This is a genomic window from Parazoarcus sp. PS-13 R2A (assembly GCF_057621855.1).
This window is the reverse complement of sequence record NZ_JBYEXN010000023.1, coordinates 1-57671: the sequence shown is the minus strand read 5'-3', so window position 1 is coordinate 57671 and position 57671 is coordinate 1. Positions and strand designations below refer to the sequence as shown.

The following is a 57671-nucleotide window of genomic DNA, read 5'->3' as shown; positions in this document are numbered from 1 at the left end:
TTCATCCGCCGCATCGAGACCATCGTCGAGCCGCTCGTGGGCAAGGGGAACTTCCGCGCCCAGGTCACCGCCGACGTCGATTTCAACCAGGTCGAGCAGACCGCGGAGACCTACAAGCCCAATCCCTCGCCCGACCAGGCTATCCGCAGCCAGCAGACCACCGAGCAGCTCTCCCGCGACGCCGGTGCGCAGGGCGTGCCCGGCGCGCTCACCAACCAGCCGCCGGCCCCGGCCACCGCACCGATCACCACCCCTGCCGTCGCCGGACAGACCAACGCCACCGGCACCCAGCCGGGCACCAGCAACCGCAGTGCCGTGCTCAACTACGAGCTCGACCGCACGGTGCAGCACGTCAAGCAGTCGCTCGGCCAGATCAAGCGCCTGTCGGTCGCGGTGGTGGTGAACCATCGCAACACCACGCTGCCCAACGGTGACCCGCAGGTGGTGCCGCCGACCGACGAGGAGATCGCCCGCATCACCAACCTGGTCCGCGAAGCCATGGGTTACAACGAGGGACGCGGCGACACCCTCAACGTTGCGAGCAGCCCGTTTGCGATCACCGACACCGCCGAGCCCGAGCTGCCACTGTGGAAAGACCCCGAGATGCTTGATCTCGGGAAGGAAGGCCTGAAGTACCTGGTCGTGCTCGCCGCCATCCTCTTTGCCTACTTTGCCGTCGTGCGCCCGCTGATGCGCACCGTCGCGCCGAAGAAGAGCGAGGAGGAGGAAGAAGAGGCAGAAGGCATCGCCGGCGAGGAAGGCGAAGAGGACGCCACGGTCAGCCTTTCCGGCGCGGCCACCGGCGACAGCTACGAAGCCCGCCTTGCTCGTGCGCGCGAAATGGCACGCTCCGATCCGAAGATGGTGGCCAACCTCATCAAGGAATGGATGGGCGTCAATGAGGAGGGTCGCAAGTGACCACACCCGAAGAAGGAACCGAAAAAGCCGCCCTGCTGCTGCTCACCCTGGGCCCCAACGAGGCCTCCGAGGTCCTCAAGCATCTGGGCCCGCGCGAAGTGCAGAAGCTGGGCATGAAGATGGCCACCATGCCGGCGCAGGAGCGCAGCAAGGTCGCCCCCATCCTGGAAGAGCTCGACACCCACTTCGGCAAGGGCTCGCCGATCCACGGCGACGAAGAGCAGATCCGCGAGATGCTGACCAAGGCGCTCGGCGACGAACGCGCGGCCCACATCATCTCGCGCGTGCTGCAGGGCTCGGACACCGCCGGCATCGAGAGCCTGAAGTGGATGGACGCGGGCACGGCCGCCGACCTGATCAAGAACGAGCACCCGCAGATCATCGCCACCATTCTGGTCCACCTCGAGTTCGACCAGGCCGGCGAGATCGTCAAGCATTTCAACGACCGCCTGCGTAACGACGTGATGCTGCGCATCGCCACCCTCGACGGCGTCCAGCCGACCGCGCTCAAGGAGCTCAACGAGGCCCTCAGCCGCATGCTGGCCGGCGCCTCGACGTCGAAGAAAGCGGCAATGGGCGGGGTTCGCCATGCGGCGGAGATCCTCAACTTCGTCGGCTCCGGTGCCGAGACTGCGGTCATCGACAACGTGCGCGACTACGACCCGGACCTGGCGCAGAAGATTCTCGACGAGATGTTCGTGTTCGAGAACCTGCTCGACATCGACGACCGCGGCATCCAGACCGTGCTGCGCGAAGTGCAGTCCGACTCCCTCATCATCGCGCTCAAGGGCGCGGCGCCCGAGTTGCGCGAGAAGATCTTCAAGAACATGTCGAGCCGCGCGGCCGACATGATGCGCGAAGACCTCGAAGCCAAGGGACCGGTGCGCCTGTCCGAGGTCGAGGCCGAGCAGAAGGAGATCCTCAAGATCGTCCGTCGCCTGGCAGAGGAAGGCCAGGTCATGATGGCGAGCAAGGGCGGCGACGATGGCTTCGTTTAACGCGGCGACAGCGAGCACACGGCCATGAGCATTTCGCGCCATCAGGCGGTAGGCGCCTACCGCCGCTGGGAACCGACCGCATTCGATGCGGACGCCAAGGCCGCAGCCGAACCGGCCGCGCGGGAGAAGCCGCAGGCAGAACCGGAACCGGTCGCAGTGCCGGAGCCAGAACCCGCGCTCGACCCCAGTCTGCCCGAAGGCTTCCAGCTCCCCACCGCCGACGACATCGAGCGCATGCATGAGGAAGCGCGCAACTCCGGACACACCGAAGGCTTCACCGAGGGCCGTGCCGCCGGCGAAAAGGACGGCTATGACGCGGGCTACGCCGAAGGCAAGGCGCAGGCCGAAGCCGAAGCCGAACGCCTGGCCGCGCTCGCCGACGAACTCGACACCGCCATGGCGAAAATCGACGAGGAAGTCGCAGACGAACTGCTCGCGCTCGCCATCGAGGTTGCCCGCCAGGTGCTCCAGCACACCCTCGCAAGCCAGCCCGAGAGCGTCATCGAAACCATTCGCACCGCGCTCCAGCAACTGCCCCAGTCCCACGCCCAGATCCGCCTGAATCCGGAAGACCTCGCCCTTGCCCGCGAGCACCTCGGCGAACAGCTCAGCCATGGCGGCCACCGCCTTGTCGAAGATGAGAGCATTGCCCGTGGCGGCTGCCGGGTCGAAGCCTCGGGCGCACAGATCGACGCCACCATGGAAACGCGCTGGCGTCGCGTACTCGAGAGCCTGGGCAAGGACGAGGCCGAATGGACGCCGCCGGAGGCGGAATGAAGCGCCACGGCGAAACCTGGCGCACCTTCCTGCAGGACGGCCAGCAACTGGTCGAGGGCGTCACCCCCTTCCAGAGCGCAGGCCGCCTGACCCGCATCAACGGTCTGGTGATGGAGGCCGCCGGGCTGCGGCTGCCGCTCGGCTCGGGCTGCAAGGTGATGGTGCCCGGCGGCGGCTACGTCGAAGCCGAAGTCGTCGGCTTCAACGGCGACCGCCTGTTCATGATGCCAACCGACGACGTGTTCGGCCTCGCCCCCGGCGCCCAGGTCCTGCCGATGGAAACCAGCCAGCCGCGACTGCTTGCCGGCAAGCCGCTCGGCCCGCGCCGCCGCGCCTCCGACCGTGCCAAGCACCTGCCCGTGGGCGACGCCCTGCTCGGGCGTGTGGTCGATGGCGCGGGACGTCCGCTCGACGCGCTCGGCCCCCTGCACACGGCAGAGACCCGCTCGCTGCAGGGGCGGCCGATCAACCCGCTCAACCGTGCGCCGATTCGCGCCCCGCTCGACGTCGGCATTCGCTGCATCAACAGCCTGCTCACCATCGGCCGCGGCCAGCGTCTGGGCCTGTTCGCCGGCTCCGGCGTCGGCAAGTCGGTGCTGATCGGCATGATGGCGCGCTACACCGAAGCCGAGGTGATCGTGGTCGGCCTCATCGGCGAACGCGGTCGCGAGGTGAAGGAGTTCATCGAGCACAGCCTCGGGGCGGTTGGTCTCGAACGCTCGGTGGTGGTCGCGGCCCCCGCCGACACCAGCCCCCTGATGCGCCTGCAGGGCGCGGCCTACGCCACCACCATCGCAGAGTATTTTCGCGATCAGGGCAAGCAGGTGCTGCTGGTCATGGACTCGCTCACCCGCTACGCCATGGCCCAGCGCGAGATTGCGCTGGCCATCGGCGAGCCTCCGGTCACCCGCGGCTACCCGCCATCCGTCTTCGCCCGCCTGCCGGCGCTGGTCGAACGCGCGGGTAATGGCCCCGACGGCGGCGGCTCGATCACGGCCTTCTACACCGTGCTGGCCGAAGGCGACGACCAGCAGGACCCGATCGCCGACTCGGCACGCGCGATTCTGGACGGTCACATCGTGCTCACGCGCGCACTCGCCGATCAGGGCCACTACCCTGCGATCGACGTCGAACAATCCATTTCGCGCGCCATGCACAGCATCGTTGGCGACGACCACTTCGAGAAAGTGCGTCGTTTCAAGCAGTTGTTCTCGCGCTACCAGCGCTCGCGCGACCTGATTGCCGTCGGCGCCTACCAGGCCGGGGGCGATCCGATGCTCGATCTCGCGGTCAAGGCCTACCCCAGCCTCGAAACCTTCCTGCAGCAGCGCATCGACGAGCGCGAGGACTATATCGGCGCTGTCAATAAGCTCAATCAGCTTTTCTCTGGGAACTGAGCACGCAGCACGCGCTATGATTCAGGCCAGTACTGTCTGCCAATGACCGCAAGGAGAACCTGCATGACCCAACGCCGCCACTTCATGCTTTCGGCCGCTGCACTCGCCGTTGCCGCCACCCTGCCTCTCGGCGCACTTGCAGAGGAGCCCACCAAGATCGGCTTCGTCTACGTCAGTCCGATCGGCGATGCGGGCTGGACCTTCCAGCACGACGAAGGCCGCAAAGAAATGGAAAAGGCCCTGGGCGCCAAGGTGCAAACCAAGTACGTCGAGAACGTCGCTGAAGGCGCCGACGCCGAACGCGTGATCCGCGAGTTTGCCGCCAGTGGCAACAAGGTGGTGTTCGCCACCAGCTTCGGCTACATGAACTACGTCGAGCGCGTGGCCAAGCAGTTCCCCAATGTGGCCTTCATGCACGCTACCGGCTACAAGATGGGCAAGAACTTCGGCAACTACAACGCCCGCTTCTACGAAGGCCGCTACGTGACCGGCGTCATCGCCGGCAAGATGAGCAAGACCAATGTGCTCGGCTACGTCGCCGCCTTCCCCATCCCCGAGGTCCTGCAAGGCATCAACGCCTTCACCCTTGGCGCGAAGAGCGTCAACCCCAAGGCCGAAGTGCGGGTGATCTGGACCAACGCGTGGTATGACCCGGGCAAGGAGCGCGAAGCCGCCATGACCCTGATCAGCCAGGGCGCGGACATGCTGACCCACCACACCGACTCCACCGCCGTCGTGCAGTCTGCCGAAGAGAAAGGCATCTACGCCTTCGGCTACCACTCCGACATGTCGAAGTACGGCGCCAAGGCACACCTCACCGCCACCACGCACCACTGGGGTGAGTTCTACACCCGCACGGCCAAGGCTGTCGCTGACGGCACGTGGAAGCCCGAGAGCATCTGGGGCGGCTACAAGGAAGGCATGGTCAGCCTCGCACCGCTCAACCCGGCCATTCCCGCCGACGTAAAGACCATCGTCACCGGCATCGAAGGCAAGCTCAAGGCCGGCAGCTTCCACCCCTTCACCGGGCCGATCGTCGACCAGGCCGGCAAGGAGCGCCTCGCCAAGGGTGCGGTCATGGACGACGTCGCCCTGGGCAAGATGGACTTCTTCGTCGAAGGCGTGGCTTCGCGCCTGCCGAACGCAAAGTAAGTCTTCCCTCCGCTTACAGGTGCCTGCTGCGCCTGTAAGCGGTCGGTGCGGGCCTGCGCACGTGCGGGCCTGCTGTGCCCCGACTGCGCATCCGCAGGTCCGCGTTCACGCTTTCATTTCCCGCGAAAAATGACCGATACCCGCCGTGTGCACGCCGTTCGCGGCGAGCTGATCCACTTCACCGCAGATCCGGCCGATGCCGGCGACGCCGCGCTCATCCACCTGCCTGACGGCGTCATGCTCATCGTCGACGGGCTCATCAGCGAATGCGGCCCGGCCGAGGCCATGTTGGCAAAGCTGCCCGCCGATGCGCGCATTACCGATTACCGCGGCAAGCTGATCCTGCCCGGCTTCGTCGACACCCACATCCATTACGCCCAGACCGACATCATCGCCAGCTATGGCGAACAACTGCTGGCCTGGCTGGAGAAATACACCTTCCCCACCGAGGCCCGCTTCTCCGATCCGGAGCACGCCGGCGAGGTGGCGGACTTCTTCTGCGACGAGCTGCTCAGGAACGGCACGACCACCGCGCTGGCCTTTGCCACCGTGCATCCCGCGTCCGTCGATGCCCTGTTCGAAGCCGCCCGCCAGCGCAGCATGCGCATGATCGCCGGCAAGGTGCTGATGGACCGCAACTGCCCGGACTATCTCGCCGACACGGCCGAAACCGGCTACGCCGACTCGAAGGCCCTGATCGAGAAATGGCACGGCTGCGACCGCCTGCTGTACGCCGTCACGCCGCGTTTCGCACCAACCTCGACCCGCGAACAGATGGCACTTGCGGGACGCCTCTTTGCCGAGCATCCCGGCGTCTATCTGCAGTCGCATGTCGCCGAAAACCGGGGTGAGGTGGCCTGGGTCGCCGAGCTCTATCCCGAAGCACGAAGCTATCTCGATGTGTACGAACGCTACGGCCAGCTCGGCGAGCGCAGCGTATACGCACACTGCATCTGGCTCGATGAAACCGACCGTGAGCGCATGGCGAGCACCGGCTCGGCGATGAGCTTCTGCCCCACCTCGAACCTGTTCCTGGGTTCCGGCCTGTTCGATCTCGATCGCGCGCACGCCCTCGGCGTGCGCGTCGGCATCGGCACCGACGTCGGCGGCGGCACCAGCTTCTCGATGCTGCAGACGCTCAACGAGGCCTACAAGGTTCTGCAGCTGAACGGACAGCGCCTGTCAGCCGAGCGTGCCTTCTACCTCGCCTCCCTGGGCGGCGCCCGCAGCCTCTATCTCGACGACCGGATCGGCAATTTCGAACCCGGCAAGGAGGCCGACTTCGTCGTCATCGACCCCGCCGCCACACCGCTCTTTGCCCGTCGCATGGCCGCGGCAACGAGCCTGTCCGAACGCCTGTTCGTGCTGATGATGCTCGGTGACGACCGCTGCGTGGCCGCAACCCACGTCCTCGGCGAATGCGCTTTCGAGGCCGGCACGACATAGGCCCTTGACGGGCCGCATCGGCCACCACGATACCGGCCAACCAAAAAAACAGGCGCCATGAGCGCCTGTCTTCACCTAGGCGGCAGCCGCGTTCAGACGCGGTGCTTTTCTTCCACCATCCGGCTGATCAGGCGGATCACGTCGTGGCTGCCCGCCTCGGCGCTCTCCATCGCATCCACGATGGCCTCGCGGGTTTCGTCTGCGTTGACCATGTCAGACTGGATGCCCTTGAGCGCGGCATGCACCGAACTGTGGACGCGTGCATGGGGCTTCTCCAGGTCGGCAAACGCGCGCGTCGCACCGAACAATACCTTCCCCGAGCCGTCGTAATACCACTTGCCGAGGCGGCACTGGCGGTGATCGACCAGAATCGCATCGGCCTCTTCACCCTCGCCCTTCGCCTCCATCGACACGTAGGCATTCTGCATGTAGATGATGTGGTCCATCTTGACCAGCGAGGCAAACGAGAAGTCCTTGGCGCGGTCGAGGTGGTAAATGGTCTTCTCGGCCGATGTTGCCACCGCGGCGAAACGCTCGCGGAAGGTCGACACGTTACCGCTGACCAATGCACTCTGCTCGCCAACCTCGGCGGTCTGCTCGACCATCGCCTCCACCCGGCTGCGAAAGCCCTCGGTAATGTGGCTGATCTCGGTCGTTGCCGCCTTGGTCCGTTCGGCCAGCTTGCGCACCTCGTCGGCCACCACCGCGAAACCGCGTCCCACTTCGCCCGCGCGCGCGGCCTCGATCGCGGCATTGAGCGCCAGCAGGTTGGTCTGGTCGGTAATCTCGGAGATGATGCTCACCGCCCGACGGATCGTCACGCTCGCCTCACCCAGTTCGCCCGCCGCAGCCGTCATGGCCTGCATGCGCTCGTTGATCCCTTCCAGCGCCGCACCGATCCGGCTCACTTCCTCGTGGCTACGGGTTGCGCCCTGCCGGTTCTCCTCGGCAATGCCCATTACGCCGTCCATTTCGGTCGACACCTTGATCAGGTCGGACTGATTGCCCTTCAGGTTGCGCAACAGGTTGACCGTATTGAGTGCATGCAGCTGTGCCCCGAGCCGATGCTGCGCGACGAAGGCGGCATTCTCTTCCATGCCCTGGATCGCCGCGTTGATGTGCTCGAGCGAAGACTTGAACTCGCCGGGCAGGCCATACACCAGTGCCCGGCGGTAGTAATGCCCCTCACCCACCATGCGGAAGCAAGTGGTGATCTCCTTGAAATAGGTCTCGACCAGATCGAGAAACTCGTTGAGCTCCCACGCCACCTGACCCACCTCGCCCAGACCGGATGTATGCGTGATGCGCTGGTGAAGGTCGCCGTCGCGACAGGCCAGAATGACCTTCTGCATGTGGTGCAGGGTCTCCAGCGGACGCCGGAAATGCCGCCACGCATAGAAACTGAACGCGATCGCGATTACCGGAATCAGAACGACCGGGCCACTGAATCCATACATCCAGACCTGCCAACCAGCCATCGCCACAACCAGGCCGACAAACACCATGCAATAGATCAAGAACTGCCGGTCGAGAAAGGGCGCGCGCTTGCTCACGCCTGCCCGCGGATTACCATGTTCCATGTTGCCGTCCCCTCCGCGCTCAGCCTTTGTACAGCCCGAGCACGAACTTGTCATACGTCGTGTTCAGATCCGCGACCGTCTTGTGCAGCAGCGCCATTGACGCATCCGGCGCATCGGCAGCACCCGCCTCGCGCTCGGCACGCAGCATCGCCTCGTACAGCGGTACCACTGCCCTCACGGCATCGGCCGGGGGCGGACGTCGCACCGAGAAATAGCCCATCGTGCGGCCGCTCGCATCAAGGTCGGGCGTCACGTTGGCAAACACCCAGTAATAGGCGCCGTCCGCGGTCATGTTCTTCACCAGTCCGAAGAATTCCTGTCCACTCTTGAGCGTTTCCCACATGAAGCGGTACACCCCCCGCGGCATATCGGGATGGCGCACGATGTTGTGCTGGACGCCGAGCAGATCGCGCTCGGCGAAATTCGATACCCGCATGAAGGTGCGGTTGGCATAGGTAATACGCCCGGTCAGATCGGTCTTGCTCACGATCATTTCACCCGAACCCAGCACCACTTCCTGGCTGTTCGGTTCGATCTTTGTTTTCACTGCGCTCTCCCTGTCTCGAAAGCACCGCCCGACGTCATCAGGACACATGCCTTGAAGAGTTTATCGGCAGATCTGCGCAAAACTTCACAAAAAAAATCGGCAGTGCGAAAAACACCGCCGATTCCATATTCCGGCCTGCTGCGAGTGCGCCTTGCCTGCCCCCGACGCGCCGCCTGAGCGCCTGCGAGCCCCCCGAAGATCACCCGGCCACGCGGCCGTAGGTATCCTCGAAGCGCACGATGTCGTCCTCGCCCAGGTAGCTGCCCGACTGTACCTCGATGATCTCCAGCGGCACCTTGCCGGGATTCGCCAGACGGTGAGTGTGCCCCAGCGGGATGTAGGTGGATTCGTTCTCCCCCAGCAGGAAGGTACGTTCGCCGTTGGTGACCTCAGCCGTGCCCTTCACCACGATCCAGTGCTCGGCGCGGTGATGGTGCATCTGCAGGCTCAGCGTCGCGCCCGGACTCACCACGATGCGCTTGACCTGAAAGCGCTCGCCGAAGTCGATCGAGTCGTACCAGCCCCACGGGCGATACACCTTGCGGTGGCTGCGCGTCAGGCTCTTGCCCTCGGCCTTGAGCCGCTCCACGACCTTCTTCACGTCCTGGGTGCGGCTCTTGTGCGCCACCATTACCGCATCGGCGGTTTCCACCACCACCATGTCGTCGCAGCCCACCGCCGCCACCATGCGGTGCGTCGCGTGCACGAGCGTATTGCGGCTGGATTCGAACATCACTTCGCCACGCCCGCTGTTGCCGTCGCCATCCTTCTCCGACACCGCCCACAGCGCGTCCCATGCGCCCACGTCCGACCACCCGGCCGACAGCGGCACCACCACGCCCTGGCCAAGCCCGGGCGCAGTACCCAGCTTTTCCATCACGGCGTAGTCGATTGAATCCGACGGGCAGGCGACAAATGCGGCCTTGTCCACGCGCAGGAAGTCGGCATCCACCGAACGTCCTGCAAACGCCGCATCGCAGGCTGCACTGATATCGGGGCGGAAATGCGCCATCGCCTTCAGCCACACCGACCCCTTCATCATGAAGATGCCGCTGTTCCAGAAGTACTCGCCGCTCTCCACGTAGCGGGTGGCGGTGTCAGCGTCCGGCTTTTCGACGAACTCGGCCAGCACGCGGGCGGTGTCGGTGTCACCTGCCAGTGGGCCGACGCGGATATAGCCGTAACCGGTTTCGGCGCGATCGGGCACGATGCCAAAGGTCACCAGGCGACCGGCCTCGGCCTGCGCCTCCCCTTCGGCAATGGCTTTCTGGAACGCGGGCACATCGACGATCACATGATCGGCCGGCATCACCAGCAGCACCGGGTCCTTGCCCTCGGCCGTCGCGGCAAGCGCCGCCAGCGACAGCGCCGGCGCCGTGTTGCGGCCCACCGGCTCGAGCACGATCTGCGCCGAGCGAACGCCCACCTGGCGCATCTGTTCGGCGATGATGAAACGGTATTCCTCGTTGCTCACCACCAGCGGCTGTGCATCCACCTCGCCGCCCGCATAGCCATTGAGCCGCACCACGGTTTCCTGCAGCAGCGAGTGATCGCTGGTCAGCGGCAGCAGCTGCTTGGGATAGGACTCACGCGACGCAGGCCACAGCCGTGTGCCGGAACCGCCAGAAAGAATTACCGTCTTGATCGCCATATTCGGACACCTAGAAAACGTTCGGAATGATTCAGGCAGCATCAGCTGCACAATGCAATATCCTTGTGCGGGCAATCATACTGCAATGCAGCATTACATTGCCATGAAGAAGTACCCACTGCTGACCAGCAAGATGCAGCGGCCCGCAGCCCACTCGCCGGACAAACCGGCGCCGAGTGCCACATAATGCACCCGGCTCCGCCCCCCAAGCGCGGCAGCACGACCCGGTTCCCGATTCATTCCCGACAGGCAGGTGCGCCACCATGACCCATGCAGACACTCTCACCCATCTGCAGCGGCTCGAAGCCGAGAGCATCCACATCATGCGCGAAGTGGTTGCCGAGGCCGACAAGCCGGTGATGCTCTACTCCATCGGCAAGGACAGTGCGGTGATGCTGCACCTGGCGCGCAAGGCCTTCTTTCCCGCGCCGCCGCCGTTTCCGCTCCTGCATGTGGATACGCGCTGGAAGTTTCGCGAGATGTACGGTTTTCGCGACCGCATGGCGCAGGAAAGCGGGATGGAGCTGCTCGTCCACATCAACCCGGAAGGCATCGAGAAGGACATCAACCCCTTCACCCACGGCTCGGCCATCCACACCGACATCATGAAAACCGAGGGCCTGAAGCAGGCGCTCGACAAGTACGGCTTCGACGCGGCCTTCGGTGGCGCACGCCGCGACGAAGAGAAGTCGCGCGCCAAGGAGCGCGTATTCTCCTTCCGCTCCGCCCAGCACCGGTGGGATCCGAAGAACCAGCGCCCCGAACTGTGGAAGCTCTACAACACGCGCAAGCACAAGGGCGAGTCGATCCGCGTGTTCCCGATCTCGAACTGGACCGAGCTCGACATCTGGCAGTACATCCACCTCGAGGCCATCCCCATCGTGCCGCTCTACTACTCTGCCGTGCGGCCGGTGGTGGAACGCGATGGCGCGCTGATCATGGTCGACGACGAGCGCCTGCCGCTCAGGCCCGGTGAAGTCCCGATGATGAAGAGCGTCCGCTTCCGCACCCTGGGGTGCTATCCGCTGACAGGCGCGGTGGAGTCCGAGGCCGACACCCTGCCTGCGATCATTCAGGAGATGCTGCTCACGCGCACGTCCGAACGTCAGGGACGCGTCATCGACCACGACTCAGCGGCGTCCATGGAAAAGAAAAAGCAGGAGGGCTACTTCTGATGGCACACGTCTCCGACCTCATCGCCAGCGACATCGAGCAATATCTCAAGCACCACGAACACAAGAGCCTGCTGCGTTTCATCACCTGCGGCAGCGTGGATGACGGCAAGAGCACCCTGATCGGGCGCCTGCTGTACGAATCGAAAATGCTGTTCGAAGACCAGCTGGCCGCCGTCGAAGCCGATTCGAAGAAATTCGGCACCCAGGGCGACAACATCGACTTTGCGCTGCTGGTCGATGGTCTGGCCGCCGAACGCGAGCAAGGCATCACCATCGACGTCGCCTACCGCTTTTTCTCTACCGACAAGCGCAAGTTCATCGTTGCCGACACGCCCGGCCATGAGCAATACACCCGCAACATGGTTACCGGTGCATCCACTGCCGACGTCGCCATTCTCATGGTCGATGCACGCAAGGGCATCCTCACCCAGACCCGGCGCCACAGCTACCTCGTCACCCTGCTCGGCATCCGTCATGTGGTGGTCGCAATCAACAAGATGGACCTGGTTGCCTACGACGAGAAGACCTATGACAGGATCGTCGAGGACTACCGCGCCTTCGCCGGCCGGATCGGCATCGAAGGGATGACCTTCATCCCGATGTCGGCCTTCAGGGGCGACAACATCATCCTCCCCAGCGACGCCATGCCCTGGTACCACGGGACGACGCTGATGGGCTACCTGGAAACCGTCGAAGTCGACGACACCCGCCTGCAGCGCACCCCCTTCCGCATGCCGGTGCAGTGGGTGAACCGCCCGGACCTCGACTTCCGCGGCTTTGCCGGCACCATTGCCAGCGGCACGATCGCCCCGGGCGCGCGCATCCGCGTGCAGCCATCGGGCAAGGAGAGCACGGTTGCACGCATCGTCACCATGGATGGCGACCTCGCGCGCGCGGTGTCCGGACAGTCGGTCACCCTGACGCTGACCGACGAAATCGATGTCTCGCGTGGCGACGTGATGTCCGAAGCCGCCACGCCGGCCGAGATCGCCGACCAGTTCGAATGCACCATCGTCTGGATGCACGAGGAAGCGCTGCTTCCCGGCCGCCCCTACCTGCTCAAGATCGGCACTCGCACCGTCACCGCCACCATCACGTCGATCAAGCACCAGATCAACGTCAACACCCTGGAGCACATCGCGGCAAAGAAGCTGGAGCTCAACGCCATCGGCGAATGCAATCTCAGCCTCGATCGCCAGATCGCCTTCGACCGCTACGCCGACAATCGCGACACCGGCGGCTTCATCCTCATCGACCGGCTCAGCAACAACACGGTGGGCGCGGGCCTGCTCAACTTCGCGCTGCGTCGCGCCCACAACCTCCACGCCCAGCATGTGGACGTCGACAAGCACGCCCGCTCGGCCATCAAGGGGCAGAAGAGCTGCGTGCTCTGGTTCACCGGGCTGTCGGGCGCGGGCAAGTCGTCAATCGCGAACATGCTGGAGAAGAAGCTGCACGCCATGGGCTGCCACACCTATCTGCTCGACGGCGACAACGTGCGTCAGGGGCTGAACAAGGATCTCGGCTTCACCGACGCCGACCGCGTCGAAAATATCCGGCGCGTGGGCGAAGTTGCACGGCTGATGGCCGACGCCGGCCTGATCGTGCTGACCGCCTTCATCTCGCCGTTCCGCGCCGAGCGCCGCATGGCCCGCGACCTGGTCGCGGAAGGCGAATTCGTCGAAGTCTTCGTCGATACACCGCTGGCGGTTGCCGAGCAGCGCGATGTGAAGGGGCTCTACGGGAAGGCGCGCCGGGGCGAACTGAAGAACTTCACCGGCATCGACTCGCCCTACGAGGCGCCCGAGTCACCGGACATCCGCATCGTCACCACAAACCTGTCGATTGAAGCGGCAGCCGATCTGGTGATCACGACCCTCGAAGCACGGGGTTTTCTGCCAAGGCACTAAGTAAATTCGCCCCCGCTCTGGGCAGCATTGTCTGCGACCACGGCCGGGGCGAACGGCACCAGGCATGTCAGCGACTCAACACCCGGGAACTTGCGTTCAGTCGAACACCTCGGCGGCTGCCAGCGGCTTGCCTTCCTTGTCCTTGGCCGACAGCAAGGGTTCGCCGTCGAAATGCCAGTCGATCCCGATCGCGGGGTCATTCCACATGATGCAGCGCTCATGCTGGGGCGCGTAGTAATCGGTGGTCTTGTACAGGAAATCGGCCGATTCGCTCAGCACGACGAACCCGTGGGCAAAGCCTGGCGGCACCCAGAACTGGCGGTTGTTGTCTTCCGACAGCTCGGTACCGACCCACTGGCCGAAGGTGGGCGAGTTGCGGCGCACATCCACGGCCACGTCATAGACGGCGCCCCGCACCACCCGCACCAGCTTGCCCTGCGGCTGCTGCAGCTGGTAATGCAGTCCGCGCAGCACCCCACGCCCGGAGCGGGAATGGTTGTCCTGCACGAAATCGACATCCAGCCCGGTCACTTCACGAAACGTGCGGGCATTGAAGCTTTCCAGAAAGAATCCGCGGCTGTCGCCGAACACCTTTGGCTCCAGGATCAGTACTTCCGGAATCGCAGTCTGCGTTACTTTCATCAAAACACCCTTTCTTCGAGCAGTCGCTTCAGGTACTGCCCATAGCCATTCTTTGCCAGCGGCACAGCAAGCGTCTGCAGTTGTTCGTCGTTGATCCAGCCCGCGCGCCAGGCAATCTCTTCCGGACAGGCAATCTTCAGCCCCTGTCGCTTCTCGATGGTCTGGATGAACAGCCCCGCTTCGAGCAGGCTCTCATGCGTGCCGGTGTCCAGCCAGGCGTGCCCACGGCCCATCACCTGCACGTCGAGCGCACCCCACTCAAGATACTGCTTGTTCACGTCGGTGATCTCGAGTTCGCCACGCGGGCTGGGCGCCAGCGATTTCGCGATATCCACCACGCGCTCATCGTAGAAATAGAGCCCGGTCACCGCATAGCGGCTCTTCGGTTTGACGGGCTTCTCTTCGAGGCTGATCGCGCGTCCATCTGCATTGAACTCCACCACGCCGTAGCGCTCGGGGTCGTGCACCGGGTAGGCAAACACCGTCGCCCCGTCGCCGCGCCCACCGGCACCGCGCAGGTCATTGGCAAACTCGTGGCCATAGAAGAGGTTGTCGCCCAGTACCAGGGCAGACGGACCTCCGGCGAGGAACTGTTCGCCGATGATGAAAGCCTGCGCCAACCCGTCCGGGCTGGGCTGCACTGCGTAGCTCAGGCTGATGCCCCACTGGCTGCCATCGCCCAGCAGGTGCTGAAAGCGCGGCGTGTCCTGAGGCGTGGAGATGATCAGGATGTCGCGAATGCCCGCCAGCAGCAGCGTCGACAGCGGGTAATAGATCATCGGCTTGTCGTACACCGGCAACAACTGCTTGGAAACGGCCAGCGTGGCCGGATGCAGCCGGGTACCGGAACCGCCCGCGAGGATGATGCCTTTGCGTTGTTCGCTCATGATTTCACAGCCTTTCAAGGGCGCGTCCGGTGAGTCCACCGTGGCGCCATTCATCAAGCGGGCGGAAGAAGCTCCTGCCCGGTGAACACTACAGCGTTTCGTCCAGCATCCGCGCCACACCGTCCTGCCATGGCGGCAGGCTCAGACCGAAGGCGGCGCTCAGCCTGGTGGTATCGAGGCGAGAGTTGAGCGGCCGTGTGGCCGGCGTGGGGTAGTCGGTGGTGGGAATCGGTGCGACCTCGCCCACCTTCAGCGCCACACCGCGCGCACGCGCGGCTTCGATCACGAAACTGGCATAGCCATGCCAGCTGGTTTCGCCTCCAGCCGCGAGATGATAGGTACCTGACAGCTCAGGACGTGCGCGCAGGCTGCGCACGGCGTGGGCGCTGACGTCCGCGATCAGCTCGGCCCCCGTCGGCGCACCGATCTGGTCCGCAATCACGGTCAGGCGCTCGCGCTCAGCCGCGAGGCGCAGCATCGTCTTCGCGAAGTTGCCACCACGGGCCGCATACACCCACGATGTGCGGAAAATCAGGTGCGTGCAGCCGCTGGCGCGAATGGCCTCTTCACCATCGAGCTTGCTGCGGCCATACACCGACAGCGGGCCGGTGGCATCGTCTTCCTGCCACGGCTTGCTGCCGCTGCCGTCGAACACGTAGTCGGTGGAATAGTGCACCAGCACCGCCCCCCGGCTCGCGGCCGCCTGGGCCAGCACACCGGGCGCATCGGCATTGATGCGCTGCGCCAGTTCGGCCTCGCTCTCGGCCTTGTCCACCGCGGTATGCGCGGCGGCATTCACGATCACATCGGGCGCAACCGCGTCCACCGTCGCCCGCAGTGCAGCCGGATTCGACAGATCGCCGCTCAGTCCATCCCTGCCCTGTCGCCCGAGCGCCACCAACTCGCCCAGCGGCGCCAGCGCGCGCTGCAGTTCCCAGCCCACCTGGCCGTCCTTGCCCAGCAGCAGAATCTTCATGCGTGCGCATCCTTCGCATCGCGCCCCGCGTAGTTTGCCGACACCCACTCGCGGTAGGCGCCGCTCTGCACATTGGCCACCCACTCGGGGTTGGCCAGGTACCACTCAACCGTCTTGCGAATGCCGGTCTCAAATGTCTCCGCCGGGCGCCAGCCCAGCTCACGCTCGACCTTGCGCGCATCGATTGCATAGCGGCGGTCATGCCCGGGGCGGTCAGTCACATAGGTGATCAGGCGGCTGTAGCTGCCGGCCGCGTCCGGCTTCAACTCGTCGAGCAGCGCGCACACGGTATGCACGATGTCGAGGTTGGGCTTCTCGTTCCAGCCCCCGATGTTGTAGGTCTCGCCAAGGCGGCCGTTCTGCAGCACCGCGCGAATCGCGCTGCAGTGATCCTTTACGTACAGCCAGTCACGCACGTTCTGTCCGTCACCGTAGATCGGCAGCGGCTTGCCCGCGAGGGCATTGACGATCATCAGCGGGATCAGTTTTTCGGGGAAATGGTAAGGACCATAGTTGTTCGAGCAATTGGTCGTCACCACCGGCAGGCCGTAGGTGTGAAACCACGCCCGCACCAGGTGATCGGACGCCGCCTTGCTCGCCGAGTACGGGCTGTTGGGCTCGTACGCATGGGTCTCGGCAAAGGGCGCCTCGTGCGCGGCGAGCGAGCCATACACCTCATCGGTGCTCACGTGATGAAAGCGGAACGCCGCCTTGGCCTCGCCTTCGAGCGCGCCCCAGTAGGCGCGCGCGGCCTCAAGCAGGGTGAAGGTGCCTTCGACGTTGGTGCGCATGAACTCACCCGGGCCGTGGATCGAGCGATCCACGTGACTCTCGGCGGCAAAGTGCACGATCGCGCGCGGCCGGTGCTCTGCCAGCAGACGATCGACCAGTCCGCGATCGCAGATATCGCCCTGCACGAAGACGTGACGCGTGTCGCCGTCGAGCGACTTCAGCGTCTCCAGATTGCCCGCATAGGTGAGCTTGTCGAGGTTCACCACCGGTTCGCCGGTTTCGGCAATCCAGTCGAGAACGAAATTGCCGCCAATGAAGCCCGCACCGCCGGTTACCAGAATCACGCCTTTACTCCCTGATCTTCCATGCTACAAAGATACCAGAGAAATATTGCATCGCACCAATTGAAAGCGCAATTCGTTCGAACAGGCAGACTCCAATCCGGACTATTTCCCGGATTTCGAAGGCACGGCGGCGCTTTCCACAAGGAATCTACATTGGCTCGCCGCGCAGCGCGCTCAGGTGCCAGTTGTAGACCTCTTCCAGCAGATGCGGCGTGTGCTTGCCCGGCGACTGATCCAGCGCACGATTGTAGTAGTCGCGCAGCGCCGGCTTGAAGTTGGGGTGAGCGCAGTTCTCGATCACTGCCTTCGCACGCTGGCGCGGTGACAGCCCACGCAGATCGGCCAGGCCCTGCTCGGTGACCAGCACCTGCACGTCGTGCTCGGTGTGATCCACGTGCGACACCATCGGCACGATGCAGGAGATCGCCCCGCCCTTGGCCTGCGACGGCGTCATGAAGATCGACAGGTAGCCATTGCGCGCAAAGTCGCCCGAGCCGCCGATGCCGTTCATGATCTGCGAACCCATCACATGGGTCGAATTGACGTTGCCGTAGATGTCAGCCTCGATCATGCCGTTCATTGCAATCACGCCCAGGCGGCGGATCACCTCGGGGTGATTGCTGATCTCCTGCGCTCTCAGGATGATGCGGTCGTGGTAGAAGTCGAGATTGGCATTGAGCTCACCGAGCGCGTCGCTGCTGAGCGAGAACGCGGTCGCAGACGCACAGGTCAGCTTGCCCGACTTGAGCATCTCCAGCATGCCGTCCTGCAGCACCTCGGTATAGGCCGTCAGGTTCTCGAACGGGCCATCGTTGAGGCCGGCCATCACCGCGTTGGCGATGTTGCCCACACCCGACTGCAGCGGCAGCAGGTTTGCGGGCAAGCGCCCCTTCTTCACTTCGTGCTTGAAGAACTCAAGGATGTGCCCGGCAATCAGGCGCGAATTCTGGTCCGGCGGCGAGAACGCGGTGTTGCGATCCGGGCTGTGGGTCTCGACAATCGCCACGATCTTGCTGGGGTCACAACGCAGATAGGGCTCGCCGATGCGATCCGATACCTTGACCAGCGGAATCGGCTTGCGGTTGGGCGGCAGCTGGGTGCCGTAATAGATGTCGTGCATGCCCTCGAGGCGGCTGTTCTGCCACGAGTTCACCTCGAGAATCACCTTGTCGGCCTGATCCAGCCAAGTCTTGTTGTTACCGATCGACGACGACGGAATCAGACGACCATCCTCGAGAATGCCGCCCACTTCCACCACGGCAACGTCGAGCTTGCCGAGAAAGCCGGACCATACGAACTGCGCCACGTGCGACAGATGGATGTCGATGTACTCCATCTCGCCGGCGTTGATGCGCTTGCGGCACGCCGGATCGGACTGATAGGGCAGGCGCATCTCGATGCCATCGACAGCGGCCAATGCACCGTCAAGCTCTGGCGCCGTCGACGCCCCTGTCCATACCCCGACCCTGAACCGCTCGCCCTGGGCATTGGCGGTCGTGATGCGCCCGGCCAGCGCCGCAGGCAACACCTTGGGATACCCCGATCCGGTGAAGCCGCTCATGCCGACATTGGCACCGTTTTGGATAAGGCGTGCGGCCTCCTCGGCCGACATGATCTTGCTGCGCAGGGCGGAACACTGGATACGGGATTCGCTCATCGTCTGCTCTTTCAGAAGGGGCCAAAAGAAACGCGCCATGCGGTGAGGCAATGGCGCGTGCTTCGATTGCTCGAAGGGTTCCCAAGGCGTCCGAGGGAGGGGACCGCTTTGGGAGGGCAACGCTGATTCATGCGGGCCGCAGTCTAGTCAGCGCATGGCATTACGGCAAACGAGCATTTATGATGCGATGCATTAGCAGAACTTAATCATCGACCAATGAGCTACCAGCTCCCAAGTCTTGCCCTGCTGCGCACCTTCGAATCCGCCGCCCGCCATCTGAGCTTCAAAAAGGCCGCTGCCGAAGTGTGCGTTACCCCCGCTGCAGTCAGCCAGCAGATCAAGGCGCTGGAAGACCAGCTTGGCGTCATGCTGTTTCATCGTCGCGTACGTGCGCTCGAACTCACCGAGCACGGTGCCACGCTGCTGCCCGGCGTTCGCGACGCCTTCGAGCGACTGGTAAAGGCCGTCGATCAAACCCGCCGCGCAGCCCCCAGCCCACTCACCGTCACTGCCCCACCCTCGTTTGCCAGCCACTGGCTGCTGCCCCTTCTGCCGCAGTTTGGTGCGACGCACCCGGAAATCGATATTCGCCTGTCGAGCACCTCGGACACCGTCGACCACAAGGGCGAAGCCGCCGTGCTCGGCAAGCTCCATCCAGCGCGCACGGAAGTCGCCATTCTTTATGGCAAAGGTCACTATCCGGGCTATGCGGTGGTACCGATCTTCACGCCCGACTATGTGCCGGTATGCACGCCCGCACTGCAACGCGCTGCGGCACTGCAAACCCCTGCCAACCTGGCCGGACAAGTGCTCATCCACGACGACACACTGAGCGAAGACGGTCGCGACATGCATTCAGGATCCGGTTGGGCAGAGTGGCTTCGGCTCGCGGGCGCATCGAACATCGACAGTCGCCGAGGGCCGCATTTTTCCAACGCTGCACTTGCACTGGAGGCAGCCCAAGCCGGCCATGGCATTGCGCTCGCGCCGCGCCCGCTGATCGATTCACGCGTAGCCGAAGGCAAGCTCGTCATTCCGTTCAACATCGCCCTGCCCTCGCCCAGTACCTACTATCTGGTCATGCACGAAGCGATGCAGCACCAGCCTGCGGTCGAAGCATTTCAGTTGTGGCTGCTGGGGGAAGCTTCGGCACTACAAAAGCGCCAGCTTTATCGCACCTGAACAAACAAACATGACTGCGCCTCCGCGCAGACACAGTTCGTCCCAGCGGTTCCAGCTCGTACCCAAGTCGTCGAGCTGCTCCGTAACCAAGGGGATGGTCTCCTGGTCGATGCGTGCTTGGCTATGTTCAAGTATGCCCCGCAGGCTTGCCGCCTCACGCATCAGACCGTTTAGCCGAAACGCTGGGCGCAAGAGCAGCACACCGCCAATGAACGCCAGCAATTCGGCAAGCAATGCCATTGAAATTCAGAGCACTGTGTGCAGCAACAAGGTTCGACCATCAATCACAACGGCCTTGTCATCAACTGCCGTCGCCTTGCGAGCAAAGCCAATCACAACCTCCATACCCTGCGCATGTGCAAGGGTCTCGAGCTGGGAAATCGTGATGCCTCTCGGCGCCTGACCACCTTCGTAACGGCTGATCTCTGACTGTTGAACACCGCTGCTCGCCGCCAAGCCCCGTTGCGTCAGCCCGACCGTTTCGCGCAGCTCCCGCAACAGAAGGCCCATCTTCTCGGCGGCACTCGCACCTTCGTATCCCTCTTGAACCAGAGGATCGCGAAGAAGTTCGTCTTCCAGCATACGCAATCTCATTACAAAACTCCTGAAGGCTATGTTCGTTGGACTGCACGAGCAATCGCGGCGTTCAAAGCGCCAGCCGAAAGCGCCTCGGCGATGAAGTCATCAAACGCGGCGACACTCAGCAGTACCAAAGCCCGCGCCTTGAGCACAAACGCGGCGGTAACGCCGCAGCTTCCAACACAAAGACTGATCACATACAGGCGATCTCCGGAACGCAGACCATGGGGCCTGAAAGCCGAATCGAGCCGCCCAGCACGAAGTGCTTCATGGCGCTTCCTGATGAGTGCACCGACCGCTCTCGAAAAATCGCCCCCGCGCGCATTAATTGCGCACATTTCAGCTATCGCATCCTGGTGGGCGTCGCCGTCCGTCATCATTGGCCTCCGATGAGATTATGGGCTTTTTCACATCAAATACAAGTTACTCCGCATTCAGCACCATCACCCGCCGATCGGTCTCGTTCCACAAACGCTTGCCCAGCGCCCGTCGCGCCTCGTCGTCGCCGTGGATCAGGCGCACTTCAGATGGCAGGTGACGCATGCGGGTGACGAAACGGACGAGGTCGTTCTGGTCGGCGTGGGCGGAATAGCCCGACAGGGTGTGGATGGCCGCCCTGATGTTGATGCGCTCGCCGTCGAGATCGACGTAGCCGCCACGCGGCCCATAGGTCTGGATGTCGCTGCCTGGCGTGCCTTTCGCCTGATAGCCCACGAACACCACATCGTGGCGCGGATCATGGAGCATGGCCTTGAGGTAGTTCAGCACCCGCCCGCCGGTGCACATGCCACTGGCGGCGATGACGATCGCGGGTTCGCCGCTGCGCGCGAGCCTGCGCACATTGGCCAGATGCGCCTCGTGCTCGTCGATGGCCACCAGCTGATCAAAGGCCAGGGGCTTGCGACCGGCGCGGACGCGGGCTTGCGCCTCGGCATCCCAGAAGGGTTGCAGTTCGCGATAGAGCTGGGTAAAGCGCCCGGCCAGCGGTGAATCGAGATAGATCGGCAGCTTTTCCCATGCCGCCGCGTGCGGGCCGGGCTTCCTGCGCTGGCGATGGAGAATGTCCTCGAACTCGTACAGCAACTCCTGCGTGCGACCGATGCTGAACGCCGGCACGATCACCGTGCCGCCATTACCCAGCGCCCGCTCCACCACCGCCTGCAGGCGATCGCGTCGCGTCGCCCTGCTTTCGTGCACGCGGTCGCCGTAGGTGCTCTCCAGCACCACCACGTCTGCGCGATAGGCTGGTTGCGGCGCCGGCAGCAAGGGCGCATGCGGCGCACCGAGGTCGCCCGAGAACAGCACCCGCACAGGGGCCTCGTCCGCACGCCGGATCTCGCACTCGACATAGGCCGAGCCCAGAATATGGCCCGCGCGTTGCAGACGGATGCGGCAACTGGCCTGCGGACTGCTGAACACCGTGTGCCAGGTGCGCCAGGGCAGCGGCCGGATGCGGGACTCCACCAGTTTGAGGTAGCGCTCGACCAGTTGCCGGTCACGGCTGATACCCAGCTCGAACGCATCGGCCAGCACCACCGACAGCAATCGCGCCGAAGGCTCACTGCACAGTACCGGCCCCTTGAAGCCGGCCGCCAGCAACCAGGGAATACGGCCAACGTGGTCGATGTGTACATGGGTAGCGACCAGCGCCTGAATACCATCGACCGCAAACGGGATGTCCGGCTGCCCGGCGCCGGCCTGGCCATCCGGCGCGGTTTCCGCCCCCTGAAACAGACCGCAATCAATCAGCAGGCTGCGCGCATCGTCGATAAACAACTGATGGCACGACCCGGTTACGCCTCTGAAGGCGCCGTGATGAATGGTATTTGCATGCATCGCGGCATTCTAGGGATGCAGAAGACCTATCTCAAGATGTCAAAGCAATAATTTGAACAATCGCTCACAGATCAGCAATTGAAAATCGCCACTTAAAACAATTTTGTCAGAATATTCATCGAGAGAAAGCAACTCGCTCGGCTAACAGGCCCCGCCTCACCTAAAAACTGTCGGTTTTTTTTACACACGACAATGTATAAGGAAGGCAACTCAAACACCCCCACCAGCAAGCACTTGATTCATCTGTAATTATCTATACAACCAGAATCTGGAACGTTTTTTGCTATCAATTCCGCAACTGTCGAATTCGACATAACCGCAACATAGTGAGTGAAATCTCATGACATTCCAGAAAATCGCCGCCGCCATCGCACTCTGCGCCTTTACGCCGCTCTCGATGGCAGCCATCATCGCCAGCGACAACTTCGACTACGCCACAGGCGAAGTCGCAGGCCAGAACGGCGGCAGCGGCTGGGCCGGCGCATGGTCTGCCAACACCGGCGTCACGCAGGTCGTTACCCCGAGCACCTCCCTCGGCGGCAGCAACGCCCTCCAGGTGACCGGCAACAACAACAATGCCGCCTACCGCCAGCTCAGCTCGGCCTTTTCCGGCGACAACCTCTTCGTTGATTTCTACGTCCAGCTCGACGCCGGCGTTCTGTCTGCAAATGACTTCCTGGGCCTGTGGCTCGATACCGCCAGCACGGGCGATCACACGAACCGTCCGAACATCGGCATCAAGGCGGATGGAAGCAGTACCAACGACATCTTCGTGCGCACAAACGGTACCGGTGGAAGCTTTGCGCGTCGTAGCGACATCGGCAACATCAACGATGTCACGTATCACATCGTTGGCCTCCTCTCGCGCACCGCACCGGGCAACTACACGAGCTTCTCGCTGTGGCTCGACCCGATGTTTGCGGACTTCAGCACGCCCGACGCCATCATGACCGGGAACACCGGCCTGTCGCAGATCAGCTACGTCGGCTTCCGCTCGGCCAACCTCGATAGCGGCGACGTGCTGCTGATCGACGGCCTCCAGCTCTCCACCACCTGGAACGAGGCTCTTCGCATCAGCGCGAGCCGCACCACTGACGTACCCGAACCCGGCACCGCGGCCCTCATCGGCCTTGGCCTGCTCGGCCTGGGTTTGTCGAAGCGTCGCAAGGCCTGAACGGACGCAAAGCGCAGCGCCCATCGCGGCGCACGGCATTAAGAAAAGACCGCTGCGGCGGTCTTTTTTCGTTTGTATCGGACAAGCATCCAGTTCCGGCGCTGATCCCGCGCCACGTCATCAGCCTGCGACCCGCAGAATGCGAACTCAGCCGGCCTGGGGAACCGGGCATCTCTCGCTAGCACCCCTGCGCGGCGCCAAGTGCAGCCCCCCCCTGCTCAGGGATTCACAATCCTGAAAATATCCGCGGATATCCTTCTGGAGTTGAATTCAGATTCCGCATGTCATTTTCAGGCTTGCGCCGAATGACGACCAGCAAGCTGAATTCAGCGTTGTCAGATCGCCCCCTTCCCTCCCGACCCAAGTACACGCCCATGAAAACCCTGCCCCTGCTCGCCACTGCTGCCGTGCTGTCTGCGGTCGCCACCCCTTCCTTCGCCGTGGTCTACACCATGACCGACAACCTGACCGGCGCCTTCAGTGCCTCAGGCTTCCAGGACGCAAACCCGAATACCTACAACATCAACGTCCGTGACCTCGACGGCACCGTTAAACTGTACACCCCGCCCGCCGGCAGCCACACGACCGCCATCAGCGGCAGCCTGCTGCTGAACCTCTTGCCCGGTTCGAACCCGGCCCTGTCTGCGCCGTGGGATGTCGCCTTCAGCATTCCCGCCATTGCCAACATCTTTACCGCCGTGCTGTCCGGCGTTGCAGATACCGGCGTAAGCATGTTCACCTTCCAGCCCGGCACCCCGGGTGCAAATGACGGTGTAGCAATTGGCTCCGGAACCTTCAGGCTTACCTATGATGAACAAATCGCGCCCGAGATCCAGGCCACGCTGTACGCGCTGACCGGCATGGCGATGCCGTCTAACGGCGCAGGCTCGATCGACGTACTGTACAGCCTGTTTCAGGACGGCTTCGATCTCGAGTTCAGCGAGACGGCCACGACCTGGCCCGGCTTCGGCGTCGCACTTGCAGCCATCAACAGCGCAGTCGGAAGCACACCCAACCTGCTGACGGGCGACTTCTCGGTAAACCAGCTGCAGGTCAGCAGCACTCAGGTGCCGGAACCCACTACGCTGGCACTGCTTGGCATCGGCGTCGCCGGCCTGGGCACACTTCGCAGGCGCAGGCAGGCCTGACAAATCGCGCCGCTGTTCCCTGATCCCGACAGCATTCGAGAGCACCAAGGGCAACGAAACACCCGCATCAGCGCGTACAGCACGCACAAAAAAAGACCGCCGCGGCGGTCTTTCTCATGTGAGGCGCGCAACAATCAGCCCCGCGCATCCCCCCAGCGCAGATCGATGGAATCGTCCCCAACATAGGTGGCATTGCCACTTCGATCAACGCAATACTGAAAGGAGAGGATCTTCTCTTCGACCGTCTGACTTTCCCCCAGCCGCGTGTAGTCGAACAACACACTGCGCTCAACGCGCGAACCCGCGCGCAGGTGGCAGCCACGGCCGATCCACGTGGGACCAATCACCGAAACACCAGGCTCAATGCGCACGTTGGAACCGATATAGCATGGCCCCACAATCGTCACGCTGTCCCACGCAATCGACGTGTTCAAACCCACCCACACACCGGGCTTGATCTCGCGACCGGGCATTTCCATCTGCGCCACCTCGCCGCGCAGCACACGCTGCAGCACTTCCCAGTAGTCGGTCAGACGACCGATGTCGATCCAGTTGAAAAAGCGCTTCTGCGCATAGAACGGCACGTCCTGTTCGACCAGCATCGGAAACAGTTCGCTGCCGATATCAAACTCGCGCCCCGGCGGAATCATGTCGATCACCTTGGGCTCAAAGATGTAGATGCCGGTGCTGGCGAGGGTGGACAGGGCCTCTTCGGGCGACGGCTTTTCCTGGAAGGCCTTGATCTTGCCTTCGCTGTCGGTAACGACAACGCCGTAATTCTTGACCTGCTCGCGCGGTACATCCAGTGCTACCACGCTCGCCAGTGCGCCCTTGTGTCGGTGCTCGTCCAGCGCCGCGCCAATATCCAGATCGACGATCGCATCGCCGCACATCACAAGGGTGGTTTCGTCGAAGAATCCACCGAAGTCCTGGATCTTGCGCATGCCACCGGCCGACCCCATGGCCTTGGGCACGATGTCACCGTGCTCGCGCTTGCCCTCGTAGGAATAGCCGATCTCGACGCCCCAGCGGTGACCATCACCAAAGTAGTTTTCGATCTTGTAGTGATTGAACGCCACGTTGATCATGATCTCGCGGATGCCGTACCTGGCCAGATGCTCGATCAGATATTCGAGCACCGGCTTGTTCAGAATCGGCACCATCGGTTTGGGCAGGTTCTTCGTCAGCGGGCGAACCCGCGTTCCCTGGCCTGCAGCCAGAATCATTCCCTTTGCCATGATCAATCTCCCTTTTACGTATTAGTTGAACCCGGTAGCACTCAAGAGAGCGAAAAATCAATCGCCCTTCAGCCCAAGAGACCTGCCACCATCGACGATGAAATTCTGCCCGGTAATAAAGTTGGCCCGGGGAGAGGCAAGATAAGCCACCATCTCACCAATATCCTCAGGCTTACCGTAACCACTCAACCAGTTCGTCTTGCTCAGCTGATCAAGCTCCGAAGCACTGATCTCACCACGCTGGACAATCCCCGGCGAAACGCAGTTTGCCGTAATACCGAACGGCCCCAGTTCCATTGCGATTGACTTGGTAAAGGCGATCACCCCGCCCTTTGAAGCCGCATACTCGGCGAAATTGGCCTTGCCTTGCACGCCCAAGACACTGGAGATATTGATGATCCGACCGGTCTTGGACGGCACCATCGCCTTGGCAGCTTCCCGGCAGCACAGGATCGCCCCCCTCAAGTTCACGTTCAAGACTTGGTCGATGACCTCTGTCTTCTGCCCGATCAACGAGGAGTACTCGTCGCGTGCGCTCCCCCCTGCGCTATGAACCATGATATCGAGTCGGCCGTGAAGTGCGGTGACCTCCGCGAAAGTCCGCACAATATCAGCCTCATCCGTAACGTCTAGGCGCTGCGGATAGGCTTTACCCCCTAAACCGACAATCTCGGTAACAACAGAGTCGATTTTGTCCGAACTCATACCGCAGACATAGACGATAGCCCCTTCGGCTGCAAGGCAGCACGCAATACTCCGCCCGATGGATCCGCTTCCGCCCGTAACGATCGCGACCTGGTTCTGCAGCACGCAGCCATCCGCAACCCGGATCTCGTAAGGGACAGTGACCGGAATCCGCGGGGCCAGCCCGTCGCGCAGCGAACGTAATTTATTACGAACGCGACCAGGAACAAATTTCTTAAGCAACCTCATGACTGAGCATCCTTTAACTTGGCTTGCCAAAACGGCGGGCGAATATGTCGAGGACTATCCGACGCTCATCGCGATGCAATCCGATCACGGCAACCGCCGCGACAACCGAGATTCCGGCAACGGCGCAAACAAGAAAAATACCAAAGAGCGTCTCGGGCGCATGGTATTTCACGGCCAGCGGAGCAAGAGGCGCTAGCATCAGAACAGCACCGCAGCGCAGCCCCACATCCCGCGCAAAGAGCATCAGCGGAAGAGAGATCGAATGCCGCAGAAAGTACAGTCGGGCAACCGCTATCAGCGCCGACAGGACAATGGCGACGACAAAGACAATCTCTGGGGCGAACCCTTGGCTCAGGAAGACATAACTGATGGGTAAATTTGTCATGCCGATGGTGCTGACTGTCAGGTGATATGTCCTGACCTTTCCCGTTGCCGCCTGAGCCGTTCCGGTCACGCCCGCGAAGCTCTCGACCAATGCTTGAATCAGGACCAACTGAATGAACGCGACAGTATGCTCAGGTACAGTCGCGAGCCAGATTCCGAGCAGGGCTTCGGCTTCGATCAGTACCGGCAGGACCATCAAGAGCACCAGGAAAAACGCGAGACGGGCGCCCTTCAGCACCAGAGTATGCATCTGCGCAAGATCGCCCGCTGCGTACGTCTTGACGATCTGTGGATTAAGCGCCTGAATGAAACTGCTCGTGAAACTCTGTAATGCGTTGCTCACCTGAAGAGCGAGTCCGAAGGCTGCATTGACCAGCGTGCCGAAGATCAGGTTCAAAATAACATTCGTCCCCTGCAGGCGCAGCACGACCGAGAGATTGCTGAGAATGCTCCAGGACGAAAAGGACAATATCTCGCGAAACAGACGGGGGTCACGAGCAGGGCGCGTATGACATTCGGAAAAGTTCCGGCGCGCATACCAGCCATAAACACCTGCGACGAGCGCTGCAACCACCAGCATCAACACGGCATAGACCTGCAAACGGTCTCCAGAAACCCTGAAAAGCGCATAGGCGACAGCCAGCCTAAGTCCCACATCCACAATACTGACGTATGCGAATGCGGCCATCCGCTCATTGGCGATAATCGCTGCGTTAAAGGGTGCCGTGGCAACGTTGACCAGGAAAGCCAGCAAGGCACACTGATAGACCCAATTCGCGGCGCCCATCCGGTCTGGTGCAATATTCAACTGTGTATTCAGGAACCACAGCCCCAGCGTCTCCGCAATGAGCAGAATGACCACCGCCAGCATCAGATGGATGAAAAGACTCGTGGCGAAGACGCGCTGCACATCGTCCGCCGTACCTGACCGTCCTTTCTCGAAATTCAGGAAGCGCTGCGTGGCGGCCGTCATCGCAGCGTTCAAGAACCCCATCAGGACCATCAGCCCGCCAACAAGGCTGAACAAACCGAAATCGCTGACCCCCAAGGCCTCGAGGATGACCCTCGAGGTATAGAGTGCAACAACCGTCGTCAGGAGCGTACGAAAATAGAGCGCCAGTGTGTTCCTGGCAATTCTGCGGCCATGATGTTCCATTCATTCAGCTCAGTATCAACGGAACAGTTTGGGCAGTTTGCGTCTGAGTCGGCGCCGCACTCTATCGCCGAAGGTAAGCTTGTCCAGCTCCTGCAGATAGGTCTTTAACTGGCGGACGTCGTCCTCCTTGACACTGAAGACCTCGACCAGGATCGGGCCAGGCTCCGCAGGATTGGTTAAAACGTCAATTGCGGCATCGCATTCCTCGCGCGTCGTCGCCGCCAGATAGCGGAAACCCACCGACTCCACCCAGCCCTTTGCCGAGGTCGCATGCCCTGCCGAGATGTGGCGCGACAACTGCGGCGCCAGTCCCTCGCTCAGCGGCATATGCATGACCCCACCCCCCTCGTTGTTGAGCATCAGAATGCGCAGATTCTTCGACAGATGCCGGTTCCACAGGGCGTTCATATCGTAGAAGAAGGTAAGGTCGCCGATGACCAGGTAGACAGGATCGGACGTCGCAGCAGCGAAACCCACCGCAGCGGACATGCAGCCGTCAATCCCGTTCACACCTCGGTTGCAAAAGGCTGTGACCGATGGATCCGAACGGAACAGGTGCACCATGCGGATCGGAAGGCTGTTTGCGATATGCAATTGCGCATTCTTCGGTAGCTTCCGAACCAACTGACCTACGGCATGAATCTCGCCAAAATCGACTTGCGGCTCTTCGATAGCGCCATCAACCTCGGACCACGCTTCGTAATAATCCACTCCGCCAGGCTGCTCGGCCTGCTCACACATCTTCTCGAAGAAGAAGCGCTCCCGAACCTCAAAGACGGTCGACAGTCGACGGAAAGGGTCAGAGACGCGGCTGGTTCCAAGATCCCATACTTCGAAAGGTCTGCCAGTTGAAGAGAGGTATTCCTTTAGTTCGCTATTGAACGTGTAATTACCGAATAGGTTAATGACGACGTCAGGTGCCAGTTCAACAGTCTGCTCAAGAGTCATCGAGCGCAACGCAAGATACGCAGTCTCGATGGTGCGCGAGGTGTGGCAGTTGGACAGTTTGTCAGCAAGGATCACACAATCGTAGCGCTCAATGAAACGCTCCACAGACCGGCTTAGCGTTTCATTCGCCGGTGCCGACTGCCCCCAGACAATCATCACCTTGCGCCCCGTGAGACGACTGGCATAGGCCTGCCAGACGTCGTCCCCCTCATCGCCACAAACGCGCGTGATCTTGCGAACCTTAGGCAGGCTCTCTGTAGAGAATTTGTCAGTATGGTGACGCTCGATGGGGAAGTTGAGATGCACCGGCCCGCGGCCGTGGTGGTCAAGTTCAAGAAAGGCTTCGTTGATCACCCGATTGCAGTACCACTCCGAAAGCCCGTCCTTCACTTCAGGCAGTTGTCCCTGATAGCGAATAAAGCCGTCATAGACATCCTTCTGAAGGAACATCTGCTCTTCCTTCTGATTGAGAAGCTCTGGAAGGCGATCCGCTGTCAATACCACGAGCGGCAACCCTTGATAGAAGGCTTCGACCACAGCAGAACCATAATTGATCGCCGACGTACCCGAGGTGCAGCACACCGCGACCGGGGCACCAGACTTCTGAATCAAACCGAGAGCAAAGAAGGCTGCACTGCGTTCATCTACAACAGAATAAAGCGAGAAATCCGGATCCCGCTCCAGGGAACGCACCAGAGGATAGTGTCGGCTACCCGGTGAAATCACGACACTCAAGATGCCATGTTGCTTCATGAGGGAGAGGATCTGAAGAATCAACTTATTATCTGAATACACGCTTATATTCTCATCCAGTTTATCGATCTTACTGCACAATTTGCAGAAATCAGAATCATCAATATGAACCTTAAACACCATTCAGAGCAGCCATGAAATCTCTGCTCGGTTCAGCTCAAACCCATACATCAGGCTTCGACCCTAATTACAGGATACGATCATCTCAATGAATTAACCATCGATCGCCCCAAGTAAAAAATCGGCTGAATCGTTTCGAAGCCTTGGCAAAATGTCATCGACAGTCGAGTAATCCACCACCGTACCGACAAGTTCTCGCAACCTGTCCTTGTCCACGTATTCATTCAGCAAAAGCCTGGATTCCAGACGAAACCCTCCAAGCAATGACGTAAATCGCGAAAGCCCTCGACCGGAATTCCCGAGAGCAATGAAATTCTTTCTAAACAGAATGGCGAATACAGTTCCGTGAAAGGAATCTGTAACGATATAATCCGCATTCTTGAACTCGCTCACCCACTCCGAAACCGACGCATCGGATTGCAAACCGAGTTCTCGCAGAGCATAGTGCTTGCCGAGCGTTGCGAGGGCGTCGCTAACAAGCCTCGACTTATCCTGGGCTCCATCAAGAATATAGGTGAGCATGCGCTTCGTTCCAGAGCCCTCATCGCGCCTCGGTATAGTGAAGCGATCGTAAAAACTTGCATCAACGAGCAGCGTTGGATCCAGAACATGGCGACAATCAGCGCGACCTAAAGTCTCACAAATCAACACGCCACTTTGCTCTCTCGTCGATACGGCATGAAAATCAGCGAGCAGGGGTTTTATTTCCTCAATCATGTCCGGAGCCTGCCAATGATCCATTCCGAATGACGCTGCGTAAGCGATCTTTCGAGTCTGCATGGCATCGACGAACTCGAGGAAGTATCTGGATGGATCATACGATATATAGTCCCACCTCCAGACCTGATCACTCCCGACGATTACAGCATCAAACTTCTCCTTGCTCACTGCCTGCCTAAACTCCGCACCGGAGCAAGCCTTCCGAGTTTGACGCACGATATATTCACTTAGAAATTTCTCATGCCTTGAGACTTTCTCGTATCGCTCCCGAATGCCCTTGAAATTCTGCACTGGAACTCTTTCAAGCACGGATACGATCAGTTTCTTTAGAGCAGGATTAAGGCGCTTGCTCTGCGGCCCGCCATTACCGATCGATGTAACCCTATACCCCCTGTCATTCAGGAAACTATGCAGTGCGACAGCCTGCAGCATTCCGCCGTAGTTTCCGTCCCGGGGCAGATTCAGTATTCCTATACTTTTCATTTCGATCGATCCTGTCGAAAATAACTGCAGTCAGGTGTAGCACCCTTCTGGACTCGGTTACCTGAATTACCATCCACCAGCACCCGGAGTTATTCCGGCGCAGCAAGCGACGATGGCTGAGTGCTCAGCATGGCATCTGAGGCGTCAGCACATTCACACGTGGTATAGGTCGCTGGGCGCTGAACCACCTGTCAGAGAAACCACCGTCTCCTTGTGCATGCACTAGCTCGCAGCCCGTCCATATGTATCCTCGAAGCGCACGATGTCGTCCTCGCCCAGGTAGCTTCCCGACTGCACCTCGATGATCTCCAGCGGCACCTTGCCGGGATTCGCCAGACGGTGAGTGTGGCCCAGCGGGATGTAGGTGGATTCGTTCTCCCCCAGCAGGAAGGTACGTTCGCCGTTGGTGACCTCAGCCGTGCCCTTCACCACGATCCAGTGCTCGGCGCGGTGATGGTGCATCTGCAGGCTCAGCGTCGCGCCCGGACTCACCACGATGCGCTTGACCTGAAAGCGCTCGCCGAAGTCGATCGAGTCGTACCAGCCCCACGGGCGGTACACCTTGCGGTGGCTGCGCGTCAGGCTCTTGCCCTCGGCCTTGAGCCGTTCCACGACCTTCTTCACGTCCTGGGTGCGGCTCTTGTGTGCCACCATCACCGCATCGGCGGTTTCCACCACCACCATGTCGTCGCAGCCCACCGCAGCCACCATGCGGTGCATCGCGTGCACCAGGGTGTTGCGGCTGGACTCGAACATCACTTCGCCACGCCCGCTGTTGCCGTCGCCATCCTTCTCCGACACCGCCCACAGCGCGTCCCACGCGCCCACGTCCGACCACCCGGCCGACAGCGGCACCACCACGCCCTGGCCAAGCCCGGGCGCAGTGCCCAGCTTTTCCATCACGGCGTAGTCGATTGAATCCGACGGGCAGGCGACAAATGCGGCCTTGTCCACACGCAGGAAGTCGGCATCCACCGAACGTCCTGCAAACGCTGCATCACACGCGGCACTGATATCGGGGCGGAAATGCGCCATCGCCTTCAGCCACACCGAGCCCTTCATCATGAAGATGCCGCTGTTCCAGAAGTACTCGCCGCTCTCCACGTAGCGGGTGGCGGTGTCGGCGTCCGGCTTTTCGACGAACTCGGCCAGCACGCGGGCGCTGTCGGTGTCACCCGCCAGCGGGCCGACGCGGATATAGCCGTAACCGGTTTCGGCGCGATCGGGCACGATGCCGAAGGTCACCAGGCGACCGGCCTCGGCCTGCGCCGCCCCTTCGGCAATGGCTTTCTGGAACGCGGGCACATCGACGATCACATGATCGGCCGGCATCACCAGCAACACCGGGTCCTTGCCCTCGGCCATCGCGGCAAGCGCCGCCAGCGACAGCGCCGGCGCCGTGTTGCGGCCCACCGGCTCGAGCACGATCTGCGCCGAGCGAACGCCCACCTGGCGCATCTGTTCGGCGATGATGAAACGGTATTCCTCGTTGCTCACCACCAGCGGCTGTGCATCCACCTCGCCGCCCGCATAGCCATTGAGCCGCACCACGGTTTCCTGCAGCAACGAGTGATCGCTGGTCAGCGGCAGCAGCTGCTTGGGATAGGACTCACGCGACGCAGGCCACAGCCGTGTGCCGGAACCGCCAGAAAGAATTACCGTCTTGATCGCCACAAGGAAACCTCCGAAGCACTTATATTTTAGTGCACTGCAACATGCATTGAAGATACAACAACGCTCGCCCGGTCACCAGCACTTCCTACGGCACGCGAACTGCGACCACGCGATCCACAAGTACGCTGCTGACGCCGGCAGCCCGAAGTGCCTGCACGTAGACACCCTTCTCGTGATTGATCTCTCGCGCAAACGGTCCGCCAGGAACCTTCACGTATTGATACTGCAGATGTCCGTTGGCACGGCGCGCTGCAACAAACCGGTTCATCGGTGGATACGATCCGACTCTTGCGAATGCGTCTGAGCCAACATTACCGGTTGAGTCTGCACGGAGCGCTACATAGAGATCCCAGCTTCCGTCTGCCGGCAACTTGTCGAGCTTGAACTGAACCGACCATGCACCGGAGTTGCCCGGCATCCGGACGGCAGCGCCGTCGGATGCAGCGACGTCCTCAACGATCATTGCGCCGTAGTATCGATTGAAGGCCAGATCCTGGAAGTCAACCCACTCCGCATCAACAACACCGTCCATGAACTCCGGCACGGACGCCGGCCTTCGCTCGAGCGCAATCAGCCCAGCAAGTTCTTCCAGCTTTCCGTCTTGCCGGAACTGCCGCACCCCTTCTGCACGCGCGGACTCGAACATCCTGTTCCGACGGTGCTCGAGATCCAGTTGCCAGGTCCCGCCCACTGCCAGTGCCTGGTATTCGGCGCGGCGCACAAGCACCACGTAGTCCAGAGGCATGCGTGCCGCTCTCACATGCTTCAACCGAGTTGAGTCGTCTGCGACAAGGCGCTCCGCCTCGTCAAAGAGCACGTCCGCCCGAGACACGAAGTCGAGCGAAAACATCCTTGCATCGACCTGGTTCTTTTCCGACAACACATCGCCACTCGCCGCGATCGCCTCGTGCATCAGATCAATGTAGCGATGAACGACCGGGCCTGCATTTCCGAAATAAAGACTGCAGTATTCGGCAACGAGCGCACGCACATCCTGATCGGGATTCCACAGCAAGCGCGCGATCAGCCATACCCGCAACGCAGCAAATTCGGCGCCGGGCGTGTTCCAGCTACCTTCGGCAAAATAGCCATTCACATTCGGGAGGGTTGCCAGCCAACGGATGCTTTGACCAATCGGATAGATGTTTGGTGTTGGCTGCAGGAAGCCACTGAAGTTGGTGATGTGATCCCACACCAACACGTTGGTCGCAATTCGGTTCCAGCCAGCGATATCCTCACCCAACTGCCGGTTACTGCCCTCATTGAGCGGGTAGCGGTAGTCAACATGAATCGTCATCGGAAAAACCATGACGTGGTCGGGCACACGCATGCCAGCTGGCGGCGAAAAGCTCCAGTGATACGCATTGAACGCAAACCGGGCGCCCGGCATGTGTTTGCGGACGCGCTCGGCAACATCGATCACCATGTCCAGCCGTGGTGCGGCAGGAGACCCGCCGTGCTGCTCGGCAAAGCGGCGGCTCGCCGGGTCCATGTCCCAGCCCCAATCCATGTCGTGGATGTCGAACCAGATGCTGCGGTAATCGGGGTGTTGCTTGAGACGCTTGATGATGGCCTCTGCCATGGCCTGCCGCATGTCGGGATTCATCATCGCGACCTGCCCACCCGCGAACCATTCCGGATGCAGTTTTTCGCTGTTCTTCTTGTCCAGCAAGGCCCAGAACGTGCCGTCGCCCCCCTTGGCACGCCAGCTCCGGTCCCAGGTATCGATCTCGGGCGGCCCGGCCTGAAACGAGGGCCCGTGCGACTCTCCGTTCAACAGGTTATGAGCACGGAAGCGCTTGTCCTCGCCCTCCGAACTCAGCACCTCGCGATACGAGAAGCGCGGCACCTGGCGTTCGGTTACCGGCGCGATCGCAAGTCTGGTCTGGCGCGGGATATGCACATAGGTCGGGCTGAGCCACTTCACGCCGAGCTTGCGATCAAGAAACCAGTTAACCCCGTACATCGTCCCGCGCGAAGTCTGGCCGGCAATGAGGATGTGTTCGCCAACCGTCCGGATAAGGAAGCCGTCCTCGCCCAGGCCCTCGAACGACAGATCCGGCGCCAGTGCGGCCATCGCCTTTGCGCCCTGCCCGACGACGATCAGACGCTGTGCGCTGCCATCGCCAGACGATGTCAGCGGCAGGAAGCCCGAGCCTGTGATCAACTGCAGATATCGTGCAAGCTCTCCAGCCGCGTGCATGGTCACCGCGTCTGCGTCTACGGCGACCTGAATGCGATAGTTGCTCCGGCCGGGCTCCGAAAGGGTGAGCAGCGGTGGAGTCTGCCGAGCAGGCGGACGGTCCGCGACGCCGGCAACGGGCACTGGGGTCGCACCATCTGCCTCAAGCAGTTCTGCCGCAAGTTCATCACGCCGCAGCGTCGCCGCGGTGTCGACCGGATCGGTGGTCGACTCCACCCTCACCGCATCAAAATAGGCTGCGCCATTCGTTCCGCTGACCTTGCGCAGGTACAGCAGGAGTTCGCTTGCGCCCTCAGGCGCTGCGACAACGACCGAATGCGGGCGCCAGGTGGATGTCTCGCCGGTCACGAAGAGTGCCGGTTCGGTGCGCCCGCCCAGCGCCACCCGTGCCGGGCCAGCCCAGCCCTGATCGACCCCCTCGCCCCGGTAGCTCAACTGAACGAATACCGAGCCTGCGGGTGCGTTCTCACCCCGAATACGCATGCTGATCCGGTAACGACTGCCCCCCTTGATGGTGCGCTTGTCCTGGGCCACGAAGCCGCCCGTCACCCGCATCGAGGCATTGCCCTCGGCGGCACCGCCGCTGACGACGTCGCCCTTGCCCCACCACGGCGCTTTGCCCGCCTCGAAGCCGCCGTTGGCAATAACCGGCGCACCGTCTCCGGGCTCAGCTGCCAGCGCAAGCGGCGACAGCATCAACCCAGCAAGCAGGGCGACGAGCGCCCACAGGAAGGGAAGAATCCTTACTTCCACAGGCCTTCAATACCCGGTTGACGCAGCAGGGGGACACGGAACTTGCTCCGGAACCGCATCAGGCTGTTGAGGTGCATTCGCCCTGCCCAGCTGAAAGGACCGGCGGCACTGCTGCGCTGGTGGTCGTGAACGAGGCGCGCGCCGGGAAAGCACACCACTCTCTCCCCGGCCTGCCACACTCTCGCGCAAAGATCGACGTCTTCCATGTACAGGAAATAGGCTTCATCCATGCCCGTTACACGCTCGTAGAGCGCTCGCCGGACAAGAAAGCCCGTACCCATGACCCATTCGGCTTCAAACGGCAGCCCCGGCGCCCACGCATCCAGCATCAGGTGCCGCTTCATGCGCGACTTGAAAGGCCAGTACTTGCCCAGTGGTGTGCGGCGGGCGGCAACATCCAGCAGACTGTAGAAGCGCCTTGCCGAATGCTGACGCTCGCCGCCGGGATACACCAGATCGAGCCCGACCAGCCCGACGTCGGGGCGCGCGTCGAAGTAGCGGACAACGCGCTCTAGGCTGTCATCCTCGAAGTACGTGTCGGGATTGAGCACCAGCACGAAATCGAGCGAGCACGCGGCCGCGCCCAGGTTGACCCCCGCACCAAAGCCGCCATTGCGCGTTGCCCGGATCAGCTGCACGCCTGGCGGCAATCGGGCGGACAGCTGCTCGAAGGAATCGTCGGGAGAGCCGTTCTCCACGACGATGATGTCCTTGGCGGCGGCCACCCCATGCTCAAGAATGGAAGCCACGCACTTGCATGTCAGATCCGGTGTACGGAAGTTGACGATAACCGGGTTAACTCGTGTGATATTCATTCCGAACCTCTCAAGCACTGCACTAGACCGCCCCTTGCAGACACCGTCCGCCCGCACTCACCACGTCATCGACAATGCTCCACAGCGCATCCGCCGACGCGGTCCAATCAAAACGCCTGACCTGCTCCCGGCCGCGCCCCGCGAGCTCGGCTCTCAGACCCGGTTCGACCATCAGTTGGCGAAGCGCGCGCGCAATGTCGTCCACGGAGTACGGATCGACGATGAGCGCGGCGTCGCCTGCGACCTCAGGCATGGCAGATACGTTGGAGGTCAGCACCGGAACACCCGAAGCCATGGCCTCGACGATCGGCAAGCCGAAACCTTCATATAGCGAGACGAAGGCAATCGCTTCCGCCCCCCTGTAAATGCGCGGCAGATCCGCATCGGCGAGGCGTCCGGCAAAATGCACATATGCTTCAACGCCTTCATTCCGGGCGAGATTCATCAGTTCGACATTCTCGGTGCCGGTCATGACCAGATGAACATCCATGTCACGCAAGCCCGAGCGCGCGTAGGCGCAGACAAGCCGATCAAGGTTCTTGTAGCTGCGATGGTTGCCCGGATAGAGCACATAGCGGTAGGGCAGCCCAAGCGTTTCGGTGTTGGCGGAAAACTGCGGGCTGACCCCGTTCAGGACGACGTGAACGCGACTGGCCGGCATGCCCGACCACTCAATGAACTCACGCCGTGTGTAATCTGACACGCACACCACAGCCTCGCAGCGTCTGTAGAGCGGCAGGAAGAAATGACGGTAGTAGAGCGCATGCGCGCGACTGTAGAAGTGAAGGTGGGTCAGATCATGCACGGTCACCACGCTAGGCACCGGCGACCACAAAGGCGGCACGAAGCCGGCGCTCCAGAACACACCGCCATCAAGCGCCTTCCCCCGCAAGCTGCGGGAAACCGCCAATGGCGATAACGGACTGCCAATGCGGCCCTGGACATCCAGATCAACCACTTCGGCATGACCCGGACATCCATCCACCATCGCTGTCATGACGTTGCCGATACCGGTCTTTTCGGGCCAGCGCATGTCCGAGAAGACCTGATAACGCGCCCCGGCGCTCGACGTCGTCATCTCAGTCCGCCCACCCAAGCAAGCGCTGCGAAGCGGCAATCCAGTAGTAGCGCGCACGCTTCGGGTCCGCCTTCAGCAACGAAACGATGCACCCCGCAGCCGATCGCGCCACCAGGTAGAGCACGAAATACGCGGGGTAGCGGTTAAGCCCCAGCACCCGTCCAAACCCACGGTTGTAGAGCCTTGCGCGCTTGAATGCACGCTCGTCCATCACCATCAGTGGCTCCGGATGATGGATGCGGAGTTCGGGCTGGTAGCGAACGGGCATCCCCGCACCGACCACACCCAGCAAGTAGTTGACCTCTTCCCCAGCACCCCACCTCGAGCCTGAGCCAACCCCAAGCAGCTCATCAAAGCCACCTGCCTGCCGAACCGCCTCAACATGAAGAAAGATTGTGTAAGAAGTCGCGCAGGTCCAGATGTTGTAACGATTGACCGCGAGTGCTTCGGTCGCCCAACGCCCCTGTGACGGCACACCGTTCGCATCCACGCTGGACCCCGTAAGCCCACGCAACGCAGGATCACGACGGAACTGCTCCGCGACGAATTCCAGCGTATCAGGTCGATACCAGCAATCGTCGTCCGGAAAGCAGACCACGTCGCCGCTCACATGCTTCAAGCCTACATTGCGGGCGCGCGACAGGCCCTTCTCCGACCGCAGGTAAATGATCTCCAGGCGGTCCTTGAACGCTTCGACGAGGCGGCTGACGCGGTCATCCTCGTTCTGATCGATCACCAGCAACTCAAAATTCTGGTGGCGCTGTGCCACAAGAGACTCGAACAGGCGTTCGATCTCGATACTGCGGCCAAGGGTGGCCATTACCAATGAAAATTTCATTTCAAGTCGCTCCTTGAATACTGGCTGGCCCGCGCCCGACCGGCGCAATCACGACCTGTCTCCGTTCGCCGAGCCCGAAAGACACCAGCACACCCATGAACAGATAGACGATTTCCGACTGGTGAAGCGGGTTGACCAGCGACCACAAGGCCACCGGGAGCAACATCCCCATCACCCGCATACCGAGCCCCACTCCGAGAAAAAACACCAGCCACATGCACAGACCAACAGCGCCCGCAATCAAAAACAGATCAAGCGGTGAGCTGAAAACCGAGTTCGTGCCGGCCCCCAGCCCTCTAATGGGAATCCACCAGCCCGAAAAGTGCGCTTCGACAAAACCGAAGCCATAACCCAGAAAATCACGTGCAATCAGGTCGATCGACTGCATGAAGGCCAGACCGCGCTCTTCCTCCAGTCGCACCCGCAACAGGTCGCCACTCAGTTCCGGCCCAAAGCGGAAATAAAACAACGCCGCACCTGCGCCGATTGCAATCGCTTTGAGCACACCACCGGCGCGAAAATGAAGCAGCAGAACAACGCCCACCGGAATCAGAATCGTCTTCGACTCGCTCAGCAAGGCCACCACAATACAAAGAGCGACGAAGAGGACAGCCGACCTGATGTCCCGTGATGACTGCAGAAAGAGTAGGTAGCTGCACAGAAAGAAGAAAATCGCCAACCAGTTCCGCTCCTTGAACGTGCCGTAAAGCGCGCCCTGCATAAACGCCACGTAGCGATGAATCACAGGAAGCTCGAAAAACTGCACAGCGAATTCAAATGCGAGCAGTCCGGCCAGAAACAAGTAACCGAACGGAAGCGACCGCTTCAGGTAGTGATCGCCAAGCGCACGGCCTACAAGATAGAAAGCCGGATACAACACTGCGAACTTGATCACCTGCTCGACAGCCTTCGTCCGTTCGTAGCCTGACGCAAAGGTCAGAACGAGCGCGACCGCAAGGAAAAGACCATATACAAGCGCCTCGACAACCCCAGGACGAAGGAGGTTACGGCTCATAACGAACATCAGTGCTGCAAGCACCCACAACTGCGAAAGCTGTGCCGGCCCGATCTGCACGAACTGAATCGGCAGCAACAATAGGCCGCTCATCAGCACGAGTCGCATCGGATCAGAGAATGCCGTTGCTCCTTTTTCCATGGCTTAGCCCAGGGCGTAGTCACACACGCGGCGTCGCACCACATCCCACGCATACTCGCGTCGGACAAAATCGAGGAGCCGGGAGCTTTCGGCACTTCGTGCTTCGAGATCCATCGCCAACAACCTCGTGGCCATGCCAAGGAGTTGATCCAACGACTCGAACGCGTACTCGGGACCTGGCAGGTACTCAAGCACCCCATCCACCCGGTTGCAGATCACCGGCACTCCTTCTCTCAGGCCCTCGAGCAGCGCATTGTTGGCGGTCGCAAAGGTGAGAGGCAGCAGCACGAACAGCGACCGGGAAATGAGGGTCTGATAATCCTTGGCGCTGAGACGACCGTGGCAAATCACATTGGGCGCATGCCGCAACTCGCCGAGCTTCTCGTACTTCATGCCAACGAGGTTGAAATGTAGCTCCGGCAGCGCCACGGCGAAGCGACGGATGATCTCCGCCAGCAAATCGTAATCGCGGTAGTTGTCGCCCACTACCGTAATCGCGGGCAACGGCATAACCTCAGCCCGCCCATCGCCGTCAGAACACCAGGTGCCGTGAGGAATCTTGGTTACACGACCAGGAAAGCGACGCTCGAAAACCGCCTGTTGCTGCGACGTGAGCACGACGAAACGGCTGACAAAGCGCAGATTGAAGCGCTTGAGTTTCAGGAAAACCGAATCGTTACGCTCGAACCAGTAGTCCTCGCCCAAATGGAGGACGTATACAACCTTTTTTCCAAACAGTCTCAAGATGGGTGCGGAGATATAGGCAGTCTGTTCGGGGTAAAAGATCACCACTGCCCGGTAACGCAACGCACGGTATATCGTGACCAAATCGTTCAACAGAAAATTCAGTTTCCGCTTACCCGACCCGACACTCGCACCTCCTCCCCAAAGGCGAGCACCATCAACGTAATCAGCTGCAGAACTGACCAAGTGATGATATCCGGACTCATCGTCATGATGGTCCCACTTAAATCCAGAGAACAGTACGCCTGAATTACGGCTCATTACGAACACCTTCAAAGTAGTTGACCACTCGCAGACCGTTCACCTTCATGAAGAGCACGAGCGTCCAACTCTTGCCCCACGATTTCGAACGGGCGGCCAAAGAAGGCCGAGCATTACCTTTGCGCGAAGTACCGATTCGGTCATGAATTTCGTTCAGAAACGGAACCAACCAATGACTTTCTCACGTCATTAGGCTTACCAAGCCCCGCTACCTGCATGCGTGCCCCCGAATCCATCGTAGAGAGCAGGCTCTCGGCAAATTCGCTTTGAAGCTGAAATGCAAAATCTGAATTGCGCTCAATGCTCGATACACGGAACACCAGTCCATCCGGAATCAATCCCTTTAAGCCATAGTCAAGCTCCACCATTCGGCGCTGAAACCCACTTGAAATGGCAACATCACCTACTGTGGTCCAGTAAGTGAGCGGTTCAAAGCGCGAGCCAGCTCGGGTTTCCATACGAACGACCGGTATATCTCCATAAGGGGTGGGCAACAGCCCGGCTTGGGTGGATGTCACGGTGAAGCCCTGGGCGGGATAGCAGAAATCAGGCTTGTGTGCCTGCAGGCCCCCGCGCTGATCCTCTCCGTAGGCGACGGACAGCATGACGTGTTGGCCGGCCTGGTTGACGTAGACTCGATTGATCACTTGGGAGTAGAGCTTGTCCAGAAGCACGCTTGCCTGGGGATTGATGACCTCGACCGGCGTGCTGTCGAGACGTTGCCACCCTTCGAAACGATCCGGGAGCATGGCTTCAAGATCGAGTTTGGTGCCCAGATCGGAGAGCTTGATGACCGGCTTGAAATGCTCTGCCACCACGAGGGCGAGCATCATGATCACCGCAAGTGCGATGGCTACGGGCAAACTGAGCGCTTTCATGCCGGCACCCCTGCAACCACCTTGCGATGGCCTGTAATGACGCGCAACAGCGCGTCAACAGAGATGATGATCAGCAGGGCCGTAAGAAAGAGCACCATGCCGGCAAAGCCATGAAGAAAGCCCTGTCCTGCTTCGTCACCAAAATGATAGGTAATCAGCGTAAGCACCATGACCCTGACGACATTCGCAGTAAAGGAGATCGGCACGATCAGGACCGCAAGTGTGATGTTGCGCAGAAGCGAGGTGTGCCTCACCACGTTCAGATAGAGCAGGCCGAGCGATTCGAGCGCGAGCAGCGTCTGCAGACCGGCACAGGCGTCGGCAACGAGGAGTTTGTACTGCCCGATCTGCAGAATGACGCCTGCGCGGGCGATCGGGTATCCAAGGGCGAACAGCGCATTCTCGGCGACGTAGGACACCGCAATCTTCATCGGCATGGTCAGGGAGTCCACGACGGGACCAGGCAGCGGGACCAGAAAGAACAGGAAGAAGACCGGGAACCAGATCTGCTTGAGACTGTTTGCGCCTCGCAAGAGCAGAACCGTGCCAATTAGTACCGGGAGCAGGGAGAGTGCCTGCGCACCATCAATCCCCTGCGATCGGCCGAGGATATAGAGGACGCACCCACCTGCCAGCAGAGGCCAGCCGAGTGCAGGCACCGGACGGTCGTCGTTTGAAGAGAATGCAGGCCACTTCCGGTAGATCAGCCAGACCGCAATGGCGAGCACCATCGGGCCATGAACCTGCTCTTCCGTTGCCCATATGCCCGCCGAAAAGTCCGCGACCATCGGGACGTACATGAAGCAGAGGCCACCGAGCACGATGAGCCACGAAGCGTATGTGCGAATGTCACGCGTTGGCATTCTGCACTCCGGCGTCAGCCTCGCGGCGTGTGCATGCGCTCGGCGAGAGGGGGGCTTTCAAGAGATCGCCCTCATTGATTGTTGAGAATCGACCCGATGACCGTGCAGCCGCCATGGCGCAGGCTGTCTGCATACGTGCGCAGGTTCCGGCTGCCCGTCTGATCACGCCGTGCGACCATGAGCGCCGCCCCTGCGCGGGCGGACAGTGTCTGCCCATCTGCATATTCGCTGCCGGGCGGCGTATCGAGGATGATGACGTCGAACTGTTCGCCAAACTGGGCGAGCAGTTGCGGCAGCAGCGGACGGGCGAGAAGCTCCTGGGGATTGGGCGGGGTTGAGCCTGCCGGCAGAACCGAGAGCCCGAGCAGCTCGGGAATACGCTGCAGCGCATCGGGGCTGCTTCTACCGGAGAGCAGCGTGGAAAGCCCCGTGCGATTCTCGATACCGAAGAGGGTGTGCTGCGAAGGGTTGCGAAGGTCTGCGTCGATCAGCAATGTGCGTTCGCCCAGCTGACTGAACACGACTGCCAGATTCGAGGCGAGCCAGGATCGACCCTCACGGCGGTCGGGACTGACGATGGCGAGCGTCTTGCGCTCGTGCGCAACGTCGAACCAGCGCAGCATGAGCTGGCTGCGCAGGGCACGAAGTGCCTCGACCTTGAGCGAAAACGGTTGATAGGCGGCAACCACTTCGGTGGCGACCGAGCTTTGGCCGGACTGCAGGTAGGGGTAGTCGAACTGCTGCGACAGGGCAAACTGGATGTCGGCCTCACTCAGAAGTCCGAGTGTTTTGGCGGCGTCGCCGAACATCATGCCCTGTTCGCGCTGAAGGCGAAGAATGCGCTCGGCATCCGCAGGCTTGAGACGTCCGGTGTCGATCAGAATCGCGCCGATGGAACGCCCGGCGGGCGCTCCGTTACCGGCAAACAGCTGGCTTGCGTCATGGATCATGTTCATGCGCCTTCTCCTGCCCCGGCGGCTCTGCCGGCGGCGTTGCTGATTTCAGCGAAATTGAGTGCTCGGACTTCAGGCAGCATTTGCAGTCCTCCAGCGCCAGCCTTTCCTGCCCGGGTTATCGGGGGGGATGGAGCCGAGAACGGGCAACCCAAGTTCGTTGAACAGGTCGTCAGCAGAGCGGATTCGAGCGTTGATCAGTTCGAGCAGGAGCGCAACACCGCAACCCAGAGCTGCGCCGAATACGCAGGCAAGCAATGCGTTCAGCAGAAGCCTGGGACTGGAGGGTGACGACGGGACTGTGGCCGAGGTCAGCACTGCGATATTGGTCTGTTGCGTCTGACTTTCGAGGTTGGTCTGCATCAGCCGCTGCGTGACCAGATCGTAGGCATTCTGTGCATTCTCGACGTCGCGCTGCAGCACTGCGATACGGTCTCTGTGCGCCTTGAGTTCAAGCAGGCGGGCCTTTTGCGCTTCGACCGCGGACGCGATGTCAGCCTCGCGCGCAATGCTGATGCGCTCGCTTGTGCCCAGCGAGCGTGCGATGCGTTCAGTTTCGATTGCAACGCGCTGGCGCATCGACGCCAGCTCGGCATCGATTCTCGCCAGATCCGGATGGTTGGGCCCCAGCCTGCCAATGACCTGTTCGCGCTGCGCCTCGATACGTGCGACATCGCCCTTGAGCGACGACACCAGCGGGCTCTGCACTACCTCGGGAAGGGATTCGGCCGAGCCCGACTGGCTTTTCCGCGAGCGGCTGTCGACCTTCTGACCCTGCACGGTGACAAGCTGACTCGACAGCTCGGCCATTCGCGCACTTTCGACGTCGAACCGCTCGTCCGAAGCCACGATGCCGTGTTCCTGCTGATAGTCGGAGAGCTTCTTGCGCGCGATCTCGACCTCGTCGCGGAGACCCTGTGTGCGATCGTTAAACCAGCTTGCATACTGCTTCGCCGGCTCGACCTTGAGTTCCAGCGTCGTTTCGATATAGGCCTCGGCGAAGGCATTCGCGATGGTTGCGGCAAACTCCGGATCGGCTGCCGTGTAGCTGATTGAGATGACGCTGCTTTCGCGGGAGGGCCACACGTCGAGCCCCCTGCGCAGCGAATCGCCCAGCCACGCCTGCAGCGAACCGACGCCTTCAGTGGCCTCCCGCCAGCGCTCCTGGAAAGCCGGCAGGCGATCCATGCCGGTTCTGGAGACAACCTGCTGGGCCACACGGCTCGACGCGATGATGTCCACCTGTGTTGAGATGTAGCCCGACATGGTCTGACCGGATGACGACGACGCAAGCAGCGGGTCGCCACGACTGCCATTGACGACCACGGAGGCGTTGGCCGTGTACTTCTTTGGCAACGCGAGGCTGACGCCCATCACGACCACGACGACGCCCACGAAAATGGCAACCACCGTCCATCGCCGCGCCAGAAGAATCTGAAAGAATTGCTGAAAAGTCATGTGCGGTCCCCTGGTCAGAACAGGCTTTCCTTTACGTAGATGACGTCATCTACCTGGAGCAGGTCGTCGAGTTCAGGCTCGATCACTTTCAATACGCCATCCGCGCCACGGCGGTGAACTCGAAGCCCCCGAATGGTGCCGCGCACCGTCGTACCGCCACCCACGGCCAGCCCCTGCATGACGCTCATGCCGCGCTCGAGGCGAAACGCGCCTGCACGCTGAACCTCGCCGTAGATGTAGAACACGGGGGCTCGATGAACATAGATCAGGTCGCCCCCGGATACGACAGCATCGTTTGCAAGATCGCCATTCATGAAGAGTGCGGGAATGTCGATTTCGCGACGGATCTGCTTTCCTTCACGAACGCCCACGAGGACGACCGTATCTGCACCGTTGGCCGAGATACCCCCGGCGATGGCGAGCATGTCGGTGAGTCGCAGGTTGGCCGTTTCCATCGGGAAACGCCCCGGACGATTGACCTGGCCAAGCACCGCGACCTGGTTGCCACGGATCTGCACGGGAAGGACATTGACCTGGGGCATGAGAACGAAACCGCCTTCGCGCAAGCGGGTCGCGATGGTGTTCTCGGCCTTGGTTGTACTCTGGCCGCCGACGGCGATCGAGCCGATCAGGGGAAAGGTGAGCGTGCCGTTTTCCGACACCCGGGTCTCGGTCGTAAGGTCAGGGTTCTGGAACACCGTGATGCGCACGATGTCTCCGGGCCCGAGGACATACTCCCGCTCTGCCGCGGCCGACGCCACGCCAATGAAGCCGAAGACGAGAAGCAGCAGTGTGGCGAGGAAACGGGATGGAGAAGAGGTCATAGTTTTCGTATCTCGGCTCGGAAGGATTGAACCAGTTGTCTTGAAACCGCCGGCACATCAGTTCCGGCATCGGGGCTTGCAGGGAGCCCCACCATGGGGCGGAATCTAGTTGAGACCCGCAGCCCCCTTCTCCAGCGCAGAGCCCGAACCGGCAATCGACCCGGCGGTCTCGGGAAGCGGTTCGGGCGCCGCAACGCTGCCGCCGTCATCGGCCGCGGCGGCGACGGTAGCAAACTCGCCCACGTATTCAATCCTGGCGATCTCGCGCAGACGCTTGAGTTCGGCCTTGGCCAGTTCGACCTTGGCCTGATTGAGCAGATATTGCTCGATGAAGGGCTGGGCCTTCGCACGATCGATCGGCTCATCACGGTAGCCGGTAAGAAACAGAATCAGGGCGCCGTAAGGCGTGCGACTGACGGCCGCCTGCCCCGTTTCAAGCTGCACCAGTCCGTTGAGCACTTCCATGGGCAACTGCTCTGCAGGCTTCGTTCCGTCACCGGCAGTAAACGGAATGCTCTTCTCGGTCAGCCATCGGGACACCTCCTCAGGCGTGCTGGCCCCCCGGACGGCATCCCGCAACTCCGTGTAGCGCTCAGCCGGAATGCGAATGCTGAGCTCGCGAAGATCATAGATGCGGCGCTTGGAAAAGAGGCCCGGATTGTTCTCATAGAACGCGCTGACTTCCGAGGCGCTGGGACGACCGCCAAAACCAGCCACCTGGTCGGCATAGGCCCGCGCCAGGATCTCGCGCCGTGCGGACTCGATGGCCTCCATAACCTTGGGCGTTCGATCGAGCTTGCGCTCTTTCGCCTGCTGAACCAGCAGCTCCTGATCGATGAGGCGCTCGAGCGCAGCTGCGCTGGCCTGCTTGACCTGATCGGCGGGCACATTTCCGGAGCGCATCAGCAGGGCATTCAGCTGATGAACGGAAAGCTCTTCCTTGTTCACTTTGGCTGCGACCTGAGACGCCGGCTTGGAGGCGCTCTTTTCAGCGCCGCAGCCCGACAGCAGTCCGATGACAATCACGGCAAGCAAGGGCGCCACTCGAACGGGTTGGAACATTAACTGACCTCGGATTTAATAAACCAGGCTTATCGAACTTCACGCTGACAACGCTCTCGTAACGTCAGCTTAACAGTCCGCCGTTTAGCGTCGATGACAGACTTCACATTCCGGAATCATGTTTCACAACGCCCTCCAGCCAACTGAAAGCAAACTTCGGGCCGACACGACCGAATCGTGCTGCAATGCAGCTATATTCAAGGGAAGGGTCGCGTGACCGGCCAGGAAGCACGCACCAAAAAGGCAAGCCGTACGCACTTTGTTTTGCAGCGCAACATAACAACATCATGAAAGCGCGTCAAGCTGATGGCATCACGCTGCAGAATGCTGATTCACGAGCACCGCATATGCCATCAGGCACTGACAGGGTGCATAAAGCAGAAAAATGCACCACCGTGGAACCAGACTCGAGGCATCAGAAGGCAAATTTCCCGGACAACCAGATGGATGTCGCCTTGTAATCGCTGGCAGCGACCGCAGACGATCTTCGAGACCGATCCAGACCAACACTCAAACTGAGCGCGCGCATCGCCTGGTAACTGAGGTTGAATCCATAGGTGGTTGTACGATAATCGCCTGCATCCACGAGGCCATCGTAGCCAAGCTCCGGGTCACCACCGTAATCACGAGTACGGACATCGAAGGTGCCCCCGAGGCGGAGTTTGTCGGAGATCGCCCACGTTGGCGCAATGGAAACAACGCGCGTAACCGCATAATTCGCCACCAGATCTTCTTCGGCACCGATCTCCCGCCGCCACGAAAGCGTCACTGCAGTTTTGGCCGTTGGCACCCACTGCAGGGCGAGACGCCCGGTATAGCCCTGAAAGTCCCGGTTGGGCGCCGAGTCATAACTACGGTCGGTGACACCGAAATAGCCTGACAGGCGCAACGCCCCGGTCAATCGCCAGTCACCTGAAACACGCACATCACGCTGCTGGTAGTCGCGAATCGAGCCCGTTACGTCGGCGCGGTTGGGGTAGCGACCAACGGTCTGGCGCGCGGTAAACACCACACGATTACCCGAGGAAGGACGGTAGGTGACGTTCACATCCACATCCCGACTATCGAGCTCCGACTCCGGACTGGCATTGTCCAGATAGCTGTAGCTCAACCGCGAAGCCCCAACCCCTACAGCCCAATCAGGATGAAACCAGTAGTTTGCGCTCGCGGCGGTACGCACATTGCGACTGATGGTCTGGTTTGAGCCGGCCGTATCGTCAAAGTCGGTCATCGCTTCGCTGTAGCTGTGACTGAGCGCCCCGCTCCACTGATTGCCCATCTGCCAGTCCCACGCCAGTCTGAGCCGGGGCGCACTGTAATCAAGGTCATCGTGAACCGCATAGGCCGAATGCGTGACTGCGAGATCGGCCTGCAAGCGCTGGCGACTGTATACACGGTCGAATGCCGCCGTAACGGCCGTCACACTGATGGTGTCGCCACGCTCACCGCCCTCCGGCTCCTCGCCATCTGCAAGTCGATAGAGGTTGTCATCACGGGTGACAGTCTGCGACACACCGAAGTTGATCGCATCGGCCTCATCAGCCCAGGCCGGCGCATGCGCCACGACCAGCGCTGCGAAGGCTGCGACCTGAACAGCTCCGGTTCGATAATTGCTTGTCGTATCTGCCATGGCTCCGGAGTGTATCGACTCCCCTGTTACATTCTCGAGTGCGCTGCACAGCCTTCATCCTGGTGACATCTTCAGCCTGCAGACTCTCCCGGATTCTGCACGAGCCACCCCCTCAAGTCACGATGAACATACTGCATAGCATCAAAACGATGTGTCGGATTATTTTACACTTCACCGTTTTTGACACCGCATGACATTCGTTTGCGAATGTTGTCGCAGTGCACAAGCAACTGATCGGGATCGCCTTTATTCCAGACGCCCTCGCCGCGGGCACAGTTTGTGCTTTTTATCTCTCAGCGCTGACTGGTGATCAACAGATCTTCATGGCACGGCGCCAACAGCACGATGGTCGTTAATACCCCCGAACCCCATCAGGAGATTTTATTCATGAAGCTCAAAAAATCAGTCGCAGCCCTCGTTCTTGGATTGAGCCTCGCGGGTAGCGCCAGCGCCGCAGTCTATGATCTGGGCACGATCACTCCGGGCACGGTCCTCAGTGACTTCAGCAGCACCTTTGCTTCCGGAACCAGCTTCACCGACACCTGGAACTTCTCGATTGCCACCCCTCTCGAGTCAGCCGGTTGGATCTCCAACGTGATCCTGGGAACGTGGTACAACATCACGGGCCTGAGCGCGAGCCTGTTCACGTCCAGCGGTATCGAGCTTTACGACCTGAACGCGAATCCGGCGAGCACGGCCGACACGCTCTATGGGACGGGCACGTTCGCAGCCGGCGACTACTACTTTGAAGTGTCCGGTACCGCAACCGGACCGAAGGGTGGTCTGTACGCATTTTCCGTGACCACTCAACCGGTGCCGGAACCGGGAACCTACGCAATGATGCTGGCCGGTCTCGGCTTGATCGGCGCAGTGGCCCGTCGCAGGATGGGCGACAAAGCCTGACGTTCGGAACCGCCGCAGATCGTTCATCTGCGGCTAGCTGAAACAAGCGGATCGCGGCCAGCAACCGGGCCGCGTCTGCACTTTCCCCATCCGTGTCCGTACTTCATTACCGAAAAGGCCAAGCACGGCGCCAAGAGCACCCCTTCCACACCTGCGCAAGAACTCGCAATGCTATACTCTAAGCATGTTGCATAGCAGCAATGACTAGGAATAATGCATATGTTCGCGGCCATCGACAGACAGAACGTACTCCGTAGAAGCAGCTTTACACTGACGAGTGCGATCGAGGCATTTCTTGACCCTGCGATCATCGTTTCCGTGCTGCTTTGCAGCGCACTTTACTTCAATGACCGCATGGGTCCTCACTACCTGATACTTTGCGCGCTCTCTTTCGCGCTCAGTTTTCCGGGTAACGTCGCCTTTCATGAAATACCGCGCAGGATGCTGCGCAAGCAATTCTCCAACTGGTTGCTGTTCGTCGGCATCCTCGGCACCTTTGGGGTGGTGTCCGGTTACGTCCATTACTTTCCGCAGGATCTGCTCCTGAGCTGGGCTGTGATTACGCCGTTCGCGCTGATTGGCAGTCATGTGCTGGTGCGCTCCACGCTGCCGCGCGTCATCTCCATGGGGCAAAACCAGCGGGTCGCAGTGGTTGCGGGCGTGAACGACATCGGCATTCGCCTGACGCAGCAGTTTCGCGACAACCCCTACCTGGGCACGAAGGTGCTGGGCTTCTTCGACGACCGCAGCAGCGACCGTCTGCAGCCGACGAATGGCGTGCCCATCCTCGACACGATGAGTCGATTGGCCGAGTTTGTTAAGCGCCACCACGTCGAAGCGATCTACTTGGCGCTTCCGATGGCAACCCAGCCGCGCATCCTGCAACTCCTCGATGACCTGAAAGACACGACCGCGTCGATCTACTTTGTGCCGGACATTTTCGTGACCGACCTGATCCAGGGTCGCCTTGACAGTGTCGGGGGCATGCCGGTCGTTGCGGTTTGCGAAACGCCGTTCACCGGCTTCAGCGGCGTGATCAAGCGTGCATCCGACGTGTTGCTGTCAATGCTGATCCTGCTGATGCTGACGCCGATCATGGCCGCGCTTGCGGTCGGCGTAAAGATGTCGTCCCCCGGCCCGGTGATCTTCAAGCAGCGCCGTTACGGGCTCGATGGAAAGGAGATTCTTGTCTACAAGTTCCGCTCGATGACGGCCACCGACAACGGTGCGGTGGTGAAGCAGGCCACCAAGAACGACCAGCGCATTACCCCGTTTGGTGCCTTCATCCGCCGTACCTCGCTGGACGAGCTGCCGCAGTTCGTGAATGTGCTCCAGGGCCGCATGAGCATCGTCGGCCCGCGTCCGCACGCGGTGGCGCACAACGAGACCTACCGCAAGCTGGTGAAGGGTTACATGGTGCGGCACAAGGTGAAGCCGGGCATTACCGGCTGGGCGCAGGTCAATGGCTACCGCGGCGAAACCGAAACGGTGGACAAGATGGAAAAGCGCATCGAGTACGACCTCGAATACCTGCGCAACTGGTCGCTGAGCATGGACCTGTGGATCATCATCAAGACCGCGCTGCTGGTCATCAAGGACCGCAACGCCTACTGAGCGGGCAGCTCCTGCGGAGGGAGGCGAGACTCATGCCACCGCGCCTTCCGCACCCAGCGCCGGCAGCACCAGGCGGAACACCGCCCCCGGGCCGGTGTTGCGCAGTTCGATATAGCCGTGGTGCTGGCGTGCCGTCTGATAGGCCAGATACAAGCCGAGCCCGGCGCCACTGCCAACGGCGCGTGTGGTGAAGAATGGCTCGAATACATGCTGGGCGATGGCGCTGTTGATGCCCGGCCCGGTATCCGCGATTTCCAGCCAGGCCATGCCGCCCGAGCAGCCGGTGCTGCAGCGAACCACCCCACCCTTTCCGGCCACCGCCTTGACCGCGTTGTCGAGCATCTCGTCGATTGCGACGGCAAGCCCGCGCGGTGAAACCATGGCGACCGCATTGGCCTCGCACGACACGTCGAACTCGACCTCGGCCGGAGCGCTCGCCTTATAGGTGAGCAGCACCTCGTCGACGATGCGATGCAGTTCGGTGGGCTTTGGCTCTTCTTCGGCACCACCTGCGCTGCAGCGCAGGGCTTCGACGATGCGGTGGATTCGATCCAGCCCGGTGCGGGACTCCGTCAGCAGTTGGGGCGCGTCTTCGCGCACGAAATCACGATCGGCGCGCTCGCAGGCGCTATTCCATTCCGCAGCGGATGCACCCTCGGCAACGAGCCTGTCGGCGACCTCACTGAGCTTCACGAGCTGCTCGCAGTAGCCGCCCAGCGCATTCAGGTTGCCACCGATATAGCCCAGCGGGGTGTTGAGTTCGTGCGCCATCCCCGCGGCGAACTGGCCGAGGGCGGCCATTTTTTCGGACTGGACGATTTCTTCCTTGGCCGCCTCGAGGTGGCGCACCGCGTCCTGCAGGGCGGCGGTGCGCTCGGCGACACGCTGCTCGAGTTCGGCCTTGGCCTTGATCAGCTCGGCATTGCGTTCGGCCACCGTGGTGTAGAGGGTGTGCACGGCGCTGACCAGTGCCCGGTTGGCGGGGTCGGCCGTGCTTGCATCATGGTCATAGGCGTCGGCCGCGCTGGCGCCATCTTTCATGGCGTGCAGCTGACGTGACATCGACATGTCGATGCCGAGGATGTGAAGCGCAAGCCAGCTCGAGACGTAGCGCAGCAGCTCTGTGAGGACGCTGCCCTCACCGGACGCAATCGCAGCCGCGAGGGAGTCGATCTGCGAGGCGAACTCTGCATGCGCCGCACAGTGTTTCTCGAAGTGGCGGCGGTCGATGCCGCGCTGCTTCATCATTTCTTCTTCGGTACGGAAATGCAGCAGCGCATAGCGCCCGAGGCCGCCCATGACATGGTCGAGCTCGGCAGCTGACAGGCTGTGTCCGGTCGCAAGACGTGCACCGAGCTGATTGACCAGGCCGACCAGCTTGAAGTGCTGCTCGTCGACTTCACCGAGACCTGTTTCGAAATAGTCGGCCCAGATGAAGGGGCCGTCGGATGCAACGTGTTCGGTGCTCATGTCTTTCCCGTTTGGTAGGTGACTAGGCAACAGAGACGATGACGGCTCGCCCCTCCGTGCGCTCGAGGCGCAACAATTGCTCGATGATCGCGTCATCGATGACGAAGCCCTTGCTCAGCAGCAGGTATCCGTCCGCGTGGATCAGATCTCTGGCCAGCACCATGCCGGCCTTGAGCATTGCGGGGCGCAGCCGTTGCTCGCTGTTCGCGCGCTCGGTTTTCAGGGACACGCCGACGCTGACGAAGGCATCGACCACGGAAGGGTCGTAGCGCTTGCCGCGGTTGGCGACGATGAAATCGAGGGCGTCCTTGGGGCTGAGCGTGCGCCCGACCATGGTGCCGAGCTGCAGCGAATCGAAGGCATTTGCCACCGCGAGGATGCGAGCGAGGCGCGGAATCGCCAGACCGGCACTGCCATCGGGGTAGCCGGTGCCATCGAAGTGTTCATGATGGGCGCGCACGACCGAAGCGGCTTCGCGCAGCGGCGAAATGCCCATCAGCAGGGTTTCGGCGCGGGTCGGATGCGTCATGACCACGCTGCGCTCTTCAGCATGCAGCGTGCTGTAGGGTTTTGCGAGGAGCTCGTCGGGCAGGCCGATCTTGCCCATGTCGTGCAGCATGGACGCGAGCACCAGGGTTTGCTGCTCGGCATCGCTCACGCCCAGCTTGCGTGCGATGTTGCGCGCGATGTCGGCAACGCGCCGCCCGTGCCCCTTGAGAATCGGACTGCGAGACTCGATCAGCTCGCAAAACACTCGCACGGTGCTGGTGTAGGACTGGTGCAGCTCGCGATGCGCCTTGTCAGTGGCGGAGAGCGCTTCGCTCAGCTCCTTGGTGCGAGCCTGGACCCGTGCCTCGAGCTCGGCGTTGAAGTGCCGGAGCTGCTCGTTCTGCTCGGCGATCGTCTGCGTCATGCGCTCGTTCTCGAGCTTGAGATACTTGCGTTCGAGTGCGTCGCGGACCAGCAGCTTCAGTTCGTCGTCTTCCCACGGCTTTGATACGTAACGGTAGATCTGGCCACGGTTGATGGCTTCGATCGTGGAGCTCATGTCGGCGTAACCGGTGAGCAGGATGCGCACGGTATCGGGCCAGCGCTCGCAGGCCGTGGCCAGCAACTGCGCACCGGACATGCCCGGCATGCGCATGTCCGACAGGATCAGATCGACCGGTTCGGCTGCAAGCAGCTGCAGCGCTTCGTCGCCGCTCTCCGCGGTTAGCACCCGGTAGCCCTGCGGCCGGAACAGCCTGCGCAGGCTGGACAGGATGTTGGCCTCATCGTCTACCAGCAGCAGGGTGGGCGGCTGAGGGGTCTCGACTGCGGGGACGGGCGTCGTGGTCATGTGTTGTTCCCGTTATCGGCGGGCTTGAGGGTGTCGGGTGCAGATCCGGGTTGCGGGGCCGACGGCTGCAGTTCCGATAGCGGCAGCTCGATGGTGAAGGTGCTGCCCTGCCCCGGCACGCTGGTGGCAAAGAGCCTGCCGTGGTGCTGACGGATGATGTCCTGCGCCAGCGACAGCCCGAGCCCGGTGCCCTTGCCTGCGCCCTTGGTGGTGAAGAAGGGTGCGAAGATGCGATTGAGGATGTCGGGGGGAATGCCGCTGCCGGTGTCGGTGATGCGGATGAGCACCTTGTCGCCCTCGACCGCCGTTACGACGGTGATCGTGCCCTGGTGCTCGATGGCCTGCGCCGCATTGGCGAGCAGGTTGAGGAACACCTGGTTGATCATCGAGGGCACGCACCAGACTTCGGGCAGCTCGCCGTATTCGCGGATGACCTCGGCCTTGTGCTTGATCTCGTAGCGCAGAATGTTGATGGTGGAGTCGAGCCCGCGATGGAGGTCGGCAAACTGCCACTCCTGCTCGCCGACCCGCGAGAAATCCTTGAGGTCGCGAACGATGCGCTGCACGCGGTCGAGCCCGTCGCGGCTTTCTGCGAACAGCGCCGGAAGGTCTTCGCGCAGGTAACCGATGTCGGCAGCAACATATTGCGCCTCGGCAGACGCCAGCGCCTGCGCCGGATCGTCCGACGCGGCCACGGCATGGTAGGCCGCGATCAGGCTGAGCATGTCGCCGACGTTGCGTTCGAGGGTGCCAAAGTTGGTACTGACAAAGCCAATCGGCGTTTTCAGTTCGTGGGCAACGCCTGCGGCGAGCTGGCCGATGGCGGCGAGCTTCTCCGACTGCACGAGCTGAACCTGGGCTCCTTCGAGTTGCTGGTTGAGGTGCACGGTCTCGGCGAGCTGTGCCTTCAGAACCGCTTCGTCCTGGCGCCACTGGCTGATGTCGCGCAGCGTGCCCAGGATGCGGGCCGGCTGACCGTCGGCGCTGCGCTCGATGAGTTGTCCGCGGACCTGCGTCCAGCGGTATTCGTAGTTGGAGTCGCGCATTCGCAGATCGCAGCAGAATGGCGTATCTTCGTTGGCAAAATGCGCGCTCAGGTGCTGGCGCAGGCGCCCGATGTCATCCGGATGAACATGATTGACGAAAGCTTCGCTATCATCGCCAAAGCCGCCATTGTCGTAGCCAAACAGGGCGTTGAATCGGGGGCCATAGAACACCTTGCCGTTCTGGATGTTCCAGTCCCACACACCATCGCCGCCGCACTCGAGCGCAAGTTGCCAACACGTCCCTGAATCGTCGGCGCCGGACGCCGACCAGCACGATGGCAAGGGGTGCGAGTGAAACCGCGGGGGCGCGGATGCGGCCATTGTTCGTGTTTCCACTTGATGGACATCAGGCGAGGATATCGGCAGCGCAGACTAAAATCCAGATATATGGCATCGCCCGGGAACAAGGAGCAGCAAGCGTGTTCAACAAACTGATGAGTTCGGCAGATGATGAGCAGGGCGTCGCCATCGACCCCGCACGCCTGTGTCCGGGTCTGTTTGTCCGCCTCGACCTGGGCTGGATGGCGCATAACTTCATGTTCAACCAGTTCCGGATCACCTCCGCGACGCAGGTGCGCGAGCTGCAGGCACTGGGGCTGACCACCATTACGTATTACCCCGCGCGAAGCACGGCGCGGCCACTGGATCTTGACGGCGGGGTGGGGTCCGGGGCTGCGGAGGCTGGCGCGGGGACGAGGGGGGAAAGCATTTCTCACGCGGAGGGCGCGGAGGACGATGCGGGGGCAGGGGAAGGTCTGCCTCAAGTGGAGGACGGCTCCGGAGAGACGGAAGACCCGGCTGCGCCGCGCGTGAGTGAGAAGGAGGTGCAGGCACAACGGCTGGCGGCTCGGCGGGCGGAGATTGCGCATTGCGAGCGACGCTATGCGGCGGCAGCTGCGGGGGTAAAGTCGGTGATGCGGGATGTCTTCCCGGCCGGCGACAAGGCGGTGAGCACCGCGCGCAAGCTGGTGGGCGATACGGTGGATGGGCTCGCCGAGGCGGGCGAGATCGTGATCCATCTGATGAACGAAAAGCTGGCCGACGAAACTGCATATTTCCATGTGCTCAACGTGATGGTGCTGTCCATCCTGCTGGGGCGCGAGCTCAAGCTGCCACCGGAGATACTGCGGGTGCTCGGCGAGGCGGCGCTGTTTCACGACGTCGGCAAGCTGAAGGTGCCCGAAACCGTGCTACGCAATGACAGGCGCAACCGTCATGAAGAGGATTTCTTCCGCCTGCACACCACTTATGGAAGCGAGATTGCACGCGAACTGGGCAGCCTGACCACGGCGGCCTGTGACGTGATCGAGTATCACCACGAACGGATGGACGGCAAAGGCTACCCCAAGGGACTGAGCGGGCAGCACGTGCCGCTGCTTGCGCGACTGGTGGGCATCACCAACCATTACGACAACCTGTGCAATCCGCTGAGCCTCGACGCGGCCATGACGCCGGCCGAGGCGCTGACCCACATGTTCCGTAATGAGAGCGAAGCCTGGGACAAGGCCATGCTGCAGGCTTTCATCCGCCTGCTCGGAGTCTATCCGCCGGGATCGCTGGTACAGCTGTCGAACGGAAACATTGCGCTGGTGGTGGCTGTGAACCACGCCGACCTGCTGCGCCCCTCGGTGATGGTGTTCGACCCCTCGATACCGCGCGAAGAAGCGCTGGTGGTTGACCTGATCGAACATGCGGATGTTGAGATCGACGTGGTGCTCAACCCGCGCGAGCTCGATCGCGCTGCGCTCGCCTATCTGTCACCACGACGCAAGATGAGTTATTACCACAGCAAACGCACGTAGCAGGCGCGCGCCGGGCAGCGAGGCCTGCCGCTACCTGACGGGGTCGCCGTTGCGCAGGCAAGCGGCGATGGCAGTGGCAATGCCGTCGGCCATGCGCGCCTGTCGCATGGGGTCGCGCAACAGCAGTTCTTCATCCCGGTGCTTGATCACGCCCGCCTCGAACAGCAGCGCGGGCATGGTAGCGTGGCGCAGGACGGCGAGACCATCGTAATAGTGCACCGCATGGGTGGCATCGGCGTAGGGACGACGACGCGCATTCTTGTGCGTGGGGACGAAACCCAGCCGCTGGAGCCGCGCCCCCGCCACGCGCGCGCACAGCAGGCTGCGCGGCAAGTCGGGATTCTCGCGCGAGACGAACAGCGAGTGACCGGCGAATTCGTCGTTAAAGTCGAGCGCCAGGTCGTTCCACGTCCACGGCTGCAGCTCGTGTGCGGACACCGAATCGTGATGGATGGAGATGAACAGCTCGGCACCTTCGGCCGCCGCTTGCGCCGGCCGGGCACGCAGGCTGGGGATCTCGCCGTCTGCGTTGATGACCCGCACCGTCAGCCCGCGCTCACGCAGCGCACTCACCAGCTGCCAGGCCAGATCGCGATTGAACTCGAACTCGCTGCGCCCCCGCGCACTTGTCGCCCCGCTCGCCGCGAGCGTGTGGCCGATATCGACGGCAACGGTCTGCGCCTGTGCCCCTGCCATGAACAGCGCAAAGATGAGACCGGCGCGGAAAAACGTCTGAAGCAAGATGAAAACCTCGGTGCGTGAAAGGCCGCAGTGTGTAACGCCAGCATCGTATACGCCATCCACGATAATCCTTATGCACAGCCGCCGCGAAGCCCGCGCGGATTGTTGCGACGCAGTGCCCAA

General features: G+C 61.5%; 49 protein-coding genes (1 of these 49 running past the window's edge). 14 read left to right on the top strand and 35 right to left on the bottom strand.

The window, feature by feature from the left end; genetic code table 11:
- The 6 genes from fliF to guaD form a co-directional block, all read left to right on the top strand.
- A protein-coding gene (gene fliF, locus AC22G6_RS18205) for a flagellar basal-body MS-ring/collar protein FliF (RefSeq protein WP_487367950.1) crosses the window boundary here: on the top strand, positions 1-918 show its 3' portion. Its footprint begins 765 nt before the window's first position; only the last 918 of its 1683 coding nucleotides appear in the window; its start codon lies beyond the left edge, outside the window; it ends in the stop codon at positions 916-918.
- Positions 915-1916, top strand: coding sequence for a flagellar motor switch protein FliG (gene fliG, locus AC22G6_RS18200; protein WP_487367949.1), 1002 nt, complete (start codon positions 915-917; stop codon positions 1914-1916). The genes fliF and fliG overlap by 4 nt, the downstream gene beginning before the upstream one ends.
- A 24-nt stretch (positions 1917-1940) precedes the next feature.
- Entirely contained in the window at positions 1941-2693 is a 753-nt protein-coding gene (locus AC22G6_RS18195) for a flagellar assembly protein FliH (RefSeq protein WP_487367948.1), read from the top strand.
- Positions 2690-4090 (top strand): flagellar protein export ATPase FliI, encoded by a 1401-nt coding sequence (fliI, locus tag AC22G6_RS18190; RefSeq protein WP_487367969.1) that lies wholly within the window; start codon positions 2690-2692, stop codon positions 4088-4090. Before AC22G6_RS18195 ends, fliI begins: the two co-directional genes overlap by 4 nt.
- A gap of 63 nt (positions 4091-4153) precedes the next feature.
- Positions 4154-5242 carry a BMP family ABC transporter substrate-binding protein gene (locus tag AC22G6_RS18185; protein ID WP_487367947.1) on the top strand — a complete coding sequence of 363 codons (1089 nt, stop codon included), beginning with the start codon at positions 4154-4156 and terminating at the stop codon, positions 5240-5242.
- Between the two features lie 129 nt (positions 5243-5371).
- Positions 5372-6688, top strand: coding sequence for a guanine deaminase (guaD, locus tag AC22G6_RS18180; RefSeq protein ID WP_487367946.1), 1317 nt, complete (start codon positions 5372-5374; stop codon positions 6686-6688).
- Positions 6689-6780: 92 nt separating this feature from the next.
- Here the strand turns inward: guaD and AC22G6_RS18175 are convergent, their stop codons facing one another.
- The 3 genes from AC22G6_RS18175 to AC22G6_RS18165 all read right to left on the bottom strand — a co-directional run bounded on the left by AC22G6_RS18175 (position 6781) and on the right by AC22G6_RS18165 (position 10466).
- Entirely contained in the window at positions 6781-8268 is a 1488-nt protein-coding gene (locus AC22G6_RS18175) for a methyl-accepting chemotaxis protein (protein ID WP_487367945.1), read from the bottom strand.
- 19 nt (positions 8269-8287) lie between these two features.
- Positions 8288-8815, bottom strand: coding sequence for a PAS domain-containing protein (locus AC22G6_RS18170; protein ID WP_487367944.1), 528 nt, complete (start codon positions 8813-8815; stop codon positions 8288-8290).
- Between the two features lie 199 nt (positions 8816-9014).
- A complete protein-coding gene (locus AC22G6_RS18165) occupies positions 9015-10466 on the bottom strand; it encodes a mannose-1-phosphate guanylyltransferase/mannose-6-phosphate isomerase (RefSeq protein ID WP_487367943.1) in 1452 nt (483 codons plus the stop codon).
- 263 nt (positions 10467-10729) lie between these two features.
- Between AC22G6_RS18165 and cysD the strand changes: the two genes are divergently transcribed.
- Positions 10730-11641, top strand: a complete 912-nt coding sequence (gene cysD / locus AC22G6_RS18160) for a sulfate adenylyltransferase subunit CysD (RefSeq protein WP_487367942.1) — start codon at positions 10730-10732, stop codon at positions 11639-11641.
- Positions 11641-13551 carry a sulfate adenylyltransferase subunit CysN gene (gene cysN / locus AC22G6_RS18155; protein ID WP_487367941.1) on the top strand — a complete coding sequence of 637 codons (1911 nt, stop codon included), beginning with the start codon at positions 11641-11643 and terminating at the stop codon, positions 13549-13551. The genes cysD and cysN overlap by 1 nt, the downstream gene beginning before the upstream one ends.
- A 96-nt stretch (positions 13552-13647) precedes the next feature.
- Here the strand turns inward: cysN and rfbC are convergent, their stop codons facing one another.
- The 5 genes from rfbC to scpC form a co-directional block, all read right to left on the bottom strand.
- Positions 13648-14193: a dTDP-4-dehydrorhamnose 3,5-epimerase gene (gene rfbC, locus AC22G6_RS18150; RefSeq protein ID WP_487367940.1), complete on the bottom strand. Its 546-nt coding sequence runs from the start codon at positions 14191-14193 to the stop codon at positions 13648-13650.
- On the bottom strand, positions 14193-15080 hold the full coding sequence (rfbA, locus tag AC22G6_RS18145) for a glucose-1-phosphate thymidylyltransferase RfbA (RefSeq protein ID WP_108951285.1): 888 nt from the start codon (positions 15078-15080) through the stop codon (positions 14193-14195). The genes rfbC and rfbA overlap by 1 nt, the downstream gene beginning before the upstream one ends.
- 88 nt (positions 15081-15168) lie before the next feature.
- Positions 15169-16056: a dTDP-4-dehydrorhamnose reductase gene (gene rfbD, locus AC22G6_RS18140; protein WP_487367939.1), complete on the bottom strand. Its 888-nt coding sequence runs from the start codon at positions 16054-16056 to the stop codon at positions 15169-15171.
- The gene (rfbB, locus tag AC22G6_RS18135; RefSeq protein WP_487367938.1) at positions 16053-17132 is read right to left on the bottom strand and encodes a dTDP-glucose 4,6-dehydratase; all 1080 of its coding nucleotides are present in this window, start codon (positions 17130-17132) and stop codon (positions 16053-16055) included. The genes rfbD and rfbB overlap by 4 nt, the downstream gene beginning before the upstream one ends.
- Positions 17133-17280: 148 nt before the next feature.
- Positions 17281-18789: a succinyl-CoA:acetate CoA-transferase ScpC gene (gene scpC / locus AC22G6_RS18130; protein ID WP_487367937.1), complete on the bottom strand. Its 1509-nt coding sequence runs from the start codon at positions 18787-18789 to the stop codon at positions 17281-17283.
- 216 nt (positions 18790-19005) lie between these two features.
- Between scpC and gcvA the strand changes: the two genes are divergently transcribed.
- A complete protein-coding gene (gene gcvA, locus AC22G6_RS18125; protein ID WP_487367936.1) occupies positions 19006-19971 on the top strand; it encodes a transcriptional regulator GcvA in 966 nt (321 codons plus the stop codon).
- On the opposite strand, the gene AC22G6_RS18120 is transcribed toward gcvA, so the two are convergent.
- Genes AC22G6_RS18120 through AC22G6_RS18105 form a run of 4 tightly spaced genes read right to left on the bottom strand, consistent with a single transcriptional unit; the run spans position 19942 to position 22386 of the window.
- The gene (locus AC22G6_RS18120) at positions 19942-20211 is read right to left on the bottom strand and encodes a hypothetical protein (RefSeq protein ID WP_159098227.1); all 270 of its coding nucleotides are present in this window, start codon (positions 20209-20211) and stop codon (positions 19942-19944) included. The genes gcvA and AC22G6_RS18120 overlap by 30 nt on opposite strands.
- A gap of 6 nt (positions 20212-20217) precedes the next feature.
- Positions 20218-20553: a helix-turn-helix domain-containing protein gene (locus tag AC22G6_RS18115; protein WP_487367935.1), complete on the bottom strand. Its 336-nt coding sequence runs from the start codon at positions 20551-20553 to the stop codon at positions 20218-20220.
- Between the two features lie 29 nt (positions 20554-20582).
- Positions 20583-20927: a hypothetical protein gene (locus AC22G6_RS18110; protein WP_487367934.1), complete on the bottom strand. Its 345-nt coding sequence runs from the start codon at positions 20925-20927 to the stop codon at positions 20583-20585.
- A gap of 46 nt (positions 20928-20973) precedes the next feature.
- Positions 20974-22386 carry an MBL fold metallo-hydrolase RNA specificity domain-containing protein gene (locus AC22G6_RS18105; protein ID WP_487367933.1) on the bottom strand — a complete coding sequence of 471 codons (1413 nt, stop codon included), beginning with the start codon at positions 22384-22386 and terminating at the stop codon, positions 20974-20976.
- A 340-nt stretch (positions 22387-22726) separates the two neighbouring features.
- On the opposite strand from AC22G6_RS18105, the gene AC22G6_RS18100 reads away from it, so the two are divergent.
- The gene (locus tag AC22G6_RS18100) at positions 22727-23560 is read left to right on the top strand and encodes a PEP-CTERM sorting domain-containing protein (RefSeq protein WP_487367932.1); all 834 of its coding nucleotides are present in this window, start codon (positions 22727-22729) and stop codon (positions 23558-23560) included.
- Between the two features lie 374 nt (positions 23561-23934).
- The gene (locus AC22G6_RS18095; protein ID WP_487367931.1) at positions 23935-24708 is read left to right on the top strand and encodes a PEP-CTERM sorting domain-containing protein; all 774 of its coding nucleotides are present in this window, start codon (positions 23935-23937) and stop codon (positions 24706-24708) included.
- Between the two features lie 134 nt (positions 24709-24842).
- On the opposite strand, the gene AC22G6_RS18090 is transcribed toward AC22G6_RS18095, so the two are convergent.
- The 19 genes from AC22G6_RS18090 to epsL form a co-directional block, all read right to left on the bottom strand.
- Positions 24843-25946: a nucleotidyltransferase family protein gene (locus AC22G6_RS18090; protein ID WP_487367930.1), complete on the bottom strand. Its 1104-nt coding sequence runs from the start codon at positions 25944-25946 to the stop codon at positions 24843-24845.
- Between the two features lie 57 nt (positions 25947-26003).
- Entirely contained in the window at positions 26004-26879 is an 876-nt protein-coding gene (locus tag AC22G6_RS18085) for an SDR family NAD(P)-dependent oxidoreductase (RefSeq protein ID WP_487367929.1), read from the bottom strand.
- 13 nt (positions 26880-26892) lie between these two features.
- Positions 26893-28419, bottom strand: a complete 1527-nt coding sequence (locus tag AC22G6_RS18080; RefSeq protein ID WP_487367928.1) for a lipopolysaccharide biosynthesis protein — start codon at positions 28417-28419, stop codon at positions 26893-26895.
- 15 nt (positions 28420-28434) lie between these two features.
- Positions 28435-30243, bottom strand: coding sequence for a 2-succinyl-5-enolpyruvyl-6-hydroxy-3-cyclohexene-1-carboxylic-acid synthase (gene menD / locus AC22G6_RS18075; protein WP_487367927.1), 1809 nt, complete (start codon positions 30241-30243; stop codon positions 28435-28437).
- 90 nt (positions 30244-30333) lie between these two features.
- On the bottom strand, positions 30334-31443 hold the full coding sequence (locus AC22G6_RS18070) for a polysaccharide pyruvyl transferase family protein (RefSeq protein ID WP_487367926.1): 1110 nt from the start codon (positions 31441-31443) through the stop codon (positions 30334-30336).
- 222 nt (positions 31444-31665) lie between these two features.
- A complete protein-coding gene (locus AC22G6_RS18065; protein ID WP_487367925.1) occupies positions 31666-33117 on the bottom strand; it encodes a mannose-1-phosphate guanylyltransferase/mannose-6-phosphate isomerase in 1452 nt (483 codons plus the stop codon).
- Between the two features lie 85 nt (positions 33118-33202).
- Positions 33203-36073, bottom strand: coding sequence for a DUF4838 domain-containing protein (locus tag AC22G6_RS18060; protein ID WP_487367924.1), 2871 nt, complete (start codon positions 36071-36073; stop codon positions 33203-33205).
- The gene (locus AC22G6_RS18055) at positions 36064-36888 is read right to left on the bottom strand and encodes a glycosyltransferase family 2 protein (RefSeq protein ID WP_108948979.1); all 825 of its coding nucleotides are present in this window, start codon (positions 36886-36888) and stop codon (positions 36064-36066) included. The genes AC22G6_RS18060 and AC22G6_RS18055 overlap by 10 nt, the downstream gene beginning before the upstream one ends.
- 22 nt (positions 36889-36910) lie before the next feature.
- The gene (locus AC22G6_RS18050) at positions 36911-37966 is read right to left on the bottom strand and encodes a glycosyltransferase family 4 protein (protein WP_487367923.1); all 1056 of its coding nucleotides are present in this window, start codon (positions 37964-37966) and stop codon (positions 36911-36913) included.
- A gap of 1 nt (position 37967) precedes the next feature.
- On the bottom strand, positions 37968-38804 hold the full coding sequence (locus AC22G6_RS18045) for a glycosyltransferase family 2 protein (RefSeq protein ID WP_487367922.1): 837 nt from the start codon (positions 38802-38804) through the stop codon (positions 37968-37970).
- 1 nt (position 38805) lies between these two features.
- A complete protein-coding gene (locus tag AC22G6_RS18040; protein WP_487367921.1) occupies positions 38806-39960 on the bottom strand; it encodes a hypothetical protein in 1155 nt (384 codons plus the stop codon).
- A gap of 3 nt (positions 39961-39963) precedes the next feature.
- Positions 39964-40965 carry a glycosyltransferase gene (locus AC22G6_RS18035; protein ID WP_487367920.1) on the bottom strand — a complete coding sequence of 334 codons (1002 nt, stop codon included), beginning with the start codon at positions 40963-40965 and terminating at the stop codon, positions 39964-39966.
- Between the two features lie 140 nt (positions 40966-41105).
- Positions 41106-41843 (bottom strand): exosortase-associated protein EpsI, B-type, encoded by a 738-nt coding sequence (epsI, locus tag AC22G6_RS18030; protein ID WP_487367919.1) that lies wholly within the window; start codon positions 41841-41843, stop codon positions 41106-41108.
- The gene (gene xrtB, locus AC22G6_RS18025) at positions 41840-42706 is read right to left on the bottom strand and encodes an exosortase B (protein WP_487367918.1); all 867 of its coding nucleotides are present in this window, start codon (positions 42704-42706) and stop codon (positions 41840-41842) included. The genes epsI and xrtB overlap by 4 nt, the downstream gene beginning before the upstream one ends.
- A gap of 71 nt (positions 42707-42777) precedes the next feature.
- Entirely contained in the window at positions 42778-43662 is an 885-nt protein-coding gene (gene epsG, locus AC22G6_RS18020) for a chain length determinant protein tyrosine kinase EpsG (RefSeq protein WP_487367917.1), read from the bottom strand.
- A 69-nt stretch (positions 43663-43731) separates the two neighbouring features.
- On the bottom strand, positions 43732-45117 hold the full coding sequence (gene epsF, locus AC22G6_RS18015; protein WP_487367916.1) for a chain length determinant protein EpsF: 1386 nt from the start codon (positions 45115-45117) through the stop codon (positions 43732-43734).
- Between the two features lie 14 nt (positions 45118-45131).
- A complete protein-coding gene (epsE, locus tag AC22G6_RS18010; protein ID WP_487367915.1) occupies positions 45132-45941 on the bottom strand; it encodes a polysaccharide export protein EpsE in 810 nt (269 codons plus the stop codon).
- Positions 45942-46046: 105 nt separating this feature from the next.
- On the bottom strand, positions 46047-47003 hold the full coding sequence (locus AC22G6_RS18005; RefSeq protein ID WP_487367914.1) for an EpsD family peptidyl-prolyl cis-trans isomerase: 957 nt from the start codon (positions 47001-47003) through the stop codon (positions 46047-46049).
- Between the two features lie 415 nt (positions 47004-47418).
- Positions 47419-48633, bottom strand: a complete 1215-nt coding sequence (epsL, locus tag AC22G6_RS18000; RefSeq protein WP_487367913.1) for an XrtB/PEP-CTERM-associated polysaccharide biosynthesis outer membrane protein EpsL — start codon at positions 48631-48633, stop codon at positions 47419-47421.
- 387 nt (positions 48634-49020) lie between these two features.
- On the opposite strand from epsL, the gene AC22G6_RS17995 reads away from it, so the two are divergent.
- Together AC22G6_RS17995 and AC22G6_RS17990 are read left to right on the top strand one after the other, a co-directional pair.
- Positions 49021-49536, top strand: a complete 516-nt coding sequence (locus tag AC22G6_RS17995) for an FxDxF family PEP-CTERM protein (RefSeq protein ID WP_487367912.1) — start codon at positions 49021-49023, stop codon at positions 49534-49536.
- Positions 49537-49755: 219 nt separating this feature from the next.
- Complete coding sequence (locus AC22G6_RS17990) at positions 49756-51150, top strand: undecaprenyl-phosphate glucose phosphotransferase (protein ID WP_487367911.1); 1395 nt, start codon at positions 49756-49758, stop codon at positions 51148-51150.
- A 30-nt stretch (positions 51151-51180) separates the two neighbouring features.
- On the opposite strand, the gene AC22G6_RS17985 is transcribed toward AC22G6_RS17990, so the two are convergent.
- The 3 genes from AC22G6_RS17985 to AC22G6_RS17975 are packed head-to-tail and all read right to left on the bottom strand — an operon-like array spanning position 51181 to position 55326.
- Positions 51181-52620: a hemerythrin domain-containing protein gene (locus AC22G6_RS17985; RefSeq protein WP_487367910.1), complete on the bottom strand. Its 1440-nt coding sequence runs from the start codon at positions 52618-52620 to the stop codon at positions 51181-51183.
- A gap of 22 nt (positions 52621-52642) precedes the next feature.
- A complete protein-coding gene (gene nosR, locus AC22G6_RS17980) occupies positions 52643-53959 on the bottom strand; it encodes a response regulator c-di-GMP phosphodiesterase, NosR family (protein WP_487367909.1) in 1317 nt (438 codons plus the stop codon).
- Positions 53956-55326, bottom strand: a complete 1371-nt coding sequence (locus AC22G6_RS17975; protein ID WP_487367908.1) for a sensor histidine kinase — start codon at positions 55324-55326, stop codon at positions 53956-53958. Before AC22G6_RS17975 ends, nosR begins: the two co-directional genes overlap by 4 nt.
- Positions 55327-55424: 98 nt before the next feature.
- Between AC22G6_RS17975 and AC22G6_RS17970 the strand changes: the two genes are divergently transcribed.
- Entirely contained in the window at positions 55425-56807 is a 1383-nt protein-coding gene (locus AC22G6_RS17970) for a cyclic di-GMP phosphodiesterase (protein WP_487367907.1), read from the top strand.
- A gap of 30 nt (positions 56808-56837) precedes the next feature.
- Here AC22G6_RS17970 and AC22G6_RS17965 read toward each other — a convergent pair whose 3' ends face one another.
- Positions 56838-57503 (bottom strand): N-acetylmuramoyl-L-alanine amidase family protein, encoded by a 666-nt coding sequence (locus tag AC22G6_RS17965; protein WP_487367968.1) that lies wholly within the window; start codon positions 57501-57503, stop codon positions 56838-56840.
- Positions 57504-57671 lie beyond the last annotated feature (168 nt).

Coding starts and splice junctions, on each gene's coding strand:
- AC22G6_RS18040 (WP_487367921.1), bottom strand. CDS start 39,960: ATGGAAAAAGGAGCAACGGCATTCTCTGATCCGATGCGACTCGTGCTG.
- AC22G6_RS18055 (WP_108948979.1), bottom strand. CDS start 36,888: ATGAATATCACACGAGTTAACCCGGTTATCGTCAACTTCCGTACACCG.
- cysN (WP_487367941.1), top strand. CDS start 11,641: ATGGCACACGTCTCCGACCTCATCGCCAGCGACATCGAGCAATATCTC.
- rfbC (WP_487367940.1), bottom strand. CDS start 14,193: ATGAAAGTAACGCAGACTGCGATTCCGGAAGTACTGATCCTGGAGCCA.
- fliI (WP_487367969.1), top strand. CDS start 2,690: ATGAAGCGCCACGGCGAAACCTGGCGCACCTTCCTGCAGGACGGCCAG.
- AC22G6_RS18035 (WP_487367920.1), bottom strand. CDS start 40,965: ATGAGCCGTAATTCAGGCGTACTGTTCTCTGGATTTAAGTGGGACCAT.
- guaD (WP_487367946.1), top strand. CDS start 5,372: ATGACCGATACCCGCCGTGTGCACGCCGTTCGCGGCGAGCTGATCCAC.
- AC22G6_RS18045 (WP_487367922.1), bottom strand. CDS start 38,804: ATGAAATTTTCATTGGTAATGGCCACCCTTGGCCGCAGTATCGAGATC.
- AC22G6_RS17995 (WP_487367912.1), top strand. CDS start 49,021: ATGAAGCTCAAAAAATCAGTCGCAGCCCTCGTTCTTGGATTGAGCCTC.
- AC22G6_RS18105 (WP_487367933.1), bottom strand. CDS start 22,386: ATGCATGCAAATACCATTCATCACGGCGCCTTCAGAGGCGTAACCGGG.
- AC22G6_RS18085 (WP_487367929.1), bottom strand. CDS start 26,879: ATGAGGTTGCTTAAGAAATTTGTTCCTGGTCGCGTTCGTAATAAATTA.
- AC22G6_RS18070 (WP_487367926.1), bottom strand. CDS start 31,443: ATGAAAAGTATAGGAATACTGAATCTGCCCCGGGACGGAAACTACGGC.
- scpC (WP_487367937.1), bottom strand. CDS start 18,789: ATGAGCGAATCCCGTATCCAGTGTTCCGCCCTGCGCAGCAAGATCATG.
- AC22G6_RS18115 (WP_487367935.1), bottom strand. CDS start 20,553: ATGCTGGAAGACGAACTTCTTCGCGATCCTCTGGTTCAAGAGGGATAC.
- epsG (WP_487367917.1), bottom strand. CDS start 43,662: ATGAACATGATCCATGACGCAAGCCAGCTGTTTGCCGGTAACGGAGCG.
- gcvA (WP_487367936.1), top strand. CDS start 19,006: ATGAGCTACCAGCTCCCAAGTCTTGCCCTGCTGCGCACCTTCGAATCC.
- nosR (WP_487367909.1), bottom strand. CDS start 53,959: ATGACCACGACGCCCGTCCCCGCAGTCGAGACCCCTCAGCCGCCCACC.
- AC22G6_RS17985 (WP_487367910.1), bottom strand. CDS start 52,620: ATGAGCACCGAACACGTTGCATCCGACGGCCCCTTCATCTGGGCCGAC.
- epsL (WP_487367913.1), bottom strand. CDS start 48,633: ATGGCAGATACGACAAGCAATTATCGAACCGGAGCTGTTCAGGTCGCA.
- AC22G6_RS18090 (WP_487367930.1), bottom strand. CDS start 25,946: ATGGCAAAGGGAATGATTCTGGCTGCAGGCCAGGGAACGCGGGTTCGC.
- AC22G6_RS18110 (WP_487367934.1), bottom strand. CDS start 20,927: ATGACGGACGGCGACGCCCACCAGGATGCGATAGCTGAAATGTGCGCA.
- epsF (WP_487367916.1), bottom strand. CDS start 45,117: ATGACTTTTCAGCAATTCTTTCAGATTCTTCTGGCGCGGCGATGGACG.
- xrtB (WP_487367918.1), bottom strand. CDS start 42,706: ATGCCAACGCGTGACATTCGCACATACGCTTCGTGGCTCATCGTGCTC.
- cysD (WP_487367942.1), top strand. CDS start 10,730: ATGACCCATGCAGACACTCTCACCCATCTGCAGCGGCTCGAAGCCGAG.
- AC22G6_RS18165 (WP_487367943.1), bottom strand. CDS start 10,466: ATGGCGATCAAGACGGTAATTCTTTCTGGCGGTTCCGGCACACGGCTG.
- AC22G6_RS17965 (WP_487367968.1), bottom strand. CDS start 57,503: ATGGCAGGGGCACAGGCGCAGACCGTTGCCGTCGATATCGGCCACACG.
- epsE (WP_487367915.1), bottom strand. CDS start 45,941: ATGACCTCTTCTCCATCCCGTTTCCTCGCCACACTGCTGCTTCTCGTC.
- epsI (WP_487367919.1), bottom strand. CDS start 41,843: ATGAAAGCGCTCAGTTTGCCCGTAGCCATCGCACTTGCGGTGATCATG.
- AC22G6_RS18185 (WP_487367947.1), top strand. CDS start 4,154: ATGACCCAACGCCGCCACTTCATGCTTTCGGCCGCTGCACTCGCCGTT.
- AC22G6_RS18100 (WP_487367932.1), top strand. CDS start 22,727: ATGACATTCCAGAAAATCGCCGCCGCCATCGCACTCTGCGCCTTTACG.
- menD (WP_487367927.1), bottom strand. CDS start 30,243: ATGGTGTTTAAGGTTCATATTGATGATTCTGATTTCTGCAAATTGTGC.
- AC22G6_RS18175 (WP_487367945.1), bottom strand. CDS start 8,268: ATGGAACATGGTAATCCGCGGGCAGGCGTGAGCAAGCGCGCGCCCTTT.
- AC22G6_RS18050 (WP_487367923.1), bottom strand. CDS start 37,966: ATGACGACGTCGAGCGCCGGGGCGCGTTATCAGGTCTTCTCGGACATG.
- AC22G6_RS18120 (WP_159098227.1), bottom strand. CDS start 20,211: ATGGCATTGCTTGCCGAATTGCTGGCGTTCATTGGCGGTGTGCTGCTC.
- AC22G6_RS17990 (WP_487367911.1), top strand. CDS start 49,756: ATGTTCGCGGCCATCGACAGACAGAACGTACTCCGTAGAAGCAGCTTT.
- AC22G6_RS18095 (WP_487367931.1), top strand. CDS start 23,935: ATGAAAACCCTGCCCCTGCTCGCCACTGCTGCCGTGCTGTCTGCGGTC.
- rfbA (WP_108951285.1), bottom strand. CDS start 15,080: ATGAGCGAACAACGCAAAGGCATCATCCTCGCGGGCGGTTCCGGTACC.
- AC22G6_RS18080 (WP_487367928.1), bottom strand. CDS start 28,419: ATGGAACATCATGGCCGCAGAATTGCCAGGAACACACTGGCGCTCTAT.
- AC22G6_RS17975 (WP_487367908.1), bottom strand. CDS start 55,326: ATGGCCGCATCCGCGCCCCCGCGGTTTCACTCGCACCCCTTGCCATCG.
- rfbD (WP_487367939.1), bottom strand. CDS start 16,056: ATGAAGATTCTGCTGCTGGGCAAGGACGGCCAGGTGGGCTGGGAACTG.
- AC22G6_RS18005 (WP_487367914.1), bottom strand. CDS start 47,003: ATGTTCCAACCCGTTCGAGTGGCGCCCTTGCTTGCCGTGATTGTCATC.
- AC22G6_RS18195 (WP_487367948.1), top strand. CDS start 1,941: ATGAGCATTTCGCGCCATCAGGCGGTAGGCGCCTACCGCCGCTGGGAA.